Origin of the sequence: Aneurinibacillus uraniidurans, assembly GCF_028471905.1 — a bacterium.
In the GTDB taxonomy this organism is placed as follows: Bacteria; Bacillota; Bacilli; order Aneurinibacillales; family Aneurinibacillaceae; genus Aneurinibacillus; species Aneurinibacillus uraniidurans.
In genome coordinates, this window is the sequence record NZ_CP116902.1 from 2,432,725 (window position 1) to 2,490,395 (window position 57,671).

The following is a 57,671-nucleotide window of genomic DNA, read 5'->3' on the forward strand; positions in this document are numbered from 1 at the left end:
CTTGATGGATATTCCCAGCTATTCCCTGGACAATTGCCTTGGCAATATCCATGCGTTTGTTCATATAAGCTTGTGCCTGCATAACAGTTAGCTTTCCACTTACAAGCTGTTCCTTCGGATAAAACGTTCCGCAATATTGATGATGATAATCAAAGAAATGCACAGTTACTCCAGCTTTCGAAAGAAACTGAAACAGCTTTGTATTTAAACTCACTTCATTCAAACAGTAAATTTCTTTTATACCCTCAATCGGAATGTACGTATTTCCCTTATCATTTCGAAACACTAACGAATGATCTTTCCTCTTTAACTCCCCCATGCTCATCAAGTACTTAGTTGACCGCCCCATCATTTCACTTCCTTCCACTCAAATATAGCAATAATCATAATAAGCACAACGCTTACACTTCTTATCCAAAATTGCCGGAGAAGGTGTAGCCGAAGAACAATAATCGATAATCTCCTGCTCTAACTCCTGCAACCTTTTTTCTATATCTTCTGTTAGATCCACATAAATAATTGTTTTCTCCTGCTTATTCTTTTCATCGAATTGAATTTTTCCTTTTCGCTCAATCCCTTTATCCTTTAGTATCTTGAGATAAAAAAGTGTCTGCCACTTTGCAGCTTCAATATTAGCGTCAGATTTTTTATGTTCAATCAAATAATCTGGTGTTAATTTGTCAATTTTGATGCTTTCAATTGCAATTTCACTATTTTTGTTTCCCTCTGCCCGTAATTCGTGAAGAATTTTTCCAATACGAACATCTTCACTGTTATCTTCGAGGTTGATTTTGTTGGCATGAAGCCAGCATTGTCGTTTGCAATGAAAATAATAATTAACTAATGTACCTGTAACTTTCATGAAAACAATCCACCTGCTTCTTTTTCGTACAGCTCATGATCAAATTTTTTAATCCCTGTAACTTTGTCTTCATACATGTAAACGGCCCCTTGCTCAATAAAAAACAAATCCCCTATCTGCTCATCATATCGCTTTGGACGTTTATCATACCGATGGCTCGAATCAATATAAGAATATGTGAAGAAACTCATTTTCTCACGGACAGCAGAAAGCCTCACCTGCCTCTCTGCATACTCCATTGAATCAGCAGTAAGCAACTCCTTATACTGCTGCCATACCATTTCACCAGCTAATTCAGTTCCATCTTCAAATCGAATGACATGCGAAACGAATAACGTAAAAGAGCGATCTTCAATAAGCTCCATATGTTTCGCTACGCGCTTAAAATCAAGTCTTTGAACTTTTTCCGTAAAAATAGCTGCATTTTGTTTGTTTTTCTCCTTCTTTTGTTCCAGAAGCCGGGTAAAACACATCTCATAAAAATCCTTAAAGCGCTTATTAACTAAATATTCTTTGAAATCAGGATGAAGTAGATCATATTCTAGACGCCAATCATTCCGGTAAATCTGTGAAGCGCCGTCAAGATTAAAAAAATAGGCTCGACAATCGGAACGCAAGCATGATCGATTGATCCGCCCCAAGAACTGTTCCTCACTATCAAGTAGAGAAATATCCTTAAAGCCTACATCCATATCGATGTCAACTCCAGCTTCAATTACCTGGGTTGTAATAACAAGCACATCTTTAACCTTAAGCATCTTATTTTCATCTACCGCACCAAGTTCATCAAGAATTTTGCGGCGAAAATAACTACTATCATCCCCGGTAATTTCAATGATTCGTCCCTCGTATCTCTCAGATGCCAAACGATAAAATTCTCGGGCTGTTTTCTTTTTAATAAACTCAATGAGAATACGACTAGGTCCACGCTCTTCCCGAACTTTCTCAATATCCAACAGCAACTCATCAAGTGTATACTCAGTTTTATTCAATAATGAAAAATGTAGATGGACACGTCCTTTAAAAAGAGGATGTTGAAAATATATCTCAGGATCTTTTACTAATTCTACCTGCTTGGTCGGCTCTTGAAGCAACTGATCTAATTTCGGAAGCGTTGCAGACATAATAATAATCTTCATATTCATCCACTCGCTGAAACATTGTAAGAAACGAATAATTTCAACCCATCGATCATTCCGATAACTCTGTACCTCATCAATAATAATTACACTATTGCACAAGTGGGCAAAAGCCAGATTAGATTCTCTACCGGTTCCAAATAAATAATGAAAAAAATTCACATGTGAAGTAATCGTAACTGGATACTGTAGCATCTGCCGATTCAGCAACTCTTCGCGATAATTAATTGTAGATTCTGCATCCTTTTCTTCCTTCTCTGTCACAATAGGGGTAACAGAATTCACAACAGATATACGGTAACTATTTCGAACCTCTTCGTCCTCGAATGCCCTCTGCAATGTTTGATTGGTCTGTTCAATTAATGTATTAAAAGGAAATACATACACAATCTTATTCAACTTCTCATGGTGATTAAGCAGTTGAAGTGCCAGATTTATGGACATATTCGTTTTGCCACTACCAGTCGGAGCTTCGAGATAGTATATTTGTTTATCAAGATTCTGCAAAAGCCGTTCTTCTGCCTCTAAAAAAATGTCCGAGCGCAGCTTGTTAATGGCACTATCCGCAAACACATTTTTATCTTTTTTATACGCTTCAATCCCTTGATAAATTTTCGTGTTCCGATAAGCCGTATATAATTTTTCCTTATCTGCTTCCTTTACGTATTTCCATTCAGGAGCTTGATCTTCGTTCTCATATGTATATGTTGCATAAAAATCTGCAGCAACGAGAGCTGAATACAAAAGCCTTGCTAGTATATAAAAGGAATATGCTTCATGACCATCTTCATAACGATATGTCTGTTCACTAAAAATGATCAAATTCAGCTCGTTTCGTACACGCTCACTTTCCTCATAATACTTTACATAGCCAGGAAATCCTCTTACTCTTTTTTGAAGACGCTCTAACTTGTTCTGAAAATCCGCTTCAGATAAATCCTCCAAGTACGTATGATGCCGAGAGATCACATATGCAAACGTATAAAGAACATGCCGTAAAAACCCCCGAACCCCATCTTCTTTAACCACTTCTACCGCTAGTGAAAAAATATCAACATACAAAAGTGCCGATAAAAGAGCGTGATGAGAGTCATTTAACTCCTCCTGGTCTGTATGCTGTATTGTTCGATTTCGCATCTTTACTTTTTGAAAAACCGGATTAACTTTTCCGATATCATGCATGTAAACAGCCTGCTTAAACATCGTAATAATTAATTGGTGACTAGCTTCGTCCAGTTTTTCTCCATCAAAAGTAAGAGCAGAAACAATGGATTGAAGTGCTTCTTCTACCCCATTTTCTTGCAACAGCTTATCAAAAAAGAACTGCGTTAAATCAGAATGTTGCTCCAGCGTTTCGTTTTCTTGCTTACCAACATGGGCCCAGATGTGATCACTTTCTCGTATATATTCAGCAATGGATATCATGATAATCCCCCTATCAAAAAAGAAGGGGGCATCCCCTTCCTTATAAAAAGTATAAAAATCGACCTTCTCCGGTATAGATTGGTGCATCCTCTTCTAAACTTGCCAACTTACGGTTCGTAAATCCAACTTCTTTATACTCATATGAATTTAACTGTGTATCCAAAGCTACAGGAATCTGTTCTTTATAGGAATGAAAACTTGCACTTCCATCCGTTGTGCCGCCTCTCTTCTGATACGTAACATGTTCCGTATAAAATAATGAATCAATCCGCTCTGTACGCTCCTGCCATTCAAGCGCAAGCATTCGAATTGAAGAAAGTGAAGCCGGATGATCATTCTTTCCAAGGTACGGCAAGTAGACACTTTCTCCTGCTTCTAGCATTGCAGCCAGACGCGAAAAAATCTCTGTGCCATTATCCAGCACATAAACTGTCCAGTGTGGATTTTCAATCCATTGTTCGCGAACAACAAGATTGTTTCCTTCTTCCTGACTTGCATAACCTACTGAGTTATTAAAAATCTGGATTTTTTTCGCAAAATATCCACGATCCCCATGCGGTACAATGCTTACAGGTAGATCACGAAGCAAACGATAAAATTCCGGGTACAAATTCTTTTCGTTTTTGCCATTAAGCTGAATATCTCGATATTGGGTTGCGTATCCACCCAGACCAAGGATAGCTCCTAGCAAACCATACAACGCTATTTTATGAATATGACTATATGTAAAGTATGCATTTGCGTTCACATCAGGCTTCTTAAAAAATGCTGTTTTTCCGGTGAGTTCAAAAGCGATTGCTTTCATTGATTCACATCCTGCTATTCAACTTTTGTACGAGTAAAAATATTTTTTCTAGTCCATCCTTCTTTAGATAGAAACCCTGCTGTCGTATAAATATCTGTCGTGTACGGATTATAAAATACTTCTACCGTCTCGATTCGATCAGCTGCTGCAGACAGTACTTCTTCTACCCGTGTAATATCAATCAGATTTCTTTCATCTTTTCGAAAATCAATATACGTATCCAGATGTGGCAAGTACAGATTTTCCCCTTCTTTGCACGTCACAAATAGCGCAAACTCATTCTCACAACCAGCCTTGCTATTTGTATTTAATGCGGTGGCCCCAACAAGTGCCGCTTCCTTAAATTTTAAATAAGCTTCTTCTGTATACCCTTCAAAATCAGGAAGCAATCGAGTAAACTCATCATAATGATTAGGATTGACAGAGAAAGGATAAAAATAATGTGCTTCATTACTTACAACTTTCTTTCCAAGGCTTGAGGCATCCGCTTCTTCTTTAGCAGAATTACGAAACGGTGATAAAATATCTTGTACCTCTACAAGAGAATCCTCATATTTATTAAATCCCTGACCAATTTGCACAATACCCGTCAACCCGATGTTTTGCTTTTTAACTGCAAAAGTAGCGCCAAAATTCAGAACATCAATTGTAGAAAAAAGATTCCCTAGCACTTCTTGTGATGAGGTCTTATCAGAGATCTCTGTATCAAATAATTCGTTATATCGCTCTGCCAATTCTTTTGGCTGAATTTTGTTTTTTTCAGCTCCTTTTTGATTTAATATGTATGATTTAAAATACAGCACTTTCTCTCCCTGCGATACCCAAAGACGCTTCATGCTATATTTCAAAGCTTTGTCACTTCCAAAAATGGTTCCATCACTGCATGTCTTAGGCCGTCCCGTAAAGTCTGCATTCCAATTTGCCATCCGGCTCGCAATACCAATTACCCCATACACTCGCTTATTCATCTTTGCCATTCTGCTTATCCCCTCTATTCCTGTTTTTGCAACAACATATTTTGCGCCAGCAGCCCCGCCAGCAGCATATCCCGATTCACTCCCTTGATATTCCCTTCAGCTGTATATCCCATTATCATTGACATTGCATTTTTAAAGCGCAGGCTTCCCATAGAAATAGCATGATTATACACAGTAAAAAGCTCATCCAACCTTCTTTTAAGTTGCTGTCCTGTTTTCGCCTGGAGAATAGGCTCACAAAGACCAAATGTTTTTTTACTTGTTTGTGATTGAATAAGCAAATAATAGGCAAGTTGTCCAGCTAAGAAATAAAACTCTTCATCACTCTCACATACGACCTGCTCTTTAGCAAATAGCTTATGCTGTAGAGCGGAAACAGTAGACTCAATATAGTCTGCCACCTGATAACCCCTTTCTATATCTAAATATTGCAATAATGAAAGACGCAAATTATATGCATCGGCTATCTGTTTCAAGTATAATCCCTTTGCAGTCTTGGCAATCTGCTCTTCAATTAATTGTCTCGTTACTTTGTCAATTAGCGGACGAATGGTAATGTTCGTACCTTTATACAGAAAATCGTACCAAGCTTGTCTGCTCATTAAAAATAAGGAGAGCATCCCAGCGGTAAAAACATTTGTTTTTATATCAGGATCAGCATGTAAAAATGAATCCTTCATTCTACCCGCAAAAAACAATGACCCAATAAGCCCATGAAGCTGTCCCGGTTTTGTTACATCCGAATACCGTTTAATAAGCCTCTGCCCATTTTCCTCTTCTGTAATCTTAAGCACATTCTTATAGGTAAACTTGATTATATCCGGCATACGAAACGGAACATTCTCAAAAAATTCAATACTTCCCCCGGAATCCAACCGAATGTGATACCGTGATGGAAGCTGTACCTTTGATTTTTCCAGCGAAAAAGCCCCTTCATAGGGAATTTGATGCTCACGAAACTTCCCCTGACTCTCCAACCATTTATATAAGTCTTTAGTAGCCAGTGCATCTTCAAGCTGCACTCGAATCGGGACTGCTGTCTGCATTGTTTTCAGCTCTAGATATGGTTTTTTTGCATTCATGCTAATATCATAAGCTGGCAACCCTACTATATTTTCATTTTTTAGCTCATTAAACTTATTATCATTAAAAATTTTCGGCAGGATATATACAAGGTATTCACTTTGATACACACTTTCTTCTGCTTCGAAAAAAACTTTTACATATGTAGAAAAAGGAACTTCTTTTTTATACGACTCAAGAAAGGTAAGAAACTCAGAGAGATACACTTCCCAAAAGTTGTATGCTTGTCTGCTGATTGCGGCACGGAGTTCTGAATCAATATACTGCATAACGTCAGAATACCGTTCTTGAAAAAATTGATCTCTGTTTTGTAAAATTTGCTTTTTACTCAGCTCTTTTTTTGAATTTATCGGATACATATTGAGGAGCTTCTCACTGGCTTGTTCTAAAAGCTGATAGAAGTTTTGAAGATGTAAAAGTAATTGTGAGGTAGAGAACCCCTTTTTGTCTCCAATCAAGAGATCCACTTTCATGAAAAAAGTTAATGCATTTGTACTATGAATCTTTTTTGCCGGAAGATCAACAGCTTTATTCATACTGTCATTTAACACACTACTGTAGTAATCTCTAGTTTTAAACCATTGCAAAAGCTCCTTATTAGCAACAGCTGTATCCTGCTTACGATGAATAATAAGCGAACGGTCAGAAATTTCAGCTATATTTTCTTGTAATGTTTTATCCAGAGCAAATTTAATGTAGATTCCTTCTTTTAGCTCGTAATTATCCATCACAATTTCAGGATGCTGGCTTACTTCTCTTTTAAATTGCTGGACGAGATCCTGAAGCATACACCATCGCTCCTCTCATATGTATGTAGCCAGACAAAATCCCCCACCTACTGCAGAATTTTTTTCTGCAAGCCCGCTTCCCATACTAATAAAAGCAAGCTTTTGTGATTGCTGATCATCCTGAATTGTTATTTTCGCTTTGTTCCCAAGTAATTTTATTCCTTTATACGAAATAGCAATCGGACGCTGATTCAAGATTTCAATTCGCTGAATAAAAGAATGAGTAAATCGCTCTTCTCCAAACAGATTCTTATATTTCTTTTCGGCATTAGCTTGTAACCGTTCTTCTAATGTTGTCCAATCGTGCTCAACGAACCATGGTGCTCCTTTAACTGTTATGAAAAAAGGAGTAACTGTATATAATTCTTGAATGGGGCGTTGTGGCATACGGGTGATTTCCGCAGCTAAAAGTTGAAAATTATCATCGTTTACTTTTTTAAGCAAATGCTTTACCTTTGATAAAAAACCTTGTTTTAGACTACGAATCTTGTATATGTATACTTTCCCTTCTTTATAAACACCATCTTTCTCAAAAGGATATAAATTATCAAAAACATAGTGTTTGTATTGGTTTTGTTCATGAAATACTTTTAAGTTTTCATCGAGATAAAGAGCAGCATTAATCCATTGACCAATTTTTTCACTGCTAAAACTAAAATGAATATTTTTTCGTAAAAACACTGTTACCGTAAGCTGTTCAAAGACCATCTAACCCCCCCTTATATAAAAATGTTTTTATCATTTTTATATGTTTTACCATAAAAAGAACTCATTGAAACTATTTGCGTAATTACAAATAAGCAAAATAAGATAAATACACCATGTGTTGCTGTTCGAGTAGGAGTATATGTGAGGTTCGCCTAGAGTTGAAGATAATTTAAATACACTATGTGTTGCTATTCGAGTTTTTCCGCTTGTTTAGAACCTAACTTCGCATGAGCCATTTAAATACACCATGTGTTGCTGTTCGAGACGCCTGGCAGTTAAAACAGACACCAATCCATTTGGATTTAAATACACCATGTGTTGCTGTTCGAGCTAGCTAAAAAGAAAATGGAGACTGGCGGCCAGAATTTAAATACACCATGTGTTGCTGTTCGAGGCTGCTTGTAAAGTTTGTAGCCCATTGACCGTCATAGATTTAAATACACCATGTGTTGCTGTTCGAGGGTAACTTCTAACGTCATTCCGTCATCCTGATACCTATTTAAATACACCATGTGTTGCTGTTCGAGGATGGCTAACGCATTGCTGCTTTTGCAGGAAATCGAATTTAAATACACCATGTGTTGCTGTTCGAGCTTAAAATCGCCGCCCCAGGTAAAGCCATACTTCTATTTAAATACACCATGTGTTGCTGTTCGAGCAAAGCACGGGTAGGATTGTATGCTGTACAAGAATATTTAAATACACCATGTGTTGCTGTTCGAGGGGAAAAGGAGCGCTCCAGACAACGATCATAATTGGATTTAAATACACCATGTGTTGCTGTTCGAGATTAGGTTTGGTGTGTAGTAGAGATATGTACCACATATTTAAATACACCATGTGTTGCTGTTCGAGCTTAGAAACTAATAGAATACAAGGTTACCATAAGGAATTTAAATACACCATGTGTTGCTGTTCGAGGCACAGGCAGTCCAGGAATATTCCCCTCGTTAGTTAATTTAAATACACCATGTGTTGCTGTTCGAGCCTGTTCCAGGCGAGCAGCATAAGTTGCTCGATGGGATTTAAATACACCATGTGTTGCTGTTCGAGGCATTAAAGCAAACTGCAACCCCCCTTTTTACTACATTTAAATACACCATGTGTTGCTGTTCGAGAATACATACATACGTTTTACCCCTTAATTCTTTTTACATTTAAATACACCATGTGTTGCTGTTCGAGTTTCGCTTCTTCAAGCGATCTTCGTTGAGAAGCTATTTAAATACACCATGTGTTGCTGTTCGAGAGAAACGGAAGTCGTGGAATTTATCACGATCATGCTATTTAAATACACCATGTGTTGCTGTTCGAGTCAGGAATGCTAGTGGAATAGCCGTTGCAAACGCAAATTTAAATACACCATGTGTTGCTGTTCGAGCCAACCCATTTTCGATTTCACTGATCTTTCTCTGTGATTTAAATACACCATGTGTTGCTGTTCGAGGTGAAAGCTTTGCTCGCCTTCAACAAGAGGCACATTATTTAAATACACCATGTGTTGCTGTTCGAGTTCGTGCAGCCGATGACCTCCCTGCAGCTAGGGTGTATTTAAATACACCATGTGTTGCTGTTCGAGTGCTTCGTATCGTCTTCATTTCGTTACTCCTCCCAGATTTAAATACACCATGTGTTGCTGTTCGAGGAAGCAATACAAGACCCGGAACCGACACGGCAACCATTTAAATACACCATGTGTTGCTGTTCGAGGAAGGTTTGTGTTGCCATACGTCGCCCGACTGCGAATTTAAATACACCATGTGTTGCTGTTCGAGGACCGGCACGGACAGCAACCGTTGTTGTCATCCCATTTAAATACACCATGTGTTGCTGTTCGAGTTTGTCCAGGATATATTTTATTTGGATTTTTACCGAATTTAAATACACCATGTGTTGCTGTTCGAGCGTCCCTGATACATAACTCGTAATATCACCAACACTATTTAAATACACCATGTGTTGCTGTTCGAGGCAGAAGTAGCTGCAGCTTCAGAAGTCGAGTTCTAATTTAAATACACCATGTGTTGCTGTTCGAGCGGCATGTTAGAAACAGATGATGATGTTCTTTCAGCATTTAAATACACCATGTGTTGCTGTTCGAGAAAATTAATTAAGTGCATAAAGTGGTTGAATTGCTAATTTAAATACACCATGTGTTGCTGTTCGAGTGATGAGCGCACGGTTCGTCGTTCTCTGGATCGTCTATTTAAATACACCATGTGTTGCTGTTCGAGATAGTCCTTAAAAAGAAAGTCTACCCCTTCTCTGGATTTAAATACACCATGTGTTGCTGTTCGAGCATGTACAGAGTTTGATTAGCCTAGGTCCTGGTTATTTAAATACACCATGTGTTGCTGTTCGAGAAAGTAGATAAAGCGAGCAAATTGAGTAATTTTAATTTAAATACACCATGTGTTGCTGTTCGAGCCTATATAAATCAAGCTTTCTAAAAAATAATCTATCCTTAAACCCTAGAAAAATCAACACGTTTATCTATTTTTACCAAGCTCAAAGTCCTGTCTTATTTTTATAAAGAAAACTACCGATGAACATTTGAAACAACAGGCAAAACAGCAAAGTCGACTGAAAGAGAGGTTGGTAAAAAAGGGCTATTCCATGCTTTACACATGGGATAGCCCTTTTCTGAAAGTGATCGTTTAGTTTTTGAACCAGCCTACTGGCTCTACTTGCATGTTAATGTTAATCTGCTTCACTTCTGTAAACTCTTCAAGGCCAAACGTTCCGAGTCCACGACCGATGCCGCTCTGCTTGTAACCGCCCCATGGTGCTTCATTGTATGTCGGGTGGTAGCTGTTAATCCATGTAATACCGGAGCGCAGCTTCTTAATTACGCGCATTGCTTTTGCTCCATCCAGTGTGAACACGCCGCCTGCAAGACCGTATACTGTTCCGTTCGCCAGTTCAATTGCTTCCGCTTCATCTTTGAACTTCTGCACCGCAAGCACAGGTCCGAAAATCTCTTCCTGTACAATACGCATGTTCGGTTTTGTATCCACGAAGATCGTCGGCTCAACAAAGTATCCGTTTTCAAGACCATTCTCCATAATGCGATTTCCACCGCATACGAGACGCGCCCCTTCCTGTTTGCCGATCTCGATATAACCGAGTACTTTTTCCATATGCGCTTTGCTAACAAGCGGTCCCATTTCTGTGTCAGGATGGTCGCCAGCGCCTACTGTAATCTGCTTCGCACGCTCAACAAGACGCTCTACGAATTTGTCATGAATGCTTTCTTCTAGTAACAGACGGGAACCTGCGGAACATACTTGTCCCTGGTTGCAGAAAATACCGAACAGCGCATAATCTACCGCTGTCTCGAAGTCTGCATCTGCAAATACGATATTCGGAGATTTACCGCCGAGTTCAAGCGAGATTTTCTTGATATTTCCTGCAGCCGCTTTCATGATGCTGCGGCCTGTTGCTGTACCGCCTGTAAATGACACTTTATCAACAAGATGGCTCTCGGCCAGCTCATTCCCAACTGTCGGGCCTGCACCCATTACCATGTTAATTACACCGTGTGGAATGCCCACTTCTTCAATAATTTCAAACAGCTTAATCGCTGTAACCGGCGTTACTTCAGATGGCTTAAATACAACCGTATTACCCGCTGCAAGAGCCGGAGCAATTTTCCATACACCCATGAGGAGCGGGAAGTTCCACGGTACGATCAATGCACATACACCAACGGCTTCACGTACAACCATTGCCTGCATTGGGTCTGCTACATGGTATGTTTGTCCATCCGGTTTTGTTGCCAGACCTGCATAGTAGCGGAAGCAAGCCGCCGCATCTGCGACATCGAATTCTGCTTCACGAAGCGGTTTGCCGTTATCAAGTGTTTCTAAGCGGGCAATTTCTGCCGCATATTCTTCAAGCTTATCTGCAATCGCGAACAAATAGCTAGCTCGCTGTACAGCTGGCATCTCCGACCAGCTACCTTCATCAAATGTACGACGTGCCACTTCAATCGCGCGGCGTGCATCTTCAACGTTTCCTTCTGCTGCTTTTGCAATGACTTGACCGTTGGCTGGACTCACAATGTCACGTGTTTCTCCACTTTGTGCATCTACCCATTTCCCATCTACATACATTTTCAGATCAAGCACTTGTGTTACTGTTGACATCTCGATTCCTCCTCAATGTTTATTTACTTCAAGTTCAGATTATCTGCGTTACCCCTTCAGCCAACAAGTTGGGCTATTATGGCAACTTAATAGGAATCCTGCTATTCTACAATTTTAAAATATTGCAACTATTATGCCAACAAAAAACTAGCATATATGGCAGATTCATTCATTCATTTGTGATTTTTATATACCCAGTTTTGCATACAGAATGCAAAACTGGGTATAGCGCTAGCTTATTCGTGTATATGATGAAAATGAAAATACAGAGTGGATACGTTGTTTCGATCGTACACTTCCACCCTTTTTACAAGCCGCTGAAACAGTGCTCGCAGTATGCGATGATTTTCTGGCATTTCGAATACTCGTCGGGCCTTCAGTATCTCTTCAAGCGTATAGACCTGATTTTCCGTCTGTCCAGTATGCCTCATCTGCTCCTGTATTGTCTTCATTTGCTGCGCTGCCGCATCCATTCGCACTTTAAGTCCAGCAAGAAAATCACGCAGCTCATCTGGTTCGAGCAGGTCACTTGCAGCTGCGATGTTCCGCTGTTTTTTCAACAGCTTCTTCCTTTCTTCTTCAAACGCTGCGTATTTATGGGCGAGTTCCCCGCTATTGGCCTTCACACGGGAGTGTATCGGATGTAAGGCCTGAGCCTGAGCCAGTTCGTTGATCAACAGACGAAATACCGCTTGCTCGAGCTCTTCTGCCGGAATCGGTTCATGTACACAGGCTGCACTTCCATATTTATGATTTTGACCACATTTGTAATAGCGATACCGATACGTTTTCTGGCCTGACTTCGTTGATTGAATCGTTACCATGCCCGCACCACACCGCGCACAGTATAGAAGGCCAGCAAGCGGATACTTAACCCGATTGGACGGCCTTCCTGCTTTCGTACTACGTTCGCACAATAGTTCCTGAGTGCGATCAAACAAGCTGCGCTCCACAATCGCCGGATGTGCCTGTCGAACGATGACCGGATTGCCAGTTTCGATATATTTCCGGCTTTTTTTAATGAGATTTTGATTCTCATCATATACACGCTCAAGCTTTGTCCGCTTCACGCCGTATACAACATCTCCTGTATACACAGGATTGCTAAGCATCTTGCGAACGGTTGCCTGCTGAAATCGATTATTGCGAGCACTGCGATAACCATATGCATTCAGCCGCTCTGCAATAGCAGGCGTTCCAAGCCGCTCATGCACATACAACTGAAAGGCTAGGCGTACTGCTTCTGCCTGTACATCATCAATTACGAGATGCTGTGTATGAGGATCACGTCGATACCCAAACGGAACATGGGATGACGGCCATTTACCGGTACGTGCCTTCTCCCGGAAACCAGCAGATACGCGACTGCTAATACGCTCTGATTCGACTTCCGCCATGAAGTTGCTAATCTTGAATAACAACTTTGACTCCGGTCGCTCGGAATCATACCCATCGTGTGACTTAATTCGCACCCCGGATGCTTCGAGAATCCGAACGATTTTCAGGTTTTCCTCTTCATCCCGCCCCATCCGGGTAATCTCCTTGAACAACACAACACGGAATTTCCCTGCTCGTGCATCCTCAAGCAAGCGCTTCATTGCCGGGCGCTCCAGAATGGTCGTATAGTAACCACTGTATCCTTCATCGACATACAGTAAGTCGTCGGCTACAGCATACTCTTGCGAAAACATGCGATGCATGTAATCTTTCATCAGCGAAATCTGATGGTCAATGGAATCTCCCTGCTGATCCGTAGAAACCCGAGCATAGATCGCAACCGGTATCATCCTCTATCCCTCCCGGCTCATGCTGTACTATGATCATCAGATATATGTGTATGCATGAGTGGGTTGTACGTATTTATGTTTCCTTCTCTTGTTCCACAAAAATTCCATCTTGGTTTTCGCTGACTATTACCTCTATATCACTTCCAAATTTCTCTTCATAAAAAAGTTGAATCTGCTCTCTGAAATACACAACAATCGGCTCATCTCCATATTCCACCTGTAAAATGCGGATCATATTCATCACCCGCTAGTATATATATGAAGCCGACTGTGCACACATATCTTGTACGCCAAATCAATTGTGTGCGGACTAGAAAGTAAATCTCGCAAGCTCTTCGCGCAGCTGCCGTGAAATACGCGCCATATCCTCAGCGTTCGCCGCAATCTCCTGAACGGTTGCCGACTGTTCCTGTGCAGAGGCCACAACTTCTTGTGTAGCTGACGCCGCCTCTTCTAGAATCGAGGTAATTTCCTCAATATGCACAAGCACATTCTCTACGGTTGACTCAATCTGGTTAAATGACTGTGCCATTCCGGATGAATCTTCCTCTGCTTCTTTCATACAAACCGCCATCGCATCGAGCGCCTGCCCACCTGCATGTACAAGCGTAATTTGTTCCGTCACCGCCTGCTCGCTTGTTCGCATAGATGACACCGTGTGCTCCATCTCCAGCAGAATGTCCTGCACAAGTTCTGTGATCTGTCTAGCTGCTGCATTCGACTGCTCTGCTAACAACCGCACTTCGTCGGCTACCACAGCAAACCCGCGTCCGTGTTTCCCTGCGCGAGCCGCTTCAATTGCTGCATTCAATGCAAGCAAGTTCGTCTGACTAGCAATCCCCGTAATAGCGGTTACAATATCGCCAATTTGTGAAGAACGCTCGGTCAATCGCTCCATCGTTTCACACGCCTGCCCGACAGCATGTGAAATCGTTGGCATGTGTTCTACGGCCTGCCGAATCGCTTGCTGACCCTGTCGGGAAATATTTGCTGCCTGCTGTGTTCGATGATTGTTCTGCTCAATCTGCTTTTTCCCTGTACCAACGACATCGCGTGCCTGCTTCATCATCTGAACGATGTCACGAGCCCGTTCGTTCTGCTGTACACTTCCATCCGCTACTTCCTGAATGGTACATGCAACAGACGCAGCACTTGCTTCCGAGTACTCCGTTGCAATTGATAATCTTTCTGCATCTGCTGCTACTCCGTCCACACTCGTTTGGACATTGCGCAAAAATCCGGCCAATGTAGTCTCCATTAGTTGAAAAGCGTGCGAGAGCCTTCCCACTTCATCCTGGCTATTATCCGCTATCGTTATCTTTTGTTTCACGGGCGAAGAAAAGTCTCCCGCAGCAATTTTCTCAGCCGTTTCCGTTACGTCCTGTAATGGACGCAAACTTCGGCGGGCCAACCAGGAAAACAGCAGCGTTGACACACACACAAGCCCCACACTTGTCGGTACAAATGTCGGAATATTGTCGATGATGGCTCCCTGAACAAGATCATTCACAAAAGAAGCACTCATATCCATCTCCAATACACCAATCACCTGGCCTGTTTGATCTCGAATAGGTGCTACAGCAGGCAAATAGTCTCCATATTTTTCATCATGCACCAGATGCATACTCAGCGTCTCTCCCTTCATGACAGCCGCCACCTGTTCAGCACTAAGCGCTTCGGTCGGCTCGCCAATCGGGGAGGCAATCTTCGAGTCTTTCGGCTGTCCATCTAGCAATATGCGCACTTGATTATTTCGTACTTCTACCGTTGTGATATACAAAGCTCCAGTTTTTTCACGTAGATCATTTAATTCGCGGCGTAGTTTCCAGTAGGTCTCATCGTCAGCTGGCCGTGCAAGAAATTTCTTATACGTTTCCGTATCCATATGTGCTACCGTATTCTCAGCCATCCGGCTGCTATATTCCGCTACTGTCTGCTCCACTGCTCGATTCACGCTGCGGTACGAAAAAACCTCACTGATTCCCACTACAAAAATAATGAGTGACGCAGATAGCAGGAATAGCTTCCGTCGCAAACTCATCAACTCACCAGCCCTCCTCTTTTATGTATTTATGCACAATGCTATCCAACTCTGCATACGAGAGAAAGCCAGGCGCGCACAGCCTGGCTTTCCTCCCACTATTATTCATTCCTGAATAAACAATTCGTCTTCTGCATGAAAGGAGTCGTCATGGTAGGTCTCTACCATGATTTCGCGGCAATTTGTACACTCCGCACGGTTGCGTTCCCAGCTAACCAACTCATTCCCGCAAGAAATGCACTTATCTTCTGTCATACGTAAATACGCCTCCTTTATAGTTGTTAGGGTGTCTGCATCGCATATGTTTTATGCTTGTTTATGTATAATGCATATAGTATGCCAAAAATAAAACGGAAGCCTGCCATCTTTCTGGCAGACTTCCGCTTCTATACTATTATATACAATTAACCTACCTTCGTATCTGTGTTGTTGTTGTACGAATACCAGATGTTGAATTCATACGATCCGCTTACCTCGACAGCTTCTCCGATTTTGTTCGCCCGGTATGTGTGGTTAATCACCCAGGCTCCCAAAATCGTGACTGCTTTGTGGGATGGGGTAACGGTGTGAGTGGTTTCGGAAAACTTACGACCACGACCACAAACCGCTTTCGTAATAATTTCCCGGCACTGCACTTCTTTATTTGTACTCGACATATGGTTGTTACCTCCTCCATCCAGCATTTCCCTACATGTGTATGCAGGGCATTCATCACGGGTGCAGCCCTCTAGCGCCCACATTATGAAGCCCCAAAATCAGCGTCTTGACTGATAATCCATAAATATGCAGGGCATACGCCGTGGGTGAAAGCAGAAAGTAGGCATCGTTCGATTCCCATCTGTTTTCACCTGTAACACCACCACTTGCCGCAGTAATCCGAATGCCAATCACTCCGCTGCTGCCTTACCCATTTTTTCGACCCGCTTCACTGTACAGCGGGTCGCCGCCGGTAGAAACGATAATGTGCTCTGAAACTTTATTTGCAATTGCACCTGTTACCATCTGCAATAGTTCATTCATCTCAGCCTGTGATTGTCTGAATTCGACTACAATTGGAATCTGATCTAACTCGTCCTGCAACGCATCAATCTCCCGCTCCAGTGCCGGAATTTGCTCATCCTTGCGGTTGTGCTCAAGCGTTACAATTCGCTTCTGCTTCTGTTTAATCTCGGCAATCAGTTGTTGTACCGTTTCATTCGCATTAATTTTCTGCTCTGCCTGCTTGAAGCGTGCTACTTCTTCTGAGTTAGCAATTAACCCCGCAAGATCACGTGCCTGTTCGAGAATCGAATCATAATCAAGCATATGCTCCTTCTTCTCTTCCATCTGTCTTACACCTCTACTTTTGGAACAACTTCTCCATAAAGTGTCCATGTCTGCGGTTCTGTAATCTTCACATGAATCAACTGGCCAATTGTTTCTTTTGGTGCCGTAAAATGAACAATTTTATTCGTCCGTGTACGTCCCATAAGCACATCCGGATTGTTCTTGCTCTCACCTTCTACAAGCACTTCGACGACCTGACCGCGCAGTTTTTCATTTTGCTCGCGTCCCAGACGGTTTACTAGATTAATCAGACGTTGCAAGCGATCTTTCTTCTCCGCTTCTGATACATTGTCTTCCATATCAGCTGCCGGTGTTCCAGAACGTGGCGAATAAATAAACGTGTACGCAGAATGGAAGCCCACTTCCTCGACAAGGGACATGGTTTCCAGGAATTGTTCTTCCGTTTCACCCGGAAAACCAACAATAATATCAGTAGTCAGAACCGCATCTGGAATAGCCACTTTAATCTTCCGAACGAGTTCTAGATACTGTTCGCGCGTATACTTACGGGCCATCCGCTTGAGAACTTCCGTGCTGCCGGACTGCATTGGCAGGTGAATGTATTCCATCAAGTTCCCCTTTTTCGCCAATACTTCAATCAGATGGTCATCAAAATCACGCGGATGACTCGTTGTAAAGCGAACCCGTGGCACATCAATTTTGCGCACATCATCCATTAAGTCACCGAAGCCATATTCAATATCCGTAAAATCCTTACCGTATGCGTTGACGTTCTGTCCGAGCAGGAAAATCTCCTTATAGCCCTGACGTGCCAAGTCGCGTACTTCTGCGAGTACATCTTCTGGGCGGCGGCTGCGCTCTTTACCACGTGTATACGGTACAATACAGTACGTACAGAACTTGTCGCAGCCATACATAATGTTTACCCACGCCCGCAGTCCCTCTTTGCGCACTTTCGGCATGTTCTCAACGACGTTTCCTTCTTTGGACCACACTTCAACGACCATTTCTTTATTAAAGAATGCATCACGAAGCAGAACCGGCATACGATGGATGTTATGCGTGCCAAAAATTAAATCTACATGCGGATAGCTTTTGAGAATACGGTTCACAACCGCTTCCTCCTGTGACATACAGCCGCAGACACCGAGAATCAGCTCTGGCTTCTCTTTCTTCAATGCTTTTAAGCGACCAATCTCGCCAAATACTTTATCTTCCGCACCTTCACGCACGGCACACGTATTAAACAAGATCACGTCTGCCTCTGCTTCATCTTCTGTCTCGGTAAAGTTCATCGCCTGAAACAATCCGATAATCGTTTCAGTATCATGCTCATTTGCCTGACAGCCATACGTACGAATCAAATAGGTACGGCCTTTGCCTAGCCCTTGTAACTCCTCTGGAATCCCTTCAAACTCGTTATATTCGATGCCATTCTTCGTACGCTTCTTCGCATCTTTTAAGCTTGGTGCTGTTCCTGAAAAATATTTGCTGTAATCTTTCTCCTTCTTCGGAGCGGATTTTAAGTCCACAGAAGAAGCGGAATTATTTTTTGTTTCGTGTGTCATACTAACCTCCATAACAAATGTGATGCGTTACCTTACGATTATACATAACTGCCTTTATAAACTCAAAAGAAACCTATCCCTTTGCTAAATACGCAGTATTTTTAAACTATAAAAACCTAGCAGCAGAATGTTCCCCATCTGCTGCTAGGTTTACGATTTCTTCTCGATTTTAAGCAATTGCTCCATTGTTGCTAAAAAATCAGGGAGATGCAGCGGCTTCGTAATGTATTCCACAAACCCAGCCGCTTTTCCCCGTGCAATTTCATGTGGCATCGCATGCGCACTAATCGCTACGACAGGAATGTGTTTCGTATGTGGATCTGTCCGAAGACGACGAAGCACTTCGTACCCATTCATACTAGGTAAATGCAGGTCAAGCAAAATCACATGCGGCTCATGCACTTGCGCTAATTCTATGCCAAGTTCCGCATCTGAGGCAGAAAGCACCTCGACGTCCGGGTAGCGGCTTAGCACACGAGATATAAGCATAAGATTAGCTGGATTATCTTCAATATATAGCACCTTACGCAGTGGTAGATGTATACGGTTATGAGTTTTCAGCAGTCTAACTTCCCCGGTATTCGCATGCTGCACCGACACACTTTCACAGCGGCATAGATCAATCCAGAAGTCACTTCCCACTCCCGGTGTGCTCCGAACCTGCACATCACCATTCATCAAGCGAGCCAACTGACGAGCAATCGTTAGTCCAACTCCTGTTCCTTCAATTCCGTCCTGCTCGCCACGCTGAAATGATTCAAAAATTACGGCCTTCTGCATATCCGTAATCCCACACCCCGTATCTGATACCGTAATGCGCACCCAGTCCGACTGTGGCTCTTCAACGCTCACCGTAATTAAGCCACCGTCCTGATTGTACTTCACCGCATTTGACAATAAATTCAGTAAAATTTGCTTCAGTCGAATCCGGTCCGCCATCACAACAGCCAACCCGGGTGAAAGTTCGTAACGAATCGTACACGTAATGCTTCGCCGATCAGCGAGCGGCGCAATCAGCGCCGTGCACTCCTGCAGAAGAGAATGAACATCTACAGGCTCAAGCGTGATCGATGTTTTACCGGCTTCAATCCGTGCCAAATCCAGTACATCATCAATTAAATCAAGCAGATGATTTCCTGCTTTCAAAATCTCCTCCACACTTTGCTTTTGCAAGGATGTGAGCGTTTCATGCGGATGGTATTCCAATAGCTGAGCGAACCCAAGAATCGCATTCATCGGTGTGCGCAGTTCATGACTCATACTCGATAAAAACTGTGATTTAGCCCTGCTTGCCTTTTCGGCTTCCTCCCGTGCTAGAATCAGCAACTGTTCCATTCGCTTCTTCTCTGTAATATCACGTACCAGCGCTGATACAGTTCGTTTTGCTCTAGGTCGGTTACACACTGGCGCAATTCGCGTTTGGAACCAACGCCGTCCCCATGAACCCGTAAGCTCTTGTTCGAGTACGTCAGGCTGTCCACTAGCAAGCACACGCAGCACCGCTTCGTGCATGATGCGACCTGGCTCTTCTCCAATCCGATCAGCTAGTTTTTTGCCGATAATCTCCTCATGGTGTTTCCATTGCGTCCATACATTCACATACACGCCATCTTCATCGATCTCAAAAATAATATCGTCAATGGACTGCAAAAGCGCTTGCAAATCCTGCTCGCGTTCTTCGAGTTCGTGCTGTGCTGCACCGAGACGCTCCCCCATATCAGCAATTAGTTGTTCGGTTTCATGCAGCTCCTCAATCTTCGATCCAACAGGCTCCTGCCTGTATCTTCCCTGTTCAATACAGCGGATCATATGATTCACTCTTGTAAGGGGATGCAGTAAACTACTACTCATCCGACGAGCTTGATAATACTGAATCACAAAAAATCCAACATAAAATACGAAAAGACCAGCTAGCATCCACAATCCTGCCTGCATTAGTTCAAAACCGAGACGGTCAGCTTCCTTGTATATACTTTGCTCAGGCGTACAAATAAGTAAGCGCCAGCCTGTACGAGGAATTGTTTCCCAGGCCACAAGCCGCTTTTCTCCATTGATGTCTACATGGTTAATGCCACTTTTCTCCGCCTGTACAAGCTTATATACAGTAGAAAAATCAGGATGATCTTGTAAAAAGCCAGAGGATGGCACCAAATTTTGGGACGTATTCCAATCCCGGACTCCTTCATCTGAGAGAGCTAATACGGAACCGTCGCGCCCAAGGAGCATTCCATATCCATCCCACGGAATGTCTAGATTGAGTATATGGCGTGAAATCGTATCCAACGTTACATCAAGGCCCACAACCCCTTCTAATCGACCACTAGAATATACGGGGAACAGACAAGATGTCATCCAGCCTTTCCCGGCCAAATCAAGATACGTATTCGTCCAACATGCCTGTCGCTGTGGATTATGCTCCTGATCTGCCTCATAATAAAAGTTATAGGAGGTAAAGTTTATGCCTTCTTGAAACCGTTTTCTCACATCCAAATAAGGGTATACAACCGCTAATGAGTTGTGGTCGGTATAGTACACCCATGTGAGCATAGACTGCGACTGCTGGACATGCTTAAAAAGCGGCTGCAGCTGTAAAAGCTGCGCCACTTTTTGTTTTCCATGGGCGGTAACGGGTTTGTGCCCGCTGTAAAAAACCGCTACACCATCATGATTCATGCTGTCCCTCACGGTATAGTACGGTCCGTTCGGCTGCTGAACAAGACGAGAGGCATCATCAACAGACAGAGCAGGAACGGGCTGCGCCAGTCTGTACTCGATTTGCTGATGTAGCACATTTCCAAGTGATTCAATACTAGAAAGCTTCTGCTCAATCCCGGTTGCCTCGCGACGGGCAATCCGTTGTAATTCATCGTTCGCAGTTTGCTTACTATGTATAATGATCTGCTCTTTCGTCCAAATGCCCGAGAAAAAATACAATCCCACAAAAAGCAATTCCACTAGCACAAGCGGAATCAACACGGTTCGTACATATGACTTCCATATCCACCGAAGCAGAGAAATTGGTCGGTTTTGTTTGAACTTCTTACTGTGGTGTGCTGATATGAACCATGATTTCATACTCGTTATCAATGCCAAACGGGATGCTGATAAACTTGTTGACAGAACGGAATCGGCTTTCTCCCTCATTAATAATCGGTGGAGTAATATTTACATCTGTATGCCCACTGTTTGTAAGCTCGGTACAACAAGCCGCGCCTACCCAGTTTCCGAACTCAGAAAAAGCACTCCATCCCATGTCATCAATCTCAAGAATTTCCATACCACCATACATTTTACCAATAATGGCACAAACCGTAGCGGTTGACATCCCCATGATTAGTTCTGCCTTAATAGACCCTGTTACCCCAACAATGACAGATACTTGCCCGGATAGTACGGGATTTACCTGTAATGTCGGTTTACCAGGGTTAACTTTCATACCAAGATGATTTTCCAGGACGCTACGTGTCCCAAGCAAAATGGCATTAACTTGATTTGCTTGCATACTCCCCGCCCTCCACCTGTTTCTCTTTACAACATATTAACCAAGCACTTTTTTGATTGCTTCAATAACGCGGTCTTCCTGGAACGGCTTCACAATAAAGTCACGTGCACCGGCCTGAATGGCCTGTACAACCATGTTCTGTTGACCCATCGCAGAACACATAATAATTTTAGCGTTCGGGTCCAATGCGCGAATTTCTTTTACCGCTTCGATTCCATCCATCTCTGGCATTGTAATATCCATCGTTACCAAATCAGGCGTAACCTGCTTGTATTTCTCAACTGCTTCTAGGCCATTCGCTGCTTCTTCCGCTACTGTATATCCATGCTTTGTAAGAAATCCTTTAATCATCATTCGCATGAATGATGCATCATCCACAATCATAACTCGTTTACTCATCCGTGTTCCTCCTCATTCTCTGCCTAATTTATATACCAATAAGAATAGTTAGCGTCTGTTGAAAAGGTATCTAATCACTCCACTAGGAGATTATACCTATTATTTCCCATTTTTTCAACAGAAACTGGATAAAAAATTATCTTTTATTACTTCAGTATGATGACTTTTACTGGTTTGGTCAATAACCAATCGATGAAAAAATTAGCACCCATACTGCAGTATCTGGCGGATATACTACATGTACGCCCCGAAAAAACCTGGAGGTGACCGTAAGTAATGACCAATAATCACGACCTATTCAGGAACAAACGTGACTTTGCCCGTGCTGAGTTTGCAACTGAGTTATACAAGCCACCGGGAAAACCGCGTGCTCGTGAAGCTCATACGCAGACAAATCAGGATACACCACGCAATGCCGGGTTTAAAAATGTAAAGGTTCCTTTTCAGCAGAAGGCTGGTCTACCAGGAAACCGGGCATAAAATACATGAGGCTGTCTCAAAAGCTAGAATGAGGCAGCCTCTTCTTGGTGAAAGTTTTTCCCAAAGTATGGTGGAGGAGTGGGATCGGGTGGGGCCTCGTCACTTCGGTATGCTCGCTACGAAGTAGGAACTTTCCGCTTCAGGTGCCAGATGAACTCGCCCACAAAAGAGAACCCACGATGTATTTACATCGAAGGATTGTGGGCAAAAACCCGTTCACCTGACCCCTTCCGCTGGGGATCGCATACAGGCGTTCCGTTGCCCCACCCGATCCCACTCCTAACACACTTTGAGTAAACACCATCAAGTAATATCAAGATGCTGAGCTTCGCTATGCAGGTAAAAATAAGGAAGCAAGTTTCCAAAAACCAGTTGCGATCGAATACATTCTATTTTTTTTCGATCGCAATAATATAAGGTGGTCGATTGTCCGGGTTGATGTAATCGTAACGCAGAACAAGATATTCTGTGATCGGCAACGACTGTGCATATGCCTCGATCTGTGCCGCTTCCTCCTCACCACCATCGTGTCCGCGATAAATGACAAGTACAATCATGCCCCCGCGTACAAGCTTCTCACGTGCAGCCTGTATAGCTGTAAGAGTCGATTCAGCCTGTGTAATCATGGTTTTGTCCGAGCCCGGCAGATAGCCAAGATTAAATACAACAGCCTGTACTTCCTCTTTAATATGAACGATCTCCGTATGTGAAGCATGATACAGACGTACTTGCTTCTCAACCCCTGCCGTAGCAAGCCTGTCTGCTGTCGCAGCCACCGCTTGTTCCTGCACATCATAAGCATATACGAGGCCATTCTCGCCAACCAGTTGAGCTAAAAATAGCGTATCATATCCGTTCCCTGCTGTCGCATCGACAACTGTATCGCCTGGTCGCACACGTCCTGCAAGTAGATGATGAGCTACTTCTGTAATACGGGGCAGCCGCTCCCGCCGCTCCTCTATTTTCTGTTTCATAGTTCGATCACCTGTCCAATTTCAGCTAGTTCCCATACACCACTGTATCCGCCGGAGGCTGCGTCCTGTCTGTATTGCTCCCGTTCGACATCAGGCGACTGGTGCGTAATCAATAACCGTTTTGCCTTAATCTGCGCAGCCACCATAGCAGCTTCCTGCGCCGATAGATGACTGCGTTTGCCTGTCGGTACCCGATCAGTCGTAAACGTTCCCTCACAAATAAACAAATCACAGCCATGGGCAAATTCCCAATTCGTATCCGGACCGGAATCAGCCCCATATACAATCGTATGTGTGCCGTCCGTTATATGCATCGCATGACAAAGCGGTGGATGTGCAGTCTGGTAAAACGTAATCTCTACACCTGCGGCACGAATTGTCTGTCCCTGCCCGACCACATACAGACGGGTATAGTTCTGGTACGTCATTTTCTCGGCCCATGATTTGGGCTCAGCTGGCCCATATACAGGAAGTACCTGATTTCCTCGGCCCATAATCGATGCCATCAGCAAACCATATTGCACAATTGGCATATCACACACATGATCATGATGGTAATGAGACAGTAGTACAGCATCTAGTTCTTCTATTCGTATGTAATTCATAAGTTTGGCATAAACGCCACTCCCGCAGTCGATCAGCAGCTTGCCACTTCCCGTATCAAGCAGGTAGCCTGCTGTCGCTCCATTCGGGCCGGGGGCAGGCGATTGACAGCCTAGAACAGTCAGCTTCATGTTGATCCTCCTTTCAAACCATTTCTTCTTTATGATAACAAAAAACACCGATCCCTCAAAATGAGGAATCGGTGTTGCTGTTTTCTTACATGAATTCAGCCATAAGCTTCTGGAAGCGATCTTCCGTAAGCGTCAGATCTTGTTTTACAAGACCTTCTTCGCGGAAGCCTGGTACGAGTGCTTCATATGGCTTACGCTCAGTGTTTTGATAGATCAGGCCATTTACGAGACCTTCTGTTTCCATCAGGATACGCATTGCCGCAATGCGGTCATGTGCATCGTAGCCTTCAACGTCACTCAGGTTTTTCACATGTTCTTTGAACCAGTCATATGTGTTTACTTTATTGAACGTTACACAAGGACTGAATACGTTAACGAGAGAGAAACCTTCGTGCTGAATCGCTTGCTCAATCAAGCTAGTCATGCCTTTAAGGTCGCTTGACAATGTTTGCCCAACGAATGTAGCACCAGCCGCAATTGCCAGCTCAAGTGCATGCATCGGACGCTCAATAGAACCTTTTGGCGTAGATTTCGTAACAAATCCCTCTTCAGAACGAGGAGATGTTTGGCCTTTTGTCAGACCATAAATATGGTTATCCATAACAATGTACGTAATGTTCATGTTACGGCGAATCGCATGAATCGTATGGCTCATACCGATCGCGAAGCCATCGCCGTCCCCACCGGATGCGATAACAGCCAGCTCGCGGTTTGCCATTTTAACACCCTGTGCAATCGGAAGGGAACGGCCATGTATACCGTGCACACCGTATGCATTGATGTAGCCCGAAATACGTCCTGAACAACCGATACCAGAAATAACAGCAAGGTTCTCAGGCTCTAGACCCACATTCGCAGCAGCACGCTGAATCGCTGCCTGCACGGAGAAGTCTCCACATCCCGGGCACCAGTTCGGTTTTACGCTATTGCGGAAGTCTTTAAACGTTGCCATATTAGAACAGCTCCTTGCATTTATTATAGATCTCACCAGGCAGGAATGGGTTACCATCGTATTTCAGAATGCTTTCGATCTTCTCTGCCATTCCTACGTGCAGCTTGATCTGGTCAGTCAGTTGGCCAGTTGCATTATGCTCAATGACGATAACTTTTTTCGCTTTTGCCATCAGTTCTTTCATTTCTTGAGCCGGGAACGGATGGATCAGACGAACGTGAGCTTGGTTTACTTTTTTGCCATCAGCTTCGAGGCGTTCTTTTGCTTCAGTAATTGTACCGCGTATACCGCCCATACCTACTACAAGCACATCCGCTTCTTCATGAGCGGCTTCTTTCCAAACTGGAGTATCCACTTTAAGGTTATCAAGTTTGCGGAAACGTTTGTCCATTTGTTTTGTCCGGATGATCGGATCTTCTGTCGGACGACCTGTTTCGTTATGCTCAACACCTGTTACGTGGTGAATGCCGTATTTTTGGCCTGGAATCACACGTGGTGATACCCCATCTTCTGTTACTTCATAACGCTTGAACATTTCAGCATCTGATTCTGGAAGTTCTTGTCCGCCCATGAATTTACCACGGCGAATTTGAACACGGTTCATGTCGAACGGCTCAGATGTTTGCTTACCAAGAGAAAGCTGCAGGTCTGTCAGCAAAATAACTGGAACTTGGTATTCCTCTGCAATGTTGAATGCTTCTACTGCATCGTAGAACGCTTCTTCTACTGTACTTGGAGCAAGTACCACTTTCGGAATCTCACCGTGTGTGTTGTAGATCATCGCATTTACGTCAGATTGTTCTTGTTTTGTTGGCATACCTGTAGATGGGCCGCCACGTTGTGTATTTACGATCACAAGTGGTGTTTCTGTAATCCCTGCAAGACCGATTGCTTCTGCCATCAGAGACAGACCAGGACCTGCGGATGCTGTCAGTGTACGAACACCGCCATAGTTACCGCCGATTGCCATTGTTACCGCAGCAATCTCATCTTCTGTCTGGATAACTGTACCGCCAAACTCTGGCAGCTTCTTAACAAGGTATTCCATAACTTCAGAAGCCGGTGTGATCGGGTATGCCGGCATGAAACGACAGCCTGCTGCGAGCGCACCCATTGCGATTGCATCGTTACCGATCATGAACAGACGTTGTTTGCCATCTGCTGGCTCTAAACGCAGTTCTTCAATCGGACCGCCTGCTTCTTTATTTACGAATTCAGCCCCGCGTGAGATGGCTTCCATATTTTTCTCAACAACTTTGGCGCCTTTCTTGCCAAAGATTTCTTCTACTACATTTTTAAATGATTCAACTGGCAGTCCGAGCAGTGCAGTAGATGCCCCGATCGCTACCATGTTTTTCATAAGAGATGTTCCAAGCTCTTCTGCAATCTCTGTGAACGGAACTGCGAACAGACGCGCACTTGATCCTTCCGGCGCTTTCGGGCCGAATTTTGCATCTGCAATGATAACACCACTTTTACCCAATTCTGGGCTGTTTACATCAATGGTTTCTTGGTCAAATGCCACGAGGATGTCGAGAGAATCCGCAATCCCCTGTGCTGGCTTTGTGCTTACACGAATTTTATTATTCGTATGTCCACCTTTAATGCGGGAAGAGAAGTGACGATATCCATACAGATAATAACCAAGACGGTTCAGCGCGATTGCGAAAATCTCGCCCGTACTGTCAATCCCTTCACCTTGTTGTCCTCCAACTTTCCAAGAAAGTTGACTAATCATGAACTCCACCCCTTCAAGACGATAGATTGCTCGCTCTTTTCAGCTGAAAAGTGTATCAATTTTTAAACAGATACACTACAGTGTTGAGCCTCTTCCAAGCAAATAGGTCACGAACTATATGTATCTATTTAAAAATATGAACAAATTGTGTACTTCAAACTTTCCTCATTGTAGTCCTCTACGTAGTAAATTTCAACCCTTACATTAATTTTTCTTTCAGAAATTCCACATTCGCACAGAGATAAAATAAATGACCCCTTTTTTTCTTCTCCCCTTGCTACATCAACATTTATCATTGTTGTATAACAACTTCTCACCCTGTTTTAGTACATTCCATTTTATTGTGTACGCAATCACTTGGTTTTATAATCCAATCTCTCTATACTTTTTGACCATTTCTTCACATTTTGATGGTGAGCTTGTTTTTGAAACACATGATTTTTGGAAATAAAACAGCAGAAAAAACGGTAAAACAGAAAAACACCTTTTCATTCTTTTCGAATAAAAAGGTGTTATTTTCCTAAAATATGTTTCAAACCTCTGTTATCTAGGTTCAACAATCAGCTTAATTGCGGTCCGTTCTTCCCCTTCTATCATGATATCCGTAAAAGCTGGAATGCAGATTAAATCAACACCACTTGGCGCTACAAATCCTCGTGCAATTGCAACAGCTTTGATTGCCTGATTAAGTGCCCCAGCGCCAATAGCCTGCAGTTCCGCAGCCCCACGTTCTCGAAGAACGCCAGCTAAAGCACCAGCAACGGAGTTCGGATTCGACTTTGCTGAAACTTTTAATACTTCCATCTTGTGACCTCCTTGGATCGATTGATCATTATCACCACTACTTTATTCACAGCATGTAAAAATCATTCCATTCTTCCTACCAATCAACACCTGATCTAGAAGGGAGAAAAATAAAAGGAGCTTCCGTATCGTAATACGGAAGCTCCTGCTCTTTTATTTCGCATATTCAACTGCTCGTGTTTCCCGAATGACGGTTACTTTAATATGTCCCGGGTAATCAAGCTCATTTTCGATTTTTTTGGTGATATCTCGCGCCAGTCTATGGGCGGCAAGATCATCAACATGTTCCGGTTTTACCATAATGCGCACTTCACGACCTGCCTGAATCGCGTACGATTTCTCAACGCCCTCGAATGACTCGGAAATTTCTTCGAGTTTTTCCAGACGACGAATGTACGTTTCCAGCGTTTCGCGACGTGCACCCGGACGCGCAGCGGACAATGCATCTGCTGCTGCTACGAGCATCGCAATTACAGATGTCGGTTCACAGTCGCCATGGTGAGAGGCAATACTGTTAATTACAACCGGATTTTCTTTGTATTTCTTCGCTAATTCTACCCCAATCTCAACATGGGAACCTTCTACTTCATGGTCAATCGCCTTGCCGATGTCATGCAGGAGACCTGCACGCTTCGCAAGGATCTGGTCTTCTCCCAGCTCAGCTGCCATCAACCCGCACAAATGTGCGACCTCCATGGAATGTTTGAGCACATTCTGTCCGTAGCTTGTGCGGAACTTAAGTCGACCTAGAATCTTAATCAGGTCAGGGTGCAAGCCATGAATTCCCGTCTCAAAAGTAGCCTGCTCACCGTATTCGCGGATGCGTTCATCCACTTCACGGCGGGCTTTTTCCACCATTTCCTCAATACGGGCCGGATGAATACGCCCATCCGCCACCAGCTTCTCCAGCGCGGTTCGTGCGATTTCTCGACGAACGGGATCAAAACCGGATAAAATAACCGCTTCCGGTGTATCATCAATGATTAAGTCGATACCTGTTAGCGTCTCAAGCGCCCGAATGTTGCGGCCTTCACGACCGATAATTCGACCTTTCATCTCATCATTTGGCAGGGAGACAACGGAAACAGTCGTTTCTGCCACATGATCGGCAGCACAACGCTGGATTGCCGTTGTAATAATCTCACGTGCTTTCTTATCAGCCTCTTCTTTTGCTCGCTGTTCAATTTCTTTCGCAAGCATAGCGGCTTCATGTCGTACTTCGACTTCCACCTGCTGAAGAATAATCTCACGCGCTTCTTCCTGCGTCAAATTCGAGATGCGCTCTAATTCGGTAACCCGGGATGTGAGCAGCTCTTCTGCTTTCACATACATCTGGTTAATGGATTGTTCACGGCGCTCAAGTTCTACTTCCTTACGCTCGTACTGCTCCATCTTCCGATCAAGAGACTCTTCTTTCTGAAGAAGACGTTTCTCTTGGCGCTGACTCTCATTCCGACGTTCCCGCAACTCTTTCTCAGCATCTGTTCGCAGCTTATGAACTTCGTCCTTCGCTTCGAGCACCTTTTCTTTACGAAGTGCTTCCGCTTCCTTCTCGGCATTCTCTACGATCTGACGAGCAGCCTCTTCAGCGCTCGAAATTTTTGCTTCGGCCAACGATTTACGAACAACGTAACCAATTCCCGCTCCGACCGCCAGAGATGCAAGTGCGATAAGAATTACAATTCCTAGTGTCATTTTTTCTGTCACCTCCTTGCATCTGAGGTCTTGTTTTAATTGTTTACTTTTTACATTACAAGGTTCAGTAAAAACGAAACCGTTCACACGGCTTCTGTGTGTTTTGTAAAACCTTATTGCAATCAGATGCATATCCGCCTTCAAGACAAATATACATTTTTATTTTGCCATCATGACGCAAGAATGTCAAGAATGGGCAAGAATACCCCTATTTTATTGCCCATTTTTTTCCTCATAAAGATCACAAAGTACCCGATTAATCGTGTCTAATGGAAATCCCTTACGCTGTAGAAAAGCACCTGTTTTACTCCTCATCTCAGCATGCGACACAAACGTTCGGCGAGCGTTTTTCTTCTGAGCACATATAAGGCAGGCCTCATATTCCTCATCACGATCAAGCTCATTCAACGCTTCAGTGATCAGACGCTTGTCTATTCCTTTATGGTGCAATTCCTGCTGAAGCAAATGACGTCCACGCGGTTTCAAGCGCATTCGCTCTTCAATCCACTGTTTGGCATATAATCTGTCATCAAGATACTTCCGCTCGACAAAGCGTGCTACGATCTCCACGGCAACTTCATCCGAAAAGCCTTTACCAAGCAAATATCCCCTCAGCTCTTCCATCGTCCGGGGCCTATGTCCAATATAGCGCAGCGCATACTGTTCAGCACGACTGCGTTCCTCTGCTTCAAGCAATTCCCGCATATCCGCTTCATTAAGCTCTGCTCCTTTTGTCAGCCGATATTTAATCAGCACATCTTCGTGGAGCGCAAAGGCATACTCTTCATTGATATACACATTGATGCGCTGCTTATTTCGCTTCTGTCGCTCAAGTCGTGTAATACGACCCGGGCTGTGCTGCACCCTTTCTTGCTCTGGATGCTCTTGTTCCTCCATACTTTTCATCCTCCTTTACTCTCCTATTCAAACAAAAAGCTGCCCGATTACCAGGCAGCTTTTCTGCATACAGCTTTTATTCAAGATCAAGCGAAAACTCTTCATTTTCACGATCTTGATCTGCAGGAGGCACAACTACCTCCTGATCCAGTGCGTAATGCTCGCGAATCTTTATCTCGATGGAATGCGCAATGTCTGGATTGTCTTTTAAAAACTGCTTTGAGTTCTCACGTCCTTGTCCGAGACGTTCTTCATTATACGAATACCAGGCCCCGCTCTTATTCACAATATCCAGTTCGGTGCCAATATCAAGCAGACTGCCTTCACGAGAGATTCCCTCACCGTACATAATGTCTACTTCGCTAATTTTAAACGGCGGTGCTACTTTATTTTTGACAACCTTAATCTTCGTCCGGTTACCAACCATGTCATTTCCCTGCTTTAATGTCTCTACACGGCGCACATCGAGGCGCACACTCGAATAGAATTTCAGGGCACGTCCACCTGGTGTGGTCTCCGGGTTACCAAACATCACGCCAACTTTTTCACGAAGCTGGTTGATAAAGATTGCAATCGTCTTCGACTTATTAATCGCACCGGCAAGTTTACGCAGCGCCTGTGACATCAGACGCGCCTGTAAGCCAACGTGTGAATCTCCCATCTCGCCTTCGATTTCGGCTTTTGGAACAAGCGCAGCTACCGAGTCGACTACAATAATATCGACTGCACCAGAGCGAACGAGTGCTTCCGCAATCTCAAGCGCCTGCTCCCCTGTATCTGGCTGGGACAAAAGAAGTTCATCGATGTTAACACCGAGCTTACTTGCATATATCGGATCCAGCGCATGTTCTGCATCAATAAACGCAGCTGTGCCGCCCGTTTTCTGTACTTCTGCGATTGCATGCAACGCTACTGTCGTCTTACCGGATGATTCCGGACCATAAATCTCAATAATACGACCGCGCGGATACCCACCAATCCCTAATGCAATATCAAGAGCGATAGAGCCACTCGATACAACTGATACTTGATGGCTTGCAGCGACCTCTCCTAATTTCATAACAGAACCTTTACCAAATTGTTTCTCGATCTGGCGAAGTGCCTGATCAAGTGCTGCCTTGCGATCGGACAAAGCAATCGCTCCTTCCTCTATATCAATATCATAATAAATGAACAAACTTAATGTACTTTTATTTTACCTCTTTTCTACCTAGTTGCCAAGCTTTTTTTACGAACGTTCATTCGCTTATTATCATTTATTTGAATTTTTTACCATATAATTGTTAACCTTATTTATTTTTTGGTTGACAAAAGAGTTGCTGATTTTTATGCTAAAAAAGAATTTATTTGTAAAGGAGGTCATTAACTTGACTACTCGTTCGACACTTTCGGCTACCGGAATGGTATTAGCTGCGATGTTTGCTGCCCTTACAGCTGTTGGGGCTTTCATCAAAATCCCCGTACCGGTCGTCCCATTTACACTTCAAGTTCTATTTGTCTATTTCGCAGGCTCTTTACTCGGCAGCCGGCTTGGATTTATCAGCCAGCTGGTATATGTAGCGATTGGTCTCGCAGGCGTTCCTGTATTCACAGAAGGTGGGGGCATTGCCTACATACTCAAACCTACGTTTGGCTATCTCATTGGATTTATCGGTGCCGCCTATATTATCGGGCGCATGATTGAAACAAAACCCGCACCGCGTCTGCGCGATTTTATACTGGCTCATTTTGCCGGACTTGCCTTCGTCTATCTAGCCGGTACTTCCTACCTGTATATAGCAATGAATTTTATCTCTAACACGCCCTTTACTCTCTGGCAAACATTTTTGTACGGGTTCGTGTTAGCTGTTCCAGGAGACATCATCCTCTGCCTGATTGCTTCGGTTATCGCTGCCCGTGTCTATCGCCAGCTCGCCCCATTTCGGGCGCGAATGAAAGGAACGATTCAAGCATGAGTACATATAGTTTATTCATTACCGGAACAGATACCGGCGTCGGCAAAACACTCGCCACTGCCTGTCTGACTGCTTTACTGAATGAATCAGGAGTCAATACGATCCCGTATAAGCCCGTACAGAGCGGGGGAATTGCAACAGCGGCTGGCTTACTTGCAGAGGATGTTTTGTTTTACCAGGATGTTTGTAGCCTGCCATACACCCAATCACAACTGTGCAGCTATTGCCTCGAACCTGCTTTCTCTCCTCATCTAGCAGCACGAGAAACAGGCGTACATATCGAGCCTGCTCACATACACACACAATTCCATCAACTCGCCCGCTCACATGATGTTGTGCTCGTTGAAGGAGCTGGTGGGCTCGCTGTGCCCGTTGCAGAGACCGACAGTGGATTGTATATGACGACCGATCTCATTCGCGAGCTGCACCTTCCGCTTCTGCTGGTCACGCATGCAGGACTTGGCACGATTAACCACACGGTGCTGACCGTTGAATATGCCCGCTCTTATGGACTTACAGTTATCGGACTTCTGGTCAATCAAATGCCTGCAGTGCCGACGATTATGCAGCAGGATAACATACGAATGATCGAAAAACTAACCGGCGTCCCCGTACTCGGGACCATACCTGAATTGACAGATGCGAGCCCATCAGGTGTTCGCCAGGCGTTACCGGATCTCACACAACATATTCAACTTGAAACGATTCTTCAAAAAATAAAAGCGTAGGGAGGAACGGACAATGACATATACATGTACTGAATTAGAAGCATGGGACAAGGACTATGTCTGGCATCCTTTTACCCAAATGAAAACATACAAACAGGAACGCCCGCTCATTATTGAGCATGGCAATGGCAGCTATTTGTATGACGTAGAAGGAAAACGCTATTTAGACGGGTATTCATCGCTCTGGGTAAATGTTCACGGTCACAATCATCCCGAGCTGAATCAAGCTCTCGCGGATCAGGCCCAACAGATCTCTCATTCTACCTTACTTGGAGCCGCAAATGTCCCCTCGATTTTACTCGCTAAGAAGCTGGTGGAGCTAACACCGGATGGACTTACTAAAGTGTTTTATTCCGATTCTGGCTCGACTTCAGTCGAAATTGCCTTGAAAATGGCCTACCAGTATTGGAAGCTAAAGGATGCTGAACGGTATGCGAACAAAAATAAGTTTATTTCCTTACGTGAAGCCTATCATGGGGATACAATCGGTTCAGTTAGCGTAGGGGGAATGGACACCTTTCACAAGATTTTTAAACCTTTGTTATTTGAGCGCATCGAGATGCCCGCTCCCTACACATATCGCATGACAGAAGACAATGACCCAGAGGCATGTAAGGTTCATTGTTTAACCGAACTCGAAGCAATCTTACGCGAGCATCATGAAGAAGTCGCCGGGCTGATTATCGAGCCGCTTGTACAGGGGGCGGCGGGTATGCTGACAGCTCCAGATGGTTTTTTACATGGTGTACGCGAGCTTTGCACTCGCTATAATGTGCTGATGATTGCAGATGAAGTAGCCGTTGGTTTCGGACGTACCGGCACATTGTTTGCCTGTGAGCAGGAAAATGTCCAGCCGGATTTAATGTGTGTAGCCAAAGGATTAACAGCTGGCTACCTGCCGCTTGCCGCCACGCTTACAACCGATGACGTATACAATGCATTTCTTGGGGAACCGCACGAACTAAAAACATTTTTCCATGGTCATACGTATACGGGCAATCAACTCGCCTGTGCTGTAGCCTTAAAAAACATCGAGCTTCTAGAACGTGACGATCTAATCAAGACGCTGCACGAAAAAATCAGCTTTCTCACGCAGCGTCTTGCAGCTTTTCGTGATCTCCCTCATGTTGGGGATGTGCGACAGCGCGGCATGATGATTGGCATCGAGCTCGTGCGTGACCGCGTGACAAAAGAAGTGTTCCCTTCGTCTCTCGCAGTCGAACACCGTGTTATTCTTCATGCCCGCCAAAATGGCGCCATCATTCGTCCACTCGGTCCTGTCATCGTACTCATGCCTGTACTGGCCATGAGCATCAAGGAGTTGGATGAACTACTCATAATTACGTATGAAGCAATTAAAACCGTAACAATTGAAGTAGAGCAAACAATATAAGACCATACAAAAAGGAAGCTGCTCATCCAGCTTCCTTTTTTACATGATCGATTTAGTCTCGTTTATTTCGCTTTGTGCGTGGCTTTGCCGGTTCGATGTTGACACGTTTCCCTCGCAGACGAGAATGACGCAGGGCTTCATAGATAAATGGTGCAATCTCTTGTGCTACTTCAAAGAACGTGAAGTTCTCAAACACATCAATGCGACCGACTGCCTTCGTAGAAGCGCCGACAAGGTCAGCAATTTCCTTACTCAACTCTCCCGGATTAATGTCCGCTGTTCGACCAAGATTAAGGAAGAAACGGACCATTCCTTTCGAGGCCCCTGTATCGCCAAAATCATACGCTTCTTCTTCTGCAGATGATACAGATGAAGAGAATGCGAGTGACAGCGCAGCAACCGCGATTTTCTCAGGTGGATACTCCGCTTGCAGTTGCTTAACAACGTCAGCATACGGCGTTACGTCCGCATCACCTTCCATAAGTGCAATGAGCTGCTCTTTCCAAATGGACTGCTGCCGCTCCATGACTTCTTCGAAAGACGGAACATTACGCGACTGCAAAGTTGTTTTTGATACCTTCTCAATCGTGCGCAGCTGTTTCATCTCACGCGGCGTAACAAGCGTCATTGCAATCCCATGGCGACCGGCACGACCTGTACGGCCAATGCGGTGGACGTAACTTTCCGGGTCCTGTGGGATATCATAGTTTACCACATGAGAGACGTTGCCTACATCAATCCCACGCGCCGCTACATCGGTTGCGATTAGCAGCTCAATGGTTGAATCCCGGAACGACTGCATCACTTTATCACGTTGCGCCTGGCTTAAATCGCCGTGCAGGCCACTTGCCATGTAACCGCGCTCCTGAAGCGCTTCAGTCAGCTCATCCACGCCGCGCTTCGTACGACAGAATATAATGCCAAGTCCAATCTCTTCACTATCAAGAATACGGCACAGACTCTCGAGCTTGCTTCGTTCAAACACTTTGTAATAAACTTGCTCAATGTTTGGCGCCGTTACTTCCTTACGCGTGATCGTCACGGTTTCTGGATTGCTCATATATTTACGCGACAGACGCAAAATCTCCTGCGGCATCGTAGCGGAGAACAGAAGCGTCTGGCGCTCTGCTGATGTTTCCTTAATAATCGCTTCAATGTCTTCCTGAAAACCCATGTCAAGCATTTCATCAGCTTCGTCAAGCACTAGCATGCTTACTTGATCGAGTTTTAACGTTTTGCGGCGCAGATGGTCAAGCACCCGACCTGGTGTACCGATCACAACATGCACGCCCTGTTTTAGCGCACGAATCTGATGCCCAATGGACTGACCACCGTAGATCGGGAGTGTGCGCACCCGCTTGTACTTTGCAATTTTACGCAACTCACCGGACACTTGAATAGCCAGCTCACGTGTCGGTGTGAGAACGATTGCCTGCACGACATTGCGATTTGTCATTTTTTCAATGAGCGGAAGGCCAAATGCAGCTGTCTTCCCCGTTCCGGTCTGAGCTTGTCCGATCAAATCGCCACCTTCAAGAATCTTTGGAATACATTGTTCCTGAATTGGTGATGGTTCTTCGAAACCCATATCATGAATGGCCTGCTGAATCGTTTTGTGCAACGCAAAATCAGAAAAATGTGCCATTTAACAACCACCCTTTTTTATTCGCTCAAGCGTCGCAAACAAAGCATGTTTAGCCGCACGTATTTGAATGCCCGCTCGTGTGCCAGACAGCTGTACGTTCATTACGCGTGTGCCATCTGCACTGCTTACACCAATGTATACGAGCCCGATCGGTTTATTTTCTCCCGCAACAGGTCCTGCTTCACCTGTAATAGAAACTCCATATGTACTGCCCAAACGTACGCGCACCTCATCTGCCATAATGCGAGCTGCTTCTGCACTAACTGCACCTTCGGAAGCAAGCACCTCATTCGGTACGCCAAGCAAATCATGCTTCACTTGATTCGTATAACAGACGATACTCCCACGCAATGCAGCCGAGCTGCCCGGTACGGATGTGACCATCTGACTGACAAGTCCTCCGGTTACACTTTCAGCGAATGCTACCGTTTCTCCACGGTTTGCGGCAAGCTGTACAAGCACAGACGCAAGCGAATCGCTATTATACCCATAAATATATGAGCCGACCCGCTTCTCAATCTGTTCTTCCACGTTCTCAATCATCCGAACTGCTTCTGCTACATCTGCAGCCCGGGCTGTCAGGCGAATGGTTACTTCCGCATCTGCAGCAAGCGGCGCAATGGTCGGATTCGTCTGGCTGTCAATCAGATCCATCAATTCCTCTTCGAGAGCGGATTCCCCGATTCCAAAGAAGCGAAGTACCTTCGAATGAACGACGACATTCTCATTCATGCAGGAGAGAATATGCGGCAACCCATACTCGGTAAACATCGGATACAGCTCGCGCGGTGGTCCCGGCAGCATGATAATCAACTTGTTATCGTACTCAATTGCCATGCCTGGTGCCATACCGTGATCGTTTGGTAACACGTGGCTTCCTTCCACAACGAGCGCCTGCTTGCGATTGTTCTCTGTCATCGGAATGCCGCGTCGCTCAAAATACTTCTCAATTCGCGCCATAGCCCCCGCATCTTCTACCAGCGGGCGGCCAACAACACGCGCCACCGTTTCTTTCGTAAGATCATCTTTTGTTGGACCAAGTCCCCCGGAAAATAAAAGTACATCAGATCGTTCAAGCGCCTGCTCAATTACGCTGTACAGCCGCGCAGCATTATCGCCCACAACCGTATGATAATACATGCCAACGCCAACTTCCGCCAGCTTTTGCGATAAAAACTGGGCATTTGTATTGGCAATCTGTCCAAGCAAAAGCTCTGTCCCCACCGCGATAATTTCCGCTTTCATATTGATGCAATCCTCCCAGAAGGCATCTCCAGCCTACACGCTACGCGAGCGGGATGACCTGTTTATTTTTTACAAAATATTCAACGCCGGATACAATCGTCATGATTACCGCCAGCCAGACCATAATGGTCGCAAACGGAATGTGCAAGGCTTCAAACGGGAAGTTCTGCAAGATCAACGAAGCTACGGCAATAATTTGGAACACCGTCTTCCACTTACCAAGCTTACTAGCTGAAATGACGAGCCCTTCAGCCGCTGCCACAAGCCGCAAGCCCGTTACCGCAAACTCGCGGCTGATGATGACAACCGCCACCCACGCATCAAGCCGCTGTAATTCAACAAGCGAGATCAACACAGCCGAGATGAGCAATTTATCTGCTAATGGGTCTAGGAACTTGCCGAGATTCGTCACCATCTTGCGAGAACGGGCAATGTAACCGTCAAGCCCATCTGTAATGGCTGCTACGATGAAAATGAGCGCGGCAATGAACTCGCTATATGAAATATACACGGTTCCTACTTTAATGCCACCTAAATGCTCAAACCGTACAAGCAAAAACAGCATAACGACCGGAACAAGAAAAATGCGTACGAGTGTAATCCGGTTTGCGAGGTTCACCTACACAACCTCCCCCGCCAGATCAAAATCGTACGAGTGCGTAATACGAACCGCAACGATCTGGCCGAGCTCACCTGTATAGCCCGTTACAAACACTTCTCCATCAATTTCACTTGCATCAAACTGGGAACGCCCCACATATACATCGTTCTTGCCATCGTAGCTTTCGATAAGCACCGGAACGGTTTTACCAACAAAACGACCATTGCGCTCTGCCGCAATTTCACGTTGTACTTCCATCAGTTCATTCGCACGACGTTCGATTATGTCTGCTGGAACTTGATCTGGAAGCTTTGCTGCTGCCGTGCCTTCTTCCTGGGAGTACGTGAATACGCCTAAGCGATCGAACTGAATGTCATGCAAGAACGCTTTAAGATTCTCGAACTCTTCCTCGGTCTCGCCCGGAAAACCAACAATAATAGACGTACGAAGCGCCACATCTGGAACAGCTTTCCGAATTTTAGCGACCAATTCACGAATATCACGTTGACGCCCTGGACGGAGCATACGTTTCAATACCGCATCTTCGCTATGCTGAAGCGGCATATCAATATACTTACAAACTTTCGGATTGGAAGCAAATTCTTCAATCAGCTCGTCCGTGAAATATCCCGGATAAGCGTAATGCAGACGAATCCATTCAATCCCTTCCACTTCTGATACTTCACGCAAGAGCTTGTGCAGCACGCGTTCACCATACAGGTCAAATCCATAGTTCGTAGAATCCTGGGCAATCAAGTTTACTTCTTTAATACCCTGTGCTGCCAATTCCTTCGCTTCTGCTACAATAGATTCAATCGTGCGGCTGCGGAATGCGCCACGCAACTGCGGAATGATACAGAATGTGCATTTGTTGTCGCACCCTTCGGCAATTTTGAGATAAGCCGAATACGTACCAGCCTCAACTTTGCGACGGGCTGCATTTTCGTAAGAAAAGGCCGGGTTTCCGACAAATACCGGCTTCTTGCCTTCGAGAGACTCTTCAATAATACGTGTAATTTTATCAAAATCGCCAGTGCCGACGATACCGTCGATTTCCGGCATTTCATTCATCAATACTTCTTTATAGCGCTGGGTTAAACACCCGGCTACAATGAGAGATTTAAGATTTCCACTTTCTTTCAGATCTGCTACATCGAGAATCGTATTGACAGATTCCTCTTTCGCGGCATCAATGAAGCCACATGTGTTAACGATGACAACATCGGCTTCCTTGGGGTCCTCGACGAGAACATAGCCGCGCTCATCGATCAGCTGTGACATAATATCAGAGTCGACCAGGTTTTTTTCACACCCTAGGGTGATAATCGCGACTTTTTCTGCTGCTGTTTTTTCCACTGTGTATTTCCTCCGTCCACGGACAAACCTGTCCATTTTTCCACCTACAAGTATAATATACCGATAAATCACATGTCAAAAGAAAGAGAAGCGCCAGTATTCGAAGGAAGATTCTAAGATGAACACAGAAGGGGCTGTTCCATCGTGCCGATGGAACAGCCCCGCTTCTATACATCGATAACAGAGCTGCTGTATCAAAAATTTGTGTAAAACGCGGGACCGCCACCAAACTTTGCGGCAACCACATCCCTTTACATCAAATTATGGAATAGATCTACTTCCGTACAATCTTAATCTTTTGCGAGCCGCTCTTACGCGCCCCTGATGTGTCAACAGGCTGACCGTTCACAAGCACATCTACATCACGAGCACGAACGATGCTAAGCCGTACTTCGCTTCCCTCTTTCACTTCGAAATCCCGGCTTTCTCCTTCGTTTAAAGTAGCTTGATCAAGCATACCGTTCTCATTGCCTACCGACATCCAGTGCGCTCCTGTTTTTACAGTGACCTTCACTTTAACCGTCTGTGCTCCTGTTAGATCGTAATTGATCGTAGAACCTGTTTTCGGAGCTGGCGTCAGTTTGCCATCTGCAGCCGGCTGTGGAGCTGGTGCCGGTGTCGCTGGTTTCGGTACGGCTACTTTCTCCGGTGGCGGTACTGGCATCTTGCTTTTATCAGCGGCCGGCGTACTTGGCTGTGTCTTCTGAGTTGGCGCTTGCGGCGCAGCATTTTGTCCATTCAGCCATTTGATCGCCCCCCCAATGACTACAAGCACGAGAATCACGAATAAATACAGCAAAACACGCGACATCCATTTACCACTGCCATCGCTGCCTTCCTTACGTGGCTGACGCGACTGACGCAGCGGAGTTGGCGCCTCTTCCACCTTAGGCGGGCTTGGCAGCTCAGAACCGTACTCAGAAAGAAGCTGCTCCGAATCAAGCCCAACTGCTTCAGCATAATTTTTAATAAACGCACGGGCATAAAAATGTCCCGGGAGCACATCAAAGTTCCCGGCCTCAATCGCCTCGAGATAACGGCGCTGAATTTTCGTTATCTCTTGAATGTCGGTAAGCGACATTCCTTTATCCTGTCTGGCTTTCTGTAATGCCTGTGTGAGCTCAGACACTGTATCCACCTCCTACTTTTCCCATCCCCGTTCTACGGGATATCAAAACCGGAAAAGCCTGTCTCAATATTTTCATACGTAATTTCTTCATCTGGATGATTGCGCAGTTCAATAATGTAGTCAAAATCCGTCAAATCATATTCTGTCTCACGCACGAAGACATCCGGATGCTCAATAACTTTCGTGTACGGCATACGAAGAATTTCGCGCATGAGCGTCACATGTTTCTCTGTACTCCGCATCGTTGATACAATTCCATCAATCATATAAATATGCTGGCCGCTCATCTCATCCATTGTCAACTGATTGCGAACAGTCTGGCGAAGCAGCGTGGATGAGATGAAAGTCCAGCGCTTATTGGCTGATACACAGGCAGCAACGGTTGATTCTGTCTTCCCAACCCGTGGCATGCCCCGTACTCCAACAAGCTGATGCCCGTCCCGCTTAAAAATTTCAGCCATAAAATCGACAAGCACCCCGATCTCTTCCCGTACAAAGCGGAATGTTTTCTTATCTTCCGCATCGCGTTCGATATAGCGACCGTGACGAACGGCCAGGCGATCGATTATAGTCGGCTGCCGCAATTTGCGCAGCGTAATGTTTTCCACTTTTTCAAGTGCGCTTCCAAGTAACTCAATTTTTTTAGCGTCGTCTGTCTGAACAAGCATCCCACGACGACGATTAATTTTACCGTTCAGCGACTCCACTCCGTTAATCGTTACAATATTGATGGATAACATACCAAGGAGGGAAGCGACGTCCCCGAGCAAACCGGGTCTATTTTTATGAATTTCGTATTCAAGATACCAATCCTGCTTTTCTGGTTCCATCTTGCGCCTTACGCCCTTTCTCACCTGTTCTTCTTCCATAACGACATTATTCTACACTAAAAAATAAAATTCTTCCAACATAAATAAGGAAAGACGCAAGGAAAACTTGCAAAAATAGAAAATCCCCTCCAGAAAAGAGGGGACAGCCCGCATTACTGCTTTTTGTTTTGCACGTAGTTGATCATAACACTTGCCATTGCGCGGCGTTCCTCATCGTTCCCTGCATCCCACAGTTCTTTCAGCAGACGCTCCTCGTCATTTTTCGGATCTACCTGATTGGACAGGTAGGTGCCGATCTGGTATGCAGCATTTTCCATTGTATCGCGATTCATACCGCTGTTTGCTGCCTGTGTCACACGGCTGGCAAGAAAGTGTTTCCAGTCATCGAAGCTCTCAAGGATTGACATGTAACTTCCTCCTTCATGTTGGCATTGCAGGGGGTATGCTTCCCCTCCATTTGTAAGGTGCCACACGCCTTTCCTTTTTATACACGATGGGTCAGCAAATCCAGGCACCGTTTGGACTGATCACCTGGCCGTTCACGTATGCTGCTTCCTCCCGCGCCAGAAACGCTGCCACCGCTGCTACTTCTTCCGGTGTGCCCGCTCGCCCGGCGGGAATATCGTCTGCAATCGCTGCTAACTCGTCTGGGCTAAATGCATTTGCCATCATCTCAGTCGCAATCATCCCCGGCGCAATACAGTTCACCGTAATGCCGGATGGCGCTACCTCCTTGGCAAGTGCTTTCGTAAACGCAATCACCGCGCCCTTAGCTGTAGAATACAACACTTCAAAACTTGCTCCCGTTAATCCCCATACAGATGAGACTGTAATAATACGTCCAAATCCTCGGCGAACCATATCCGGTACGGCCTGGCGGGCACAGAAAAACGGGGCACGCACATGCACATTCATCATGGTATCCCACTCCGCTCCGCTCACATCCTGAATGAGTCCATAACGACTTATGCCCGCATTGAGCACGAGAATATCTGGCGTGCGAGACAAACCCGCTTCCCAATCCGCACTCCCATCTGTCTGCGAAAAATCAGCTTGTATCAGTGTGACATGCGCACCAAACGTACGGCAGCGATCGGCCACACACTCTGCCTCTTCCCGTGCCCGATTATAATGAAGCACGAGATCATATCCATCCTGCGCGAAGCGGACGGCCATTGCCGCCCCAATTCCCCGGCTCGCACCTGTAATACCTGCAAGCCTCCGCTGGCGTTCCTCCACTGTCTCTCTCCCTCTCTATATCTACTGCTTCGTCTCAGACGACGTCACGATTGACACGGAAAACTGCTTGAAGTCGACATGTTCACGCAATCGCTCGTTTACATCAGCAAGCGTAATTGCTTCTAGCACATCCACACGGCGGAACAGATCCGTACCACCAAATTTATATTTCGTAAAGGAGTTAGCAATGAACTCCACCGAATTCAATGACCGTAAAAACTCCCCGATTTTCTTTTTGCGTGACAGTTCAAATGACTCTTCATCAATTCCTTGTTCCACAATGTGTATAAGCTCCGTCCGAATAGTAGACACGAGCGCATCTGGATCTTTTGTATCGCCGCCGATTACCGAAAACCCATACGCCACTTCTCCTGAGTAATCTGCACCAAAGCTATCCGTAATCAACCCTTCATCATACAATTTCTGATATAGGGCTGAACTCGGACTAAATAGTACATCCATCACAATCTCGGTCGTAACTTCTCGCTTTAACAGAGCTTCTCCTGTAAGACCCGGCTCCTTGTCCTTGAAGCCAAACATGCACTTTGGTACCCCAACTGGCAGGTGAACGACAGAACGCTCCTGGGCTACAGAAATCGGCTCCTCTGGATAAAAGCGCGGGATCTCTGCCTGTTTTTGATACGGCTTTGCAGCTTGATTGCGGCGCACAAGTTCGATCATTTCATCCGGATTTACAGCGCCCACAATAAACAACAGCATATTGGACGGATGATAAAACGTGTTGTAGCAATCATACAGTAGATCTTTTGTAATCGCACTGATTGATTCGACCGTTCCCGCAATATCGATTTTGACCGGATGATGATGATAAAAGTTCGCAATCAATCCGAAGTACACCCGCCAGTCGGCATCGTCATCATACATACGAATTTCCTGGCCAATGATTCCTTTTTCCTTCTCTACATTCTCATCCGTAAAATGCGGGTCCTGCACAAAATTCAGCAATGTCTCTACATTATGCGGCACATCCTGCGTGCTTGAGAACAAGTATGCTGTTCGATCGAAGCTAGTAAAGGCGTTGGCAGATGCGCCGTGTGCCGAGAATTCAGCAAACACATCGCCTTCCTCCTGCTCAAACATTTTATGCTCCAGAAAATGGGCAATACCGTCCGGCACATGCATCCGCTCTTTGCCTGGCTGTGCGAATTCATTATCAATCGAACCGTATTTCGTTGTAAACGTTGCATATGTCTTACTGAAGCCCTGTTTCGGCAAAATGTACACCTGCAGGCCATTCGGCAGTTCTTCGTAATATAACGTCTCATTCAGTTGTTCATACTGTACCGTTTTCATCAGGCTTCCCCCTTACCGCTCAGGAAATAAATCGTGTCGATCTGTACCTGCTGGGCAACACGCGCGATGTCTTCTTTCGTAACGGCCTGAATCGCTGCCAGCGTTTCTTCCAGCGTCCGGCGTTTACCCGCGATGCGACCGTTATAATCCATGCTGGCAATTGCAGATGCACTATCTTGCGTTTCCCGCAACTGGTTAATGAGCATCGCCTTCGTCTGATTAAGTTCGAGATCGCTTATATCGCCACTCGCCATCATCGCTAGCTGCTCTTTAATGATACTAAGCGCCTGCTCGTAGTTAGCCGTTTCAATCCCGGACATAATCATACATAGCCCCTTCTGGCTTTCCAACTGTGAGACTGCATAATAAGCAAGCGATGCTTTTTCCCTCACATTCATAAACAGCTTGGAATGCGGAAAAGCACCGAGCACACCATTATAGACCATAAGGGTGACATAATCACGATCAACGTATGTAATGCCAGTACGCAGTCCAATGTTAAGCTTGCCCTGAGCCACGTCCATTTCTTCTTTCACCACATTCGCTGTTTCGGGGGCAGATACTTGAACCATCGTTGGAAGTGCTTGCCCTCCGTAAGCTGGTAGCGACAGATGGCGATCAATCAATATCTGTACCTCATCCGGGTTCACATCCCCTACCACATACAGGTCAATCGGATACGCTGTCAAAACATGCTGATATAACTCATACAGCGACTGCGGCGTAATCGCACTAATCTCTTCCTTACGCCCATATACAAGCAGGTGATACGGTTCTCCCTGACACATCTCTTCTACAAGACGCTGGTTCGCATACCTCATTTTATCATCAATTAATCCTGCAATCCGCTTCGTTAGCGCATCCTTCTCAAGCGCCACGAACTTCTCGGAGAACGCACCATTCTCTACTAGCGGACGCAACAACACATCTCCAAAGAAAGCGACCGCCTTCTCAAGCAACGGTTCTGCCTCATGCAGAAATTTTTCATTCGCCACTTCGAGATACAGCTGAATAATTTGACGTTCGCCTCGCTTCATCACTCCCGTGCTAAAAACAGCGCCGTATAACGCATCAAGATGACGCTGAAGGCTCGCTGGGTCAGGGTGATTCGCTGTCCCACGCCCCAGTACGTTCGGCAGAAGTGCTCCCTTCGTTACGAGTTGTTCATCAAGCGGCAGTGCGATGTTCATAAGGATCGTCGTCGTTTTAAATTTATCAGTCGGCAATATATGTACGCTGCGACCTGGGTTCGTATGGCTTACAAATGTTAGTTCACTCATCTCGTCGCTCCTTTCTCTCTTCCGTTATTGTACCCCATCTGGAAAGGTACACCAACACTGCTATAAATCAGACGTATAGAAATGTTCTTCCTCTTCCTGACTTTCCGCCTCAGTCATCGCATGCATGCGACCACAATTAGGTTCTAAGCACAGCATCCCCACCAGATTGCGATCCTGATAGGGCATCCCCTGCTGACTTCCGCAATACGGACACTTCCATGCCATAAATAAAAACTCCTTTCCGATCATACTATTTGTAGTCTGTACCAGGAAAGGAGTTTTAAACAGTATTGTACACCTGTTTTGTTATGCTTATTTGTCGAAACGTTACTTATCTCGTCTATTCTTGCGCTTCCCCGGGAAATTTATTGCTGCATATTCGTATCAGGCGTAGCGACAATAAGCGAATCGAGTTGACGTAACCAGCCGTTAGAAGCGCAAAGATCAGCTTCGATCTCTACTAAATCTGTTGTTGTATTTAACAGCCTAGCCAATTCCCTTACCTCTACGCATCCCTTCTCCCATACGATCGATAACAGTTCATTTCTAAACATAGTATGCCTCCTCTCTTATTGCACTGCCTGTATTACTATTTTCATCATACTTTATTTTGTATGAAAATTTTGTCTTTACATGTCAAAGCCTTTTCACTTTTTTATGCCTTTATTCGGCAAAGTCTTGACAGCAGCTTTTCCACGTTTTACAATCCATGCAAGTGCATACTTACATGAAAAAAATAAAAATAAGGAGCGAGGTAATTGGAAAGCACGCCCAACGAGACACGCGAAAAAATCTTACAGGCTACCATTACACTCATGCGTGAAAAAGGAATAAAAGCGATGACTACCCGATCGATTGCAGAAGCTGCCGGGGTGAATGAAGTAACACTATTCCGTCATTTTGGAAATAAAGCCGGTTTGATCGGGGCAGCAGTCGCCACCTTTTCTTATGTACCTAGCATTACAAAAGCGTTCCGCGAAACGATTACGTGGAATCTTGAACACGATCTTTATTTGTTTAGCAAGGCGTATTTTGATGTAATGGAGCAAAACCGTGATGTGATTGTGATCGGCTTCAAAGAGGCAGATCAGCTACCGGAACTTCAGGAGGAAATCGCCAAAATTCCTCGCCAGCTCAAAGATCTGCTCATCGAGTATTTAACCGAAATGCAGCGGCGCGAGCATGTGATTGAGACGGACATCGAAGCACAAGCCATGCATTTTATCTGGATGAATTTCGGTTATTTTATTTCCCGAGCACGGTTTCAACAACGAATCACGATGCTTACGCATGACGAATTTATCCGCAGCTGCCTGCATATACTCGCACGCGGACTGACTCCATAATTTTTTTACACATCATGCAAGTATGTACTTGCTTCACTGTATACCAAGGGGGAATTTTGATGGACAAAAAGAAAGTGGCCCGCACGCTAATCGGAGGCGTGATTGTGGCGGCGCTCGGGATAGTCGGGTATTACGGGTATGAGGATTACTACTATGTCAAAACTGAAGACGCGGCTGTAACCGGGGATATTTACAAAGTAGCGTCCACGATTCCAGGTAAGATTGCCCGGGAGACATTTGAAGAGGGCAGTCAGGTAAAGGCGGACGATATTTTGTTTGAACAGGAACAGACGAATGTCGGCAGCGTAGATAATGCTTTCGTTCGTTCTCCGATCACAGGTGTTGTGCTGCAAAAAATCGCCAAGCCGGGGGAAGTCGTCGCAGCAGGCAGTACACTTGCAACAGTTGTTAGCAAAAAAGATTTGTACATTAAAGCCAATATCGAAGAGACAAATGCAAATCGAATTAAGATTGGACAGCCTGTTGATATTGAGATCGACATGTATCCAGGCACGGTATTTCACGGCAAGGTCAAAGAAATTATGGAGGCAACACAATCTGCCTTTTCTCTGCTTCCGCCGATGAATACCGGGGGCAACTTCACCAAGGTCACCCAGCGTGTGCCGGTCAAGATCGTGTTTACAGACGGCCCGTACGATTTCAAGCCTGGATTGAACGCTGTCGTGAAGATTCATGTGCGATAAGGAGGTAGCCTGATGAAACCATCTTTCTGGCCCGCCCTGTTTGCGATCGTAACGGGCACGTTCATGGCGATTCTTGATACGAGTATTGTAAACGTCGCCCTCCCTAAAATGATGAATGTGTTCGGCGTATCTGCCTCAGAAATTCAATGGGTGCTCACCTCGTATACGTTAGCTATGGCTGCTGTTATCCCACTCACGGGCTATCTCGGTGACCGATTCGGCATGAAGCGTACGTATATTAGCGCGTTTATCCTTTTTACCGTCGGCTCGTTGTTGTGCGGCATTGCCTGGAGCAACACCAGCATGATTGTCGCCCGCATCATTCAGGCGATTGGCGGCGGCATGCTTATGCCAGTCGGTCAGGCACTTATCTATCATGAGGTCCCGCAGGAGAAAATGGGACCGGCAATGGGAGTATTCGGCATCTCGGCTATGGTTGCGCCTGCGGTGGGACCGACACTGTCTGGCTATATTGTCGAGCATTTAGATTGGCATTTTATTTTTACGCTGAATGTACCAATTGGAATCATCGGTATTCTGCTTGCTTGGACATTCCTGCGCGAAACGCCAATTCGTACTGATCTTCGCTTCGATCTACCCGGCTTTTTGTACTCTGCTCTTATGCTTACTACTTTGCTTCTAGCCGTGGCAAAAGGAGAAGAAAAAGGTTGGACATCGTTTTATATCGTTAGCCTGCTGATGGCGTCGTTGATTTGTTTGCTGCTGTTTGTTTATCGAGCACTGACGACAAAACAGCCTATTTTGAACATTCGTCTGATGGTCATCCCTGATTTTACGCTTGGCATGGCGGTAAACTGCCTCATGATGATCGGCATGTTTGGCGTCGTCTTTCTTATTCCGATTTATGCGGAGAATCTGCTGGGCTATTCTGCCATGAAAACCGGTGTACTTATGTTGCCGCAGACGCTAGCGCAAGGGTTCATTACGTTTATTACATCAGCGATTTTGCTTAACCGGATGGGTGGTCGAAAGCTCATTCTACTTGGACTTATTATTTCTTCTCTGAGCGGCCTTCTCCTCATTCATCTGAATGACCAGACATCATATAGCTACATCCAGCTCGTTCTACTTCTGCGCGGCTTCGGTCTTGGCTTCTGTATGATGACATCGATGCAGCTACCACTTCAGGCGCTTACTCGTGAACAGACTGGTGGCGCAACCGCTCTGCTGAATGTAGCGCGTCAGATTGCGACATCTGTTGGAGTTGCCATTCTTACATCTGTCTATCAGACACAAGGAACGAAACATGCTGTGCATTATGCTGAAACTGTGACAGCAGACAACTTACCTACCTCCACCTATTTATCCGCAATGCAGCAGCAATATGTGGGGGCTGGACTCGACAGTTCACAGGCATACGGACAGGCGATGGCGTCAGTAGCTGGACTTGTTCGCAAATATGCAGCCATTCAAGCACTCGACGATGCATTTCTTGTCTCTTTATTATTCCTTGCAGCCGCCATTCCAATCACTCTGCTCATTAAAGAAACAAAACCAGCGACCAGAAAGCAGGACGCTCCGCTTGCAGCCGAAGCGTAAACCGCTGGTATAACAGGAGGAATTTTATGAACAGATTACGATTCATCGCACCTGGACTTCTGCTTCTTGTCGCACTCACCGGCTGCGATACGGCAAAGCCAACGAGTCTGGCTATGACAGGCGATGCCAAAACCACAACTCAATCCATATCGGGCAAAACAAGCTATTCTGGTCGCCTGACTGCTGTTGTCGAGACCGTGATCGTATCACGCATATCCGGTCGGGTAGCTGGCGTACATAAAGATGTAGGCGATACGGTTAAGCCGGGTGATGTACTCGTTACACTGGAGCAGACCGATCTTGCAGCGCAGCTAAACAGTGCACAGGCGGATCTAGCTGCTGCCGAAGCCAAATACGCAGAAATCAAACGCGGCACCCGCACTGAAGAGATTCGTGCCGCACAAGCTGCCTATGATCAAGCATACGAGCGCTACCTAGATGCTAAAAAAGGCAAACGTCCAGAAGAAATCGCCAAGCTGGAAACAAGCGTACTTGACGCGAAAACAGCGCTCGATGCCGCCTCTGTCAAATGGAACCGCGCCAAACAGCTATACAGCCAGGGCGCACTTGCCAAACAATCATACGAAGATACTGAACTAGCCTTTAAGCAGGCTGATGCCCGCTATGCAAACGCGAAAAATGATCTCGCACTTGCCCGCGCAGGCTCCACCCCTGAAAATCTGCGTGCTCTGGCAGCCACTGCTGAACAGATGAAAGCCTTGCTTGCAAAAGCTCAAAATGGAAGCATCCCCGAAGCAAAAGCGCAAGCCGCTGCTGCGGTAGACAAATCGAAAGCACTGGTCGACGTACAGACATACAACCTGGCAAACAGTACGATTAAAAGTCCGAGTAAGGGCATAGTTGCGACAAAAACTATCCATCCAGGCGAGCTGGCAAGTCCTACTCAACCACTCATGACGATTGTCGACTTAGATGAGATGTACGTATCTACTAGCGTACCGGAGCAGGAGCTGCTCCATATTAAGGTCGGTCAGCAGGCTTCTGTACGAGTTGAAGCACTGCAACAAACCCTGCCTGGTACGATTAAATCAATCAGTCCGAAAGCTGATCCCGGTACGAACAAATTTACCGTGAATGTTTTGCTTGCCAATCCTAACCATACGCTACGCTCCGGTATGACGGGAATCGTTACCTTTAAATAAGTCAGCAAAATAAAACCGGACGGCTTTACGCTCTGTCCGGTTTTATTTTGCTTTTACAACGTTTAGTTCACATAATGTGTTTATGGTTGTGCACCCTGCTTTTTCTCATTATCAGCATACGAAATCCAGTCACTCCAGCTTCCTGTATACAGCTTCACATTGCGATATCCGATCTGCTCCAAGGCAAACAAGTTTGCACACGCCGTCACACCAGACCCGCAATATACAATGACCTCTCGATCACGCGGCACCTGAGCAAAATGACGCTCCAACTCTTCATTCGTTTTCCATATCCCGTCACCATTCACAACATGCTGCCAATCATAATTGACTGCACCCGGAATGTGGCCGCCTACTGGATCAACGGTTTCTGCTTCACCCGTGTAACGGTTATACGCCCGCGAGTCGATCAGCAGCGCCTCTCCATTCTTGCAATTTGTTCGCACATCTTCCATAGAACGCAGCATCTCAGCTTGAATACGCGGCTCATAAGCTGTACGCTGTACGCGCGGTATTTCTTTCGTAAGCGGATATACCGCCTTCCATGCTGCATACCCGCCATTCAGCAAGGCTACCTGTTCATGTCCGATATAGCGCAGTAATCGATACGCGCGGGCAGCCATCGCTCCATTCTGGTCATCATATAATACAACCCGCGTCTCATGAGTAATGCCCGCTGCTTCGACCACACGTACAAATTCGTCTACCGACGGCCATGGATGACGTCCACCATGTGCTGCTTTCGGTGCTGATAGGTCACGTTCGAGATCCCAGTAGATCGCCTCAGAAATATGTCCTTCTTCATATGTCGTCCGCCCCGCTTCCGGGTCTCCCAACACGAACCTACAATCGATAATTCGCACATCCTTTTCTTGCCCATTCTCCTTCAACCATGATACGGTAACAAGCTTGTCCATTGTACGTCTCCTCTTCTCAACTGCCTGATTAGCAGGAATTTTAAAGCGTTTACAGAATTACTTATAAGTATACCGGAGAAAAAAGGAGGCAGACAATTAAAAACATATGACCTTATGAAATGTAACCGTTATGTCACACAACGGTTAGTTGCTCCGCAATATAATACATGTATGATCGTATTAATAGCATTTTGACAATCCCAAACTTGCTGGAAAATTGGAGGTGTCTGTCGCCTAGCGCGATATACCATGAGTGAAAAATATGTATACCTGTTCCATGAAGGTAATGCGTCGATGAACGAGCAGCTTGGACGTAAAGGTGCGAATCTTGCGGAAATGGCCGGTCTCAACCTGCCGGTACCGCCTGGTTTTACCATTACGACGAGCGCATGCCGACGCTTCTACGAAGAAGGAAAAAAGATTCATCCTCTGATTGAGCAGGAGATCTACAAAGCACTCGATTTACTGGAAGAAAAAACAGGCAGACGTTTTGGTCACCCAGAAAATCCGCTGCTTGTGTCTGTTCGTTCCGGTTCATCCACTTCCATGCCCGGCATGATGGATACGATTTTGAATCTTGGAATGAATGATTATACGGTGTCCGCCTTAGCAAAACAAAACGGGCTGACACACTTTGCCTATGACTCGTATCGCCGCTTCATCCAGATGTTTGGCTCCATCGTACTTGGAGTGGATAGCGATCTATTTGAAGATGAACTTGAGAAAATGAAGGAAGCAGCCGGAGTTACGCAGGACTCACAACTAAGCACGGAACACCTGTTAGACCTAATCGTAACGTTCAAAGACATTGTATGCCAGGAGAGCGGTCGCAAGTTCCCACAAGACCCGCGCCAGCAGCTGCTGATGTCGATTGGAGCGGTGTTTGATTCATGGTACAACAACCGGGCGATGATCTATCGGCGTATTCACAAAATCCCGAATCATATCGGAACAGCTGTCACCATTCAACAGATGGTATTTGGCAATTTGGGCCCGAATTCAGGAACCGGTATCTCCTTCACCCGCCATCCGTCCACCGGGGATGATCAACTATTTGGGGAATTCATGTTTAATGCCCAGGGTGAAGATATTGTGGCTGGTATCCGTACGCCGCTTTCGCTTGACGTGTTGCGTCAGAAGCTGCCAGCTGTATATGATGAGTTTGAACAGGTAGCCATTCAGCTTGAACGCCATTACCATGATGTGCAGGACATTGAGTTTACCATTGAAGAGGGAAAGCTGTACATTTTGCAGACACGATCTGCGAAACGAACAGCAGAAGCCAACATTAAGATTGCAGTCGATATGGCAAATGAGGGCCTGATTACAAAAGAAGAAGCGATTCTGCGCGTAGACCCAGGTTCCCTCTCGCCGCTTATGCAGCATACAATTGACCCGGATGCAGACTTAGAAGTGCTTGGCTACGGATTAGAAGCAAGTACAGGGGCTGCCACCGGCATTATTGTATTCGACGCCGAAGAAGCAGAACGCCAGCATCGTACCGGACATTCGGTTATTCTTGTCCGCCAGGAAACCACACCAGAAGATATTCATGGCATTGTCGCCAGCTCAGGCGTATTAACAACACGCGGCGGGGTCACAAGCCACGCGGCTGTCGTAGCACGGGATCTCGGCACACCGTCTGTCGTCGGATGTGAGTCGTTTAAAGTCGATATGAACCAGCGCCAGCTCATTACGGATACGACCGTGCTGCATGAAGGTGATGTCATTACCATTTGCGGCTCCACCGGACGTGTGATTCTCGGTGAAGTACCGCTTGTACCGCCTAGATTCTCTCAGGAATTCCGTACCCTTCTCGGCTGGGCGAATGAATATAAAACATTAGAAGTACACAGCAGTGTAAATACGCCGCAGGAAGCGGAACTAGCAGCACGCATGGGCGCAGAAGGCGTGGGCTTATGCCGCACCGAGCTCATGTTTATGGACCCGGAGCGCCTCCCAATTGTGACCCAGATGATTCTTGCCCCTACAAAGCGGGAGCGGCGCAGAGCACTAAATAAGCTTATTCCCATGCAAAAATCTGATTTCTGCGGCATCTTCCGCGAGATGGAAGGCAAGCCGGTCACCATCCGACTGCTTGATCCGCCACTGCACGAATTCCTGCCGAATCCATCCCAACTGGCGATTGAAATTGAACGGGCTCGTGTGGCAGGAGATCTCGAACTCTTGGCGGAAAAAGAAGAGTTGCAGAAACGAATCAGCGTCCTGCATGAGCTCAATCCGTCGTTTGGTCATCGCGGTTGCCGGATCGGCATTACGTACCCGGAAATTTATGAAATTCAGACACGCGCTATTGCAGAAGCGGCTCTACAGCTCAAAGCGCAAGGGATTACGGTCTATCCGAACATCATCGTGCCGCTCGTCAGCGACTGGCGCGAGATGAAAGCTGTGAAAGAAACCGTGACCGAAACGCTCGAACAAGTATTCAGTGTGTACCGTGATCGCATCGATATCCCGGTCGGTGCCTTTATCGAGCTACCACGCGCCTGCATGACGGCCAATAAAATGGCCCAATACGCCGATTTTTTCACATTCGGTACGAACGATTTAACGCAATCAACGTACGGCTTCAGCCGTGATGATGCAGAAGGCAAATATCTGGCTTACTATCTCGATCATAAGATCCTACCGGAAAACCCGTTCGTTGTCCTCGATGAGGAAGGTGTCGGTCAGCTGATTACATACAGCATCAAGCAGGGTCTCATACAGAACCCAAATCTTCGCCTTGGTGTGTGCGGCGACCATACGAGCGAGAAAAACTCGGTTCTCTTCTTGCAGAATACTGGATTGAATTTTATTTCGTGCCTGCCACCACGCATCCCGGCAGCACGCCTAGCTGCTGCCCAGGCGGCGATTAAATCGGAAATCGCTTCGGTATGAGCGATTATGGCGCAGAGATGGATGTCTCTGCGCTATTTTTATGCAACTTCACATGTCTGCGATTCGTACATAGTAGGAAGAGAGAAAGAAGGAGAGATTACTGTTGGACAATACAAAAAAAGAAAAACGCGGCTGGAAAACGCTTGGCGGTATTGGCGGGTTTCTACTGCTATTCGGTGGGAAACTAAAATTCCTACTGCCAATTCTTAAAATGGGGAAATTCGGCACGATGATCTGGAGTATGCTCCTATCAATCGGCGCCTATATGTTAATTTATCCGTGGAGCATCGCGCTTGGCCTTGTAGCGATGCTGCTGATTCATGAGCTTGGCCATGTCTGGGCCGCTAAGCGTCGGGGGCTACCTGTCAGTCTGCCTGCCTTTGTTCCGTTTTTTGGCGCAGCTGTGATGATGAAAAAACTGCCGCAGGATGCAGAGACAGAGGCGTATATTGCGATTTATGGACCGTTTATTGGCGGGCTCGGTGCAATCGCCGCACTTATAATGGGATTTGTGACTGGCTCTGAGCCGCTGTATGTTATTGCCTTTCTCGGTTTCCTACTGAACTTATTCAACCTACTTCCTATGTATCCACTTGACGGAGGCAAGATCGCCGCTGCGATCTCCCGCTGGTTATGGGTGATCGGACTCGTTGGAGGACTTGTGCTGATTGTGCACTTCAAAATGTTTATTCTGTTACTATTCTGGGGGCTGTTTGCCTGGGAATTATACAGCAGCTACCGCCGCAAGAAGAAAGCTGCCGCCGTACCGGAACCGATCACTGCCTCTCCGTTTACTGCACAGTATATTGTCTGGTCAGTTCCACGACGCCTGTTTGATGAACAAGGAGCGTTTATTCCGGCAATTGAACATTCGCGGCGCCTACCGTTCCATCATGTAGGAGATATCACGGCGCAAAAAGATGTCGTCGTTCTTTATTATCCGGGGCTTGATCATGAAGAAACGTTCTCATTCACAGACGGTCTAGTTCATGACGCACAGCTTGTTCAAACACGGGTAGAAGGCGATACGGTACATTTAGGCATCAAGCTTACTGTGGAACGATACGAACCGGTGCCAGAAGAGGTTCATATGATCCGTGACGAGCCGTACTACGAAGTACCAGCACGCATCCGCTGGATATACGGGGCAGCGTACATCGGGCTTGCTGCTGTGCTGGCGGCAGGCATGATGTATACGTCTACCTTTATGAATACAGTTCGCTAACCGAAAAAAAGGAGCTCTCCGATGAGCTCCTTTTTGCGTGTATCTGGCGTGTGTTTTTGACGAAATCGAGAATATAGGCAAAGCTGCACTACTCAAGCGGCTTCAGCTCAAATCCTTCCTCAAACAATTGTTTATATCGGATGTCCTCAAATGGTACATCCGTATGTGTATAATAGCGTGTGTCAAACACAATGCGTCCGTCTTCTGGAAACCCAAGGTTATCAAAGTATGGTTTTGCAAGCACAAGTCGTCTTTGAATTTCCGTCCACGATTCATACTGCCAGCAAATCTCAAGCTTATCGTTGAAGATGCTAAAATGCACGCCGGTCTCTGTAATGTACGGCATCACTTTTGTGTGCATAATATCACCATTCCACACGATCATATCTCCATTGGCAAGCAAAATCCCGCGCGCGTACTTCTCGTCACGGTATATATTTTTCACATCACGCCGTGTCGGATTCGTGCACAAAAACAAATCATCCAGATTGCCCAATCACTCCACCCCGTTTTATTTATTTATCTTGTAACTTATACTATTTCGCAATTACAGATACATATTCCTTCCTTTATACCTCGGTTTCTTCCTCCAGCCAATTATAGAATGGAAACTCCTGCTGTGCGGCTGCACCGGATTGCACCACTTCTCGCTTTTCTAACGAACGCGGTTGCTGATGCTTGCGAAACTTCAGGCTATGTTCACGTGCTTGCTTGGGGGTACGGATATTCTGACGATTCCATTCAAACAAAATCCGATCAATATATCGAAAAAATAGCTTGCCCGAAATAACCGCTTCCCGCAGCGCTGACATTATAAGCGCTTCGGAATATCCATCCTGATCCAGCCACATGGCCAGATTCTCACACTCAATTGGCGACAGCGGACGACCAAACTCTTCTTCAAAAATGGCGTACAAATTTTTGGTCCGACTCTCTTCGGTTTTCTCTTGCTCGACCCGTACCTTCTCCTGTAGACAGGCAGCAATTCTCCGATACAATAACGTGAAACAATACCACTCCGAACGAACGCCCGTTGTACTGTCTACTGCTTCCTCGATGGATATGTATTGCTGCTGCACAAGGCGCTGCATGATCTTGACAATCTCCGCTGCATCCTTCGACATTCGCTCTTCGATTTCATACAGCGTCGGGAACCGCTTCCCTTCTGTTTTAAATACAAGGAGATGAATGATCAGCATCATTTCCTCGTCTGTTAACCCAATCTGCCGATAATGCCGAAGCAGCAGGTTCGGCAGTGCCGTCGTCCCTGCTTCAAGCATTTCCAGTATACTATCACTCATCGAAATTCCACCCCTCATGTATGACGATTATAGCAGGATATGATCGACAAGTTTAGTCTTGTAAATTAACTTTCTTTTGTACGAACCCAGATAGTCTAACGGACCTGGAGCACTCATGAATTTTTTACTGGAAATCCACAGATTTTGTAGATACAATTAACGATGGAATAATACCCACATCCTCCATAAGGAATTCCCCCAGTGAAAATTATCCTTGCTAATGATGAGCAATCTAGCTCCTCTTCCACTTTGTACGGCAGCGCTGGGATGCTATCATCTCGCCACTATCCATTTTACTTTTACTCCTCCCTACTTTTGATTTACTTATTACGCTGATGCCAAGTATGGATGGAATTACCCTGTATTGTTTCATTCGCAAGAAATCTCACTGTGGCACTGTTCCAATTGGTAACTACTTAGATAATCCAAAACACCTATAAAGCAAATGATAGAGGGGAGAAATACCATGCAAAGTTTGCAAACAAAACTTCTGCTGTTTTTCGGAAGCCTAATCCTGCTCGCTGGCCTGCTGCTTAGTTACATTCTGTACGCAAGTTCCACGAAACTTGTCCTGTCTTCTGTCGGTACACAAGCTGAAGTTACCGCAGAAAAGGCGCGAGCACTCATTGATACCGACACATTAGTCGCCCTGACAACGGAAGCACTCAAAAAAACAGACGATGAAGAAAATGCCAAGCGAGTAACCATGCTACCAGGCTATGCTACGATGCGGGAGAAACTGTACGCATACAAAGAAATGAATGGACTGAAATACTTATATACGATGGCAGAAGTCAAACCAGGTACATATGCGTACATCGTAGACGGGGCAGCTCCAAATAGTGAAGAAGTCTCCTTGCCAGGGTTCACGGAAAAAAATGAGTATCCTCAACTAGCTTCTATTTTCGCGACAAAAACAGCGCAGATTGGTGAACTCAACTACGATGAGAAATACGGAGCAACGATTACGGCTTATATACCCGTAATGGATAAAGCCGGGCGTATGGTTGGCATTATTGGAGCTGACTTTGATGCGACGGCGATTT

The 57,671-nt window shown here is 45.4% G+C and carries 52 protein-coding genes and 1 CRISPR repeat array (2 of these 53 only partly in view); of the genes, 11 read left to right on the plus strand and 41 right to left on the minus strand.

Features of this window, described 5'->3' with window-relative positions; translation table 11 throughout:
* The 18 genes from cas1b to PO771_RS12210 form a co-directional block, all read right to left on the minus strand.
* Positions 1-352, minus strand: partial view of a type I-B CRISPR-associated endonuclease Cas1b gene (gene cas1b, locus PO771_RS12125; protein WP_272559937.1) — the 5' portion only. It extends 653 nt beyond the left edge of the window; 352 of the gene's 1,005 nt are visible here — the first part of the coding sequence; its start codon is at positions 350-352; the stop codon falls past the left edge of the window.
* A gap of 15 nt (positions 353-367) precedes the next feature.
* Entirely contained in the window at positions 368-862 is a 495-nt protein-coding gene (locus tag PO771_RS12130) for a CRISPR-associated protein Cas4 (RefSeq protein WP_272559938.1), read from the minus strand.
* Positions 859-3,426 carry a CRISPR-associated helicase Cas3' gene (cas3, locus tag PO771_RS12135; RefSeq protein WP_272559939.1) on the minus strand — a complete coding sequence of 856 codons (2,568 nt, stop codon included), beginning with the start codon at positions 3,424-3,426 and terminating at the stop codon, positions 859-861. The genes PO771_RS12130 and cas3 overlap by 4 nt, the downstream gene beginning before the upstream one ends.
* A 40-nt stretch (positions 3,427-3,466) precedes the next feature.
* On the minus strand, positions 3,467-4,231 hold the full coding sequence (cas5b, locus tag PO771_RS12140; protein WP_272559940.1) for a type I-B CRISPR-associated protein Cas5b: 765 nt from the start codon (positions 4,229-4,231) through the stop codon (positions 3,467-3,469).
* A 14-nt stretch (positions 4,232-4,245) separates the two neighbouring features.
* Positions 4,246-5,208, minus strand: coding sequence for a type I CRISPR-associated protein Cas7 (locus PO771_RS12145; protein ID WP_272559941.1), 963 nt, complete (start codon positions 5,206-5,208; stop codon positions 4,246-4,248).
* A 14-nt stretch (positions 5,209-5,222) separates the two neighbouring features.
* Positions 5,223-7,079, minus strand: coding sequence for a hypothetical protein (locus tag PO771_RS12150; RefSeq protein WP_272559943.1), 1,857 nt, complete (start codon positions 7,077-7,079; stop codon positions 5,223-5,225).
* A 15-nt stretch (positions 7,080-7,094) separates the two neighbouring features.
* A complete protein-coding gene (locus PO771_RS12155; RefSeq protein WP_272559944.1) occupies positions 7,095-7,787 on the minus strand; it encodes a CRISPR-associated endoribonuclease Cas6 in 693 nt (230 codons plus the stop codon).
* Between the two features lie 100 nt (positions 7,788-7,887).
* Positions 7,888-10,214: direct repeats of the CRISPR family, unit length 30 nt; unit sequence ATTTAAATACACCATGTGTTGCTGTTCGAG.
* A 230-nt stretch (positions 10,215-10,444) separates the two neighbouring features.
* A complete protein-coding gene (locus tag PO771_RS12160; RefSeq protein ID WP_272563156.1) occupies positions 10,445-11,917 on the minus strand; it encodes an aldehyde dehydrogenase family protein in 1,473 nt (490 codons plus the stop codon).
* Between the two features lie 254 nt (positions 11,918-12,171).
* The gene (locus tag PO771_RS12165) at positions 12,172-13,722 is read right to left on the minus strand and encodes a recombinase family protein (protein WP_272559945.1); all 1,551 of its coding nucleotides are present in this window, start codon (positions 13,720-13,722) and stop codon (positions 12,172-12,174) included.
* Positions 13,723-13,795: 73 nt separating this feature from the next.
* Positions 13,796-13,957: a hypothetical protein gene (locus PO771_RS12170; RefSeq protein ID WP_272559947.1), complete on the minus strand. Its 162-nt coding sequence runs from the start codon at positions 13,955-13,957 to the stop codon at positions 13,796-13,798.
* A gap of 75 nt (positions 13,958-14,032) precedes the next feature.
* Positions 14,033-15,763, minus strand: coding sequence for a methyl-accepting chemotaxis protein (locus PO771_RS12175; protein ID WP_272559948.1), 1,731 nt, complete (start codon positions 15,761-15,763; stop codon positions 14,033-14,035).
* Positions 15,764-15,868: 105 nt separating this feature from the next.
* The gene (locus PO771_RS12180; RefSeq protein WP_272559949.1) at positions 15,869-16,018 is read right to left on the minus strand and encodes a hypothetical protein; all 150 of its coding nucleotides are present in this window, start codon (positions 16,016-16,018) and stop codon (positions 15,869-15,871) included.
* Positions 16,019-16,167: 149 nt separating this feature from the next.
* On the minus strand, positions 16,168-16,419 hold the full coding sequence (cotE, locus tag PO771_RS12185; protein WP_422664944.1) for an outer spore coat protein CotE: 252 nt from the start codon (positions 16,417-16,419) through the stop codon (positions 16,168-16,170).
* A 247-nt stretch (positions 16,420-16,666) separates the two neighbouring features.
* A complete protein-coding gene (locus PO771_RS12190; RefSeq protein ID WP_422664945.1) occupies positions 16,667-17,089 on the minus strand; it encodes a YlbF/YmcA family competence regulator in 423 nt (140 codons plus the stop codon).
* A gap of 5 nt (positions 17,090-17,094) precedes the next feature.
* Positions 17,095-18,618, minus strand: coding sequence for a tRNA (N6-isopentenyl adenosine(37)-C2)-methylthiotransferase MiaB (gene miaB / locus PO771_RS12195; protein WP_272559951.1), 1,524 nt, complete (start codon positions 18,616-18,618; stop codon positions 17,095-17,097).
* A gap of 150 nt (positions 18,619-18,768) precedes the next feature.
* Entirely contained in the window at positions 18,769-21,693 is a 2,925-nt protein-coding gene (locus tag PO771_RS12200; protein WP_272559952.1) for a hybrid sensor histidine kinase/response regulator, read from the minus strand.
* Positions 21,659-22,120, minus strand: coding sequence for a chemotaxis protein CheX (locus PO771_RS12205; protein WP_272559954.1), 462 nt, complete (start codon positions 22,118-22,120; stop codon positions 21,659-21,661). The genes PO771_RS12200 and PO771_RS12205 overlap by 35 nt, the downstream gene beginning before the upstream one ends.
* A gap of 36 nt (positions 22,121-22,156) precedes the next feature.
* Positions 22,157-22,519 (minus strand): response regulator, encoded by a 363-nt coding sequence (locus PO771_RS12210; protein WP_272559955.1) that lies wholly within the window; start codon positions 22,517-22,519, stop codon positions 22,157-22,159.
* 276 nt (positions 22,520-22,795) lie between these two features.
* Here PO771_RS12210 and PO771_RS12215 point away from each other — a divergent pair, with 276 nt between their 5' ends.
* Complete coding sequence (locus tag PO771_RS12215) at positions 22,796-22,999, plus strand: hypothetical protein (RefSeq protein WP_272559956.1); 204 nt, start codon at positions 22,796-22,798, stop codon at positions 22,997-22,999.
* A gap of 389 nt (positions 23,000-23,388) precedes the next feature.
* Here the strand turns inward: PO771_RS12215 and mnmM are convergent, their stop codons facing one another.
* The 8 genes from mnmM to recA all read right to left on the minus strand — a co-directional run bounded on the left by mnmM (position 23,389) and on the right by recA (position 31,925).
* Positions 23,389-23,973 (minus strand): tRNA 5-(aminomethyl)-2-thiouridylate-methyltransferase MnmM, encoded by a 585-nt coding sequence (gene mnmM, locus PO771_RS12220; protein ID WP_272559957.1) that lies wholly within the window; start codon positions 23,971-23,973, stop codon positions 23,389-23,391.
* Positions 23,970-24,707, minus strand: a complete 738-nt coding sequence (locus PO771_RS12225) for an MBL fold metallo-hydrolase (RefSeq protein WP_272559958.1) — start codon at positions 24,705-24,707, stop codon at positions 23,970-23,972. Before PO771_RS12225 ends, mnmM begins: the two co-directional genes overlap by 4 nt.
* Before the next feature lie 85 nt (positions 24,708-24,792).
* Positions 24,793-25,659, minus strand: coding sequence for a 2-oxoacid:ferredoxin oxidoreductase subunit beta (locus PO771_RS12230; RefSeq protein ID WP_272559959.1), 867 nt, complete (start codon positions 25,657-25,659; stop codon positions 24,793-24,795).
* 1 nt (position 25,660) lies between these two features.
* Positions 25,661-27,397 carry a 2-oxoacid:acceptor oxidoreductase subunit alpha gene (locus tag PO771_RS12235; RefSeq protein WP_272559960.1) on the minus strand — a complete coding sequence of 579 codons (1,737 nt, stop codon included), beginning with the start codon at positions 27,395-27,397 and terminating at the stop codon, positions 25,661-25,663.
* 543 nt (positions 27,398-27,940) lie between these two features.
* On the minus strand, positions 27,941-28,201 hold the full coding sequence (locus PO771_RS12240) for a stage V sporulation protein S (protein ID WP_057899231.1): 261 nt from the start codon (positions 28,199-28,201) through the stop codon (positions 27,941-27,943).
* A 153-nt stretch (positions 28,202-28,354) separates the two neighbouring features.
* Positions 28,355-29,896 carry a ribonuclease Y gene (rny, locus tag PO771_RS12245; RefSeq protein WP_272559962.1) on the minus strand — a complete coding sequence of 514 codons (1,542 nt, stop codon included), beginning with the start codon at positions 29,894-29,896 and terminating at the stop codon, positions 28,355-28,357.
* Positions 29,897-30,109: 213 nt separating this feature from the next.
* Complete coding sequence (locus PO771_RS12250; protein WP_272559963.1) at positions 30,110-30,793, minus strand: RecX family transcriptional regulator; 684 nt, start codon at positions 30,791-30,793, stop codon at positions 30,110-30,112.
* A gap of 76 nt (positions 30,794-30,869) precedes the next feature.
* Positions 30,870-31,925 (minus strand): recombinase RecA, encoded by a 1,056-nt coding sequence (gene recA, locus PO771_RS12255; protein ID WP_272559964.1) that lies wholly within the window; start codon positions 31,923-31,925, stop codon positions 30,870-30,872.
* A gap of 268 nt (positions 31,926-32,193) precedes the next feature.
* Between recA and PO771_RS12260 the strand changes: the two genes are divergently transcribed.
* From PO771_RS12260 to bioA, 3 genes are read left to right on the plus strand one after another with little or no spacing between them, the layout of a single operon-like run.
* Entirely contained in the window at positions 32,194-32,748 is a 555-nt protein-coding gene (locus PO771_RS12260; RefSeq protein ID WP_272563158.1) for a biotin transporter BioY, read from the plus strand.
* Positions 32,745-33,476: a dethiobiotin synthase gene (gene bioD, locus PO771_RS12265; RefSeq protein WP_272559965.1), complete on the plus strand. Its 732-nt coding sequence runs from the start codon at positions 32,745-32,747 to the stop codon at positions 33,474-33,476. The genes PO771_RS12260 and bioD overlap by 4 nt, the downstream gene beginning before the upstream one ends.
* A gap of 13 nt (positions 33,477-33,489) precedes the next feature.
* Entirely contained in the window at positions 33,490-34,869 is a 1,380-nt protein-coding gene (bioA, locus tag PO771_RS12270) for an adenosylmethionine--8-amino-7-oxononanoate transaminase (RefSeq protein WP_272559966.1), read from the plus strand.
* A 52-nt stretch (positions 34,870-34,921) separates the two neighbouring features.
* On the opposite strand, the gene PO771_RS12275 is transcribed toward bioA, so the two are convergent.
* The 12 genes from PO771_RS12275 to PO771_RS12330 all read right to left on the minus strand — a co-directional run bounded on the left by PO771_RS12275 (position 34,922) and on the right by PO771_RS12330 (position 46,062).
* Entirely contained in the window at positions 34,922-36,514 is a 1,593-nt protein-coding gene (locus PO771_RS12275) for a DEAD/DEAH box helicase (protein ID WP_272559967.1), read from the minus strand.
* A complete protein-coding gene (locus tag PO771_RS12280) occupies positions 36,515-37,759 on the minus strand; it encodes a competence/damage-inducible protein A (protein ID WP_272559968.1) in 1,245 nt (414 codons plus the stop codon).
* A gap of 40 nt (positions 37,760-37,799) precedes the next feature.
* On the minus strand, positions 37,800-38,378 hold the full coding sequence (gene pgsA, locus PO771_RS12285; protein WP_272559969.1) for a CDP-diacylglycerol--glycerol-3-phosphate 3-phosphatidyltransferase: 579 nt from the start codon (positions 38,376-38,378) through the stop codon (positions 37,800-37,802).
* Positions 38,379-39,752 (minus strand): 30S ribosomal protein S12 methylthiotransferase RimO, encoded by a 1,374-nt coding sequence (gene rimO, locus PO771_RS12290; RefSeq protein ID WP_422664946.1) that lies wholly within the window; start codon positions 39,750-39,752, stop codon positions 38,379-38,381.
* A 238-nt stretch (positions 39,753-39,990) separates the two neighbouring features.
* A complete protein-coding gene (locus PO771_RS12295) occupies positions 39,991-40,845 on the minus strand; it encodes a helix-turn-helix domain-containing protein (protein WP_272559972.1) in 855 nt (284 codons plus the stop codon).
* 32 nt (positions 40,846-40,877) lie between these two features.
* Positions 40,878-41,675 carry a DUF3388 domain-containing protein gene (locus PO771_RS12300; RefSeq protein WP_272559973.1) on the minus strand — a complete coding sequence of 266 codons (798 nt, stop codon included), beginning with the start codon at positions 41,673-41,675 and terminating at the stop codon, positions 40,878-40,880.
* Between the two features lie 152 nt (positions 41,676-41,827).
* Positions 41,828-42,082 carry a DUF3243 domain-containing protein gene (locus PO771_RS12305; protein WP_272559974.1) on the minus strand — a complete coding sequence of 85 codons (255 nt, stop codon included), beginning with the start codon at positions 42,080-42,082 and terminating at the stop codon, positions 41,828-41,830.
* A gap of 91 nt (positions 42,083-42,173) precedes the next feature.
* Positions 42,174-42,914, minus strand: a complete 741-nt coding sequence (gene ymfI / locus PO771_RS12310; protein ID WP_272559975.1) for an elongation factor P 5-aminopentanone reductase — start codon at positions 42,912-42,914, stop codon at positions 42,174-42,176.
* Positions 42,915-42,935: 21 nt separating this feature from the next.
* Positions 42,936-44,228: an EF-P 5-aminopentanol modification-associated protein YfmH gene (gene yfmH / locus PO771_RS12315; RefSeq protein WP_272559976.1), complete on the minus strand. Its 1,293-nt coding sequence runs from the start codon at positions 44,226-44,228 to the stop codon at positions 42,936-42,938.
* Positions 44,228-45,508, minus strand: coding sequence for an EF-P 5-aminopentanol modification-associated protein YfmF (gene yfmF, locus PO771_RS12320; protein ID WP_272559977.1), 1,281 nt, complete (start codon positions 45,506-45,508; stop codon positions 44,228-44,230). Before yfmF ends, yfmH begins: the two co-directional genes overlap by 1 nt.
* A 60-nt stretch (positions 45,509-45,568) precedes the next feature.
* Positions 45,569-45,733 carry a hypothetical protein gene (locus PO771_RS12325; protein ID WP_272559978.1) on the minus strand — a complete coding sequence of 55 codons (165 nt, stop codon included), beginning with the start codon at positions 45,731-45,733 and terminating at the stop codon, positions 45,569-45,571.
* Between the two features lie 140 nt (positions 45,734-45,873).
* On the minus strand, positions 45,874-46,062 hold the full coding sequence (locus PO771_RS12330) for a hypothetical protein (protein ID WP_272559979.1): 189 nt from the start codon (positions 46,060-46,062) through the stop codon (positions 45,874-45,876).
* A 204-nt stretch (positions 46,063-46,266) separates the two neighbouring features.
* Here PO771_RS12330 and PO771_RS12335 point away from each other — a divergent pair, with 204 nt between their 5' ends.
* From PO771_RS12335 to PO771_RS12350, 4 genes are read left to right on the plus strand one after another with little or no spacing between them, the layout of a single operon-like run.
* Complete coding sequence (locus PO771_RS12335; protein WP_272559980.1) at positions 46,267-46,854, plus strand: TetR/AcrR family transcriptional regulator; 588 nt, start codon at positions 46,267-46,269, stop codon at positions 46,852-46,854.
* A 59-nt stretch (positions 46,855-46,913) separates the two neighbouring features.
* A complete protein-coding gene (locus PO771_RS12340; protein WP_272559981.1) occupies positions 46,914-47,558 on the plus strand; it encodes an efflux RND transporter periplasmic adaptor subunit in 645 nt (214 codons plus the stop codon).
* Between the two features lie 12 nt (positions 47,559-47,570).
* Positions 47,571-49,118 carry a DHA2 family efflux MFS transporter permease subunit gene (locus PO771_RS12345; protein WP_272559982.1) on the plus strand — a complete coding sequence of 516 codons (1,548 nt, stop codon included), beginning with the start codon at positions 47,571-47,573 and terminating at the stop codon, positions 49,116-49,118.
* A 26-nt stretch (positions 49,119-49,144) separates the two neighbouring features.
* On the plus strand, positions 49,145-50,281 hold the full coding sequence (locus PO771_RS12350; RefSeq protein ID WP_272559983.1) for an HlyD family secretion protein: 1,137 nt from the start codon (positions 49,145-49,147) through the stop codon (positions 50,279-50,281).
* A gap of 80 nt (positions 50,282-50,361) precedes the next feature.
* Here the strand turns inward: PO771_RS12350 and PO771_RS12355 are convergent, their stop codons facing one another.
* A complete protein-coding gene (locus tag PO771_RS12355; RefSeq protein WP_272559984.1) occupies positions 50,362-51,198 on the minus strand; it encodes a sulfurtransferase in 837 nt (278 codons plus the stop codon).
* A 249-nt stretch (positions 51,199-51,447) separates the two neighbouring features.
* Between PO771_RS12355 and ppdK the strand changes: the two genes are divergently transcribed.
* On the plus strand, positions 51,448-54,099 hold the full coding sequence (gene ppdK / locus PO771_RS12360) for a pyruvate, phosphate dikinase (protein WP_272559985.1): 2,652 nt from the start codon (positions 51,448-51,450) through the stop codon (positions 54,097-54,099).
* Between the two features lie 103 nt (positions 54,100-54,202).
* Positions 54,203-55,324 carry a site-2 protease family protein gene (locus PO771_RS12365; RefSeq protein WP_272559986.1) on the plus strand — a complete coding sequence of 374 codons (1,122 nt, stop codon included), beginning with the start codon at positions 54,203-54,205 and terminating at the stop codon, positions 55,322-55,324.
* Positions 55,325-55,412: 88 nt separating this feature from the next.
* On the opposite strand, the gene PO771_RS12370 is transcribed toward PO771_RS12365, so the two are convergent.
* Positions 55,413-55,820, minus strand: coding sequence for a hypothetical protein (locus tag PO771_RS12370; RefSeq protein ID WP_272559987.1), 408 nt, complete (start codon positions 55,818-55,820; stop codon positions 55,413-55,415).
* Positions 55,821-55,893: 73 nt separating this feature from the next.
* Positions 55,894-56,625 carry a DnaD domain-containing protein gene (locus PO771_RS12375; protein WP_272559988.1) on the minus strand — a complete coding sequence of 244 codons (732 nt, stop codon included), beginning with the start codon at positions 56,623-56,625 and terminating at the stop codon, positions 55,894-55,896.
* A gap of 466 nt (positions 56,626-57,091) precedes the next feature.
* Here PO771_RS12375 and PO771_RS12380 point away from each other — a divergent pair, with 466 nt between their 5' ends.
* A protein-coding gene (locus PO771_RS12380) for a methyl-accepting chemotaxis protein (protein ID WP_272559989.1) crosses the window boundary here: on the plus strand, positions 57,092-57,671 show its 5' end (the start). The gene runs 1,175 nt beyond the window's last position; the window shows 580 of its 1,755 coding nt (coding positions 1-580); it begins with the start codon at positions 57,092-57,094; its stop codon lies off the right edge, out of view.

What these genes read in the sequence shown, in the direction of transcription:
- PO771_RS12130 (WP_272559938.1), bottom strand. Translation starts at nt 862, where the DNA reads ATGAAAGTTACAGGTACATTAGTTAATTATTATTTTCATTGCAAACGA.
- cas3 (WP_272559939.1), bottom strand. Translation starts at nt 3,426, where the DNA reads ATGATATCCATTGCTGAATATATACGAGAAAGTGATCACATCTGGGCC.
- cas5b (WP_272559940.1), bottom strand. Translation starts at nt 4,231, where the DNA reads ATGAAAGCAATCGCTTTTGAACTCACCGGAAAAACAGCATTTTTTAAG.
- PO771_RS12145 (WP_272559941.1), bottom strand. Translation starts at nt 5,208, where the DNA reads ATGGCAAAGATGAATAAGCGAGTGTATGGGGTAATTGGTATTGCGAGC.
- PO771_RS12150 (WP_272559943.1), bottom strand. Translation starts at nt 7,079, where the DNA reads ATGCTTCAGGATCTCGTCCAGCAATTTAAAAGAGAAGTAAGCCAGCAT.
- PO771_RS12155 (WP_272559944.1), bottom strand. Translation starts at nt 7,787, where the DNA reads ATGGTCTTTGAACAGCTTACGGTAACAGTGTTTTTACGAAAAAATATT.
- PO771_RS12165 (WP_272559945.1), bottom strand. Translation starts at nt 13,722, where the DNA reads ATGATACCGGTTGCGATCTATGCTCGGGTTTCTACGGATCAGCAGGGA.
- PO771_RS12170 (WP_272559947.1), bottom strand. Translation starts at nt 13,957, where the DNA reads ATGATCCGCATTTTACAGGTGGAATATGGAGATGAGCCGATTGTTGTG.
- PO771_RS12175 (WP_272559948.1), bottom strand. Translation starts at nt 15,763, where the DNA reads ATGAGTTTGCGACGGAAGCTATTCCTGCTATCTGCGTCACTCATTATT.
- PO771_RS12180 (WP_272559949.1), bottom strand. Translation starts at nt 16,018, where the DNA reads ATGACAGAAGATAAGTGCATTTCTTGCGGGAATGAGTTGGTTAGCTGG.
- cotE (WP_422664944.1), bottom strand. Translation starts at nt 16,419, where the DNA reads ATGTCGAGTACAAATAAAGAAGTGCAGTGCCGGGAAATTATTACGAAA.
- PO771_RS12190 (WP_422664945.1), bottom strand. Translation starts at nt 17,089, where the DNA reads ATGGAAGAGAAGAAGGAGCATATGCTTGATTATGATTCGATTCTCGAA.
- miaB (WP_272559951.1), bottom strand. Translation starts at nt 18,618, where the DNA reads ATGACACACGAAACAAAAAATAATTCCGCTTCTTCTGTGGACTTAAAA.
- PO771_RS12200 (WP_272559952.1), bottom strand. Translation starts at nt 21,693, where the DNA reads ATGAAATCATGGTTCATATCAGCACACCACAGTAAGAAGTTCAAACAA.
- PO771_RS12205 (WP_272559954.1), bottom strand. Translation starts at nt 22,120, where the DNA reads ATGCAAGCAAATCAAGTTAATGCCATTTTGCTTGGGACACGTAGCGTC.
- PO771_RS12210 (WP_272559955.1), bottom strand. Translation starts at nt 22,519, where the DNA reads ATGAGTAAACGAGTTATGATTGTGGATGATGCATCATTCATGCGAATG.
- PO771_RS12215 (WP_272559956.1), top strand. Translation starts at nt 22,796, where the DNA reads ATGACCAATAATCACGACCTATTCAGGAACAAACGTGACTTTGCCCGT.
- mnmM (WP_272559957.1), bottom strand. Translation starts at nt 23,973, where the DNA reads ATGAAACAGAAAATAGAGGAGCGGCGGGAGCGGCTGCCCCGTATTACA.
- PO771_RS12225 (WP_272559958.1), bottom strand. Translation starts at nt 24,707, where the DNA reads ATGAAGCTGACTGTTCTAGGCTGTCAATCGCCTGCCCCCGGCCCGAAT.
- PO771_RS12230 (WP_272559959.1), bottom strand. Translation starts at nt 25,659, where the DNA reads ATGGCAACGTTTAAAGACTTCCGCAATAGCGTAAAACCGAACTGGTGC.
- PO771_RS12235 (WP_272559960.1), bottom strand. Translation starts at nt 27,397, where the DNA reads ATGATTAGTCAACTTTCTTGGAAAGTTGGAGGACAACAAGGTGAAGGG.
- PO771_RS12240 (WP_057899231.1), bottom strand. Translation starts at nt 28,201, where the DNA reads ATGGAAGTATTAAAAGTTTCAGCAAAGTCGAATCCGAACTCCGTTGCT.
- rny (WP_272559962.1), bottom strand. Translation starts at nt 29,896, where the DNA reads ATGACACTAGGAATTGTAATTCTTATCGCACTTGCATCTCTGGCGGTC.
- PO771_RS12250 (WP_272559963.1), bottom strand. Translation starts at nt 30,793, where the DNA reads ATGGAGGAACAAGAGCATCCAGAGCAAGAAAGGGTGCAGCACAGCCCG.
- PO771_RS12260 (WP_272563158.1), top strand. Translation starts at nt 32,194, where the DNA reads ATGGTATTAGCTGCGATGTTTGCTGCCCTTACAGCTGTTGGGGCTTTC.
- bioD (WP_272559965.1), top strand. Translation starts at nt 32,745, where the DNA reads ATGAGTACATATAGTTTATTCATTACCGGAACAGATACCGGCGTCGGC.
- bioA (WP_272559966.1), top strand. Translation starts at nt 33,490, where the DNA reads ATGACATATACATGTACTGAATTAGAAGCATGGGACAAGGACTATGTC.
- PO771_RS12275 (WP_272559967.1), bottom strand. Translation starts at nt 36,514, where the DNA reads ATGGCACATTTTTCTGATTTTGCGTTGCACAAAACGATTCAGCAGGCC.
- PO771_RS12280 (WP_272559968.1), bottom strand. Translation starts at nt 37,759, where the DNA reads ATGAAAGCGGAAATTATCGCGGTGGGGACAGAGCTTTTGCTTGGACAG.
- rimO (WP_422664946.1), bottom strand. Translation starts at nt 39,752, where the DNA reads ATGGACAGGTTTGTCCGTGGACGGAGGAAATACACAGTGGAAAAAACA.
- PO771_RS12300 (WP_272559973.1), bottom strand. Translation starts at nt 41,675, where the DNA reads ATGGAACCAGAAAAGCAGGATTGGTATCTTGAATACGAAATTCATAAA.
- PO771_RS12305 (WP_272559974.1), bottom strand. Translation starts at nt 42,082, where the DNA reads ATGTCAATCCTTGAGAGCTTCGATGACTGGAAACACTTTCTTGCCAGC.
- yfmH (WP_272559976.1), bottom strand. Translation starts at nt 44,228, where the DNA reads ATGAAAACGGTACAGTATGAACAACTGAATGAGACGTTATATTACGAA.
- yfmF (WP_272559977.1), bottom strand. Translation starts at nt 45,508, where the DNA reads ATGAGTGAACTAACATTTGTAAGCCATACGAACCCAGGTCGCAGCGTA.
- PO771_RS12325 (WP_272559978.1), bottom strand. Translation starts at nt 45,733, where the DNA reads ATGGCATGGAAGTGTCCGTATTGCGGAAGTCAGCAGGGGATGCCCTAT.
- PO771_RS12330 (WP_272559979.1), bottom strand. Translation starts at nt 46,062, where the DNA reads ATGTTTAGAAATGAACTGTTATCGATCGTATGGGAGAAGGGATGCGTA.
- PO771_RS12340 (WP_272559981.1), top strand. Translation starts at nt 46,914, where the DNA reads ATGGACAAAAAGAAAGTGGCCCGCACGCTAATCGGAGGCGTGATTGTG.
- PO771_RS12345 (WP_272559982.1), top strand. Translation starts at nt 47,571, where the DNA reads ATGAAACCATCTTTCTGGCCCGCCCTGTTTGCGATCGTAACGGGCACG.
- PO771_RS12350 (WP_272559983.1), top strand. Translation starts at nt 49,145, where the DNA reads ATGAACAGATTACGATTCATCGCACCTGGACTTCTGCTTCTTGTCGCA.
- PO771_RS12355 (WP_272559984.1), bottom strand. Translation starts at nt 51,198, where the DNA reads ATGGACAAGCTTGTTACCGTATCATGGTTGAAGGAGAATGGGCAAGAA.
- ppdK (WP_272559985.1), top strand. Translation starts at nt 51,448, where the DNA reads ATGAGTGAAAAATATGTATACCTGTTCCATGAAGGTAATGCGTCGATG.
- PO771_RS12375 (WP_272559988.1), bottom strand. Translation starts at nt 56,625, where the DNA reads ATGAGTGATAGTATACTGGAAATGCTTGAAGCAGGGACGACGGCACTG.